This window comes from Marinobacter algicola DG893, assembly GCF_000170835.1.
Classification (GTDB): domain Bacteria; phylum Pseudomonadota; class Gammaproteobacteria; order Pseudomonadales; family Oleiphilaceae; genus Marinobacter; species Marinobacter algicola.
The window spans coordinates 55,691-100,321 of sequence record NZ_ABCP01000011.1 but is presented as its reverse complement, the minus strand read 5'-3'; the positions used below and the strand labels follow the sequence as shown (position 1 = coordinate 100,321).

Annotated in this window: 47 protein-coding genes and 1 pseudogene (1 of these 48 running past the window's edge); 28 read left to right on the top strand and 20 right to left on the bottom strand. The window is 56.2% G+C overall.

Annotated elements, in window-relative coordinates; translation table 11 throughout:
• From MDG893_RS09970 to MDG893_RS09925, 10 genes are all read left to right on the top strand, one after another.
• Nucleotides 1–1,038 (top strand): Bug family tripartite tricarboxylate transporter substrate binding protein (locus MDG893_RS09970; protein WP_425268454.1); only part of this gene is annotated, 1,038 nt, incomplete at its 5' end.
• A gap of 203 nt (nucleotides 1,039–1,241) precedes the next feature.
• On the top strand, nucleotides 1,242–1,784 hold the full coding sequence (locus tag MDG893_RS09965; protein ID WP_007153649.1) for a cupin domain-containing protein: 543 nt from the start codon (nucleotides 1,242–1,244) through the stop codon (nucleotides 1,782–1,784).
• A gap of 96 nt (nucleotides 1,785–1,880) precedes the next feature.
• On the top strand, nucleotides 1,881–3,398 hold the full coding sequence (locus MDG893_RS09960) for a tripartite tricarboxylate transporter permease (RefSeq protein WP_007153648.1): 1,518 nt from the start codon (nucleotides 1,881–1,883) through the stop codon (nucleotides 3,396–3,398).
• Entirely contained in the window at nucleotides 3,395–3,901 is a 507-nt protein-coding gene (locus MDG893_RS09955; RefSeq protein WP_007153647.1) for a tripartite tricarboxylate transporter TctB family protein, read from the top strand. The genes MDG893_RS09960 and MDG893_RS09955 overlap by 4 nt, the downstream gene beginning before the upstream one ends.
• A gap of 141 nt (nucleotides 3,902–4,042) precedes the next feature.
• The gene (locus MDG893_RS09950) at nucleotides 4,043–5,083 is read left to right on the top strand and encodes a Bug family tripartite tricarboxylate transporter substrate binding protein (RefSeq protein ID WP_244264413.1); all 1,041 of its coding nucleotides are present in this window, start codon (nucleotides 4,043–4,045) and stop codon (nucleotides 5,081–5,083) included.
• A gap of 88 nt (nucleotides 5,084–5,171) precedes the next feature.
• A complete protein-coding gene (locus tag MDG893_RS09945) occupies nucleotides 5,172–6,386 on the top strand; it encodes a cupin domain-containing protein (RefSeq protein WP_007153645.1) in 1,215 nt (404 codons plus the stop codon).
• Between the two features lie 29 nt (nucleotides 6,387–6,415).
• Nucleotides 6,416–7,474 carry a TauD/TfdA family dioxygenase gene (locus tag MDG893_RS09940; RefSeq protein WP_007153644.1) on the top strand — a complete coding sequence of 353 codons (1,059 nt, stop codon included), beginning with the start codon at nucleotides 6,416–6,418 and terminating at the stop codon, nucleotides 7,472–7,474.
• Nucleotides 7,475–7,535: 61 nt separating this feature from the next.
• The gene (locus MDG893_RS09935; protein WP_007153643.1) at nucleotides 7,536–8,567 is read left to right on the top strand and encodes a Bug family tripartite tricarboxylate transporter substrate binding protein; all 1,032 of its coding nucleotides are present in this window, start codon (nucleotides 7,536–7,538) and stop codon (nucleotides 8,565–8,567) included.
• A 25-nt stretch (nucleotides 8,568–8,592) separates the two neighbouring features.
• A complete protein-coding gene (locus MDG893_RS09930) occupies nucleotides 8,593–9,132 on the top strand; it encodes a cupin domain-containing protein (protein ID WP_007153642.1) in 540 nt (179 codons plus the stop codon).
• Nucleotides 9,133–9,168: 36 nt separating this feature from the next.
• On the top strand, nucleotides 9,169–10,371 hold the full coding sequence (locus tag MDG893_RS09925) for an alpha-hydroxy acid oxidase (RefSeq protein ID WP_050776491.1): 1,203 nt from the start codon (nucleotides 9,169–9,171) through the stop codon (nucleotides 10,369–10,371).
• Here MDG893_RS09925 and MDG893_RS09920 read toward each other — a convergent pair.
• The 16 genes and pseudogenes from MDG893_RS09920 to MDG893_RS09845 all read right to left on the bottom strand — a co-directional run bounded on the left by MDG893_RS09920 (nucleotide 10,316) and on the right by MDG893_RS09845 (nucleotide 25,098).
• Nucleotides 10,316–11,815: an ethanolamine ammonia-lyase reactivating factor EutA gene (locus MDG893_RS09920; protein WP_007153639.1), complete on the bottom strand. Its 1,500-nt coding sequence runs from the start codon at nucleotides 11,813–11,815 to the stop codon at nucleotides 10,316–10,318. The two genes, MDG893_RS09925 and MDG893_RS09920, sit on opposite strands and share 56 nt — an antisense overlap.
• A gap of 34 nt (nucleotides 11,816–11,849) precedes the next feature.
• Nucleotides 11,850–12,986, bottom strand: a complete 1,137-nt coding sequence (locus MDG893_RS09915) for a cupin domain-containing protein (RefSeq protein WP_007153638.1) — start codon at nucleotides 12,984–12,986, stop codon at nucleotides 11,850–11,852.
• A gap of 315 nt (nucleotides 12,987–13,301) precedes the next feature.
• Nucleotides 13,302–13,562: a hypothetical protein gene (locus tag MDG893_RS09910; RefSeq protein ID WP_007153637.1), complete on the bottom strand. Its 261-nt coding sequence runs from the start codon at nucleotides 13,560–13,562 to the stop codon at nucleotides 13,302–13,304.
• A 249-nt stretch (nucleotides 13,563–13,811) separates the two neighbouring features.
• Entirely contained in the window at nucleotides 13,812–15,083 is a 1,272-nt protein-coding gene (locus MDG893_RS09905; RefSeq protein ID WP_007153636.1) for an MFS transporter, read from the bottom strand.
• Between the two features lies 1 nt (nucleotide 15,084).
• Nucleotides 15,085–16,593: pseudogene (locus tag MDG893_RS21195) on the bottom strand (ethanolamine ammonia-lyase reactivating factor EutA).
• Nucleotides 16,594–16,667: 74 nt separating this feature from the next.
• Nucleotides 16,668–17,858, bottom strand: coding sequence for a cupin domain-containing protein (locus tag MDG893_RS09895; protein WP_007153633.1), 1,191 nt, complete (start codon nucleotides 17,856–17,858; stop codon nucleotides 16,668–16,670).
• A 151-nt stretch (nucleotides 17,859–18,009) separates the two neighbouring features.
• Complete coding sequence (locus MDG893_RS09890; protein ID WP_007153632.1) at nucleotides 18,010–18,540, bottom strand: chromate transporter; 531 nt, start codon at nucleotides 18,538–18,540, stop codon at nucleotides 18,010–18,012.
• Nucleotides 18,537–19,151, bottom strand: coding sequence for a chromate transporter (locus tag MDG893_RS09885; protein ID WP_007153631.1), 615 nt, complete (start codon nucleotides 19,149–19,151; stop codon nucleotides 18,537–18,539). The genes MDG893_RS09890 and MDG893_RS09885 overlap by 4 nt, the downstream gene beginning before the upstream one ends.
• Nucleotides 19,141–19,992, bottom strand: a complete 852-nt coding sequence (locus tag MDG893_RS09880; RefSeq protein ID WP_007153630.1) for an energy-coupling factor ABC transporter ATP-binding protein — start codon at nucleotides 19,990–19,992, stop codon at nucleotides 19,141–19,143. Before MDG893_RS09880 ends, MDG893_RS09885 begins: the two co-directional genes overlap by 11 nt.
• Complete coding sequence (gene cbiQ / locus MDG893_RS09875; RefSeq protein ID WP_007153629.1) at nucleotides 19,989–20,750, bottom strand: cobalt ECF transporter T component CbiQ; 762 nt, start codon at nucleotides 20,748–20,750, stop codon at nucleotides 19,989–19,991. Before cbiQ ends, MDG893_RS09880 begins: the two co-directional genes overlap by 4 nt.
• A complete protein-coding gene (locus MDG893_RS09870) occupies nucleotides 20,747–21,316 on the bottom strand; it encodes a hypothetical protein (RefSeq protein WP_007153628.1) in 570 nt (189 codons plus the stop codon). Before MDG893_RS09870 ends, cbiQ begins: the two co-directional genes overlap by 4 nt.
• Nucleotides 21,303–21,929: a cobalt transporter CbiM gene (gene cbiM, locus MDG893_RS09865; RefSeq protein ID WP_007153627.1), complete on the bottom strand. Its 627-nt coding sequence runs from the start codon at nucleotides 21,927–21,929 to the stop codon at nucleotides 21,303–21,305. Before cbiM ends, MDG893_RS09870 begins: the two co-directional genes overlap by 14 nt.
• A gap of 10 nt (nucleotides 21,930–21,939) precedes the next feature.
• Nucleotides 21,940–22,719 carry a DUF4198 domain-containing protein gene (locus MDG893_RS09860; RefSeq protein ID WP_040474483.1) on the bottom strand — a complete coding sequence of 260 codons (780 nt, stop codon included), beginning with the start codon at nucleotides 22,717–22,719 and terminating at the stop codon, nucleotides 21,940–21,942.
• A gap of 30 nt (nucleotides 22,720–22,749) precedes the next feature.
• The gene (locus MDG893_RS09855) at nucleotides 22,750–23,766 is read right to left on the bottom strand and encodes a 2Fe-2S iron-sulfur cluster-binding protein (protein WP_007153625.1); all 1,017 of its coding nucleotides are present in this window, start codon (nucleotides 23,764–23,766) and stop codon (nucleotides 22,750–22,752) included.
• A 24-nt stretch (nucleotides 23,767–23,790) separates the two neighbouring features.
• A complete protein-coding gene (locus tag MDG893_RS09850; protein WP_007153624.1) occupies nucleotides 23,791–24,651 on the bottom strand; it encodes an IclR family transcriptional regulator in 861 nt (286 codons plus the stop codon).
• A gap of 129 nt (nucleotides 24,652–24,780) precedes the next feature.
• Complete coding sequence (locus MDG893_RS09845; protein WP_007153623.1) at nucleotides 24,781–25,098, bottom strand: non-heme iron oxygenase ferredoxin subunit; 318 nt, start codon at nucleotides 25,096–25,098, stop codon at nucleotides 24,781–24,783.
• A 192-nt stretch (nucleotides 25,099–25,290) separates the two neighbouring features.
• Here MDG893_RS09845 and MDG893_RS09840 point away from each other — a divergent pair, with 192 nt between their 5' ends.
• From MDG893_RS09840 to MDG893_RS09760, 17 genes are all read left to right on the top strand, one after another.
• Nucleotides 25,291–26,577 carry an aromatic ring-hydroxylating dioxygenase subunit alpha gene (locus tag MDG893_RS09840; protein ID WP_007153622.1) on the top strand — a complete coding sequence of 429 codons (1,287 nt, stop codon included), beginning with the start codon at nucleotides 25,291–25,293 and terminating at the stop codon, nucleotides 26,575–26,577.
• Between the two features lie 47 nt (nucleotides 26,578–26,624).
• The gene (locus tag MDG893_RS09835; RefSeq protein ID WP_007153621.1) at nucleotides 26,625–27,116 is read left to right on the top strand and encodes a hypothetical protein; all 492 of its coding nucleotides are present in this window, start codon (nucleotides 26,625–26,627) and stop codon (nucleotides 27,114–27,116) included.
• Between the two features lie 46 nt (nucleotides 27,117–27,162).
• Entirely contained in the window at nucleotides 27,163–27,855 is a 693-nt protein-coding gene (locus MDG893_RS09830; RefSeq protein ID WP_007153620.1) for a class II aldolase/adducin family protein, read from the top strand.
• Nucleotides 27,856–27,887: 32 nt separating this feature from the next.
• On the top strand, nucleotides 27,888–28,301 hold the full coding sequence (locus tag MDG893_RS09825) for a hypothetical protein (protein ID WP_007153619.1): 414 nt from the start codon (nucleotides 27,888–27,890) through the stop codon (nucleotides 28,299–28,301).
• A 23-nt stretch (nucleotides 28,302–28,324) separates the two neighbouring features.
• Nucleotides 28,325–28,951, top strand: coding sequence for a hypothetical protein (locus tag MDG893_RS09820; protein WP_007153618.1), 627 nt, complete (start codon nucleotides 28,325–28,327; stop codon nucleotides 28,949–28,951).
• 38 nt (nucleotides 28,952–28,989) lie between these two features.
• Nucleotides 28,990–29,463 (top strand): hypothetical protein, encoded by a 474-nt coding sequence (locus tag MDG893_RS09815; protein WP_244264412.1) that lies wholly within the window; start codon nucleotides 28,990–28,992, stop codon nucleotides 29,461–29,463.
• 78 nt (nucleotides 29,464–29,541) lie between these two features.
• The gene (locus MDG893_RS09810) at nucleotides 29,542–30,402 is read left to right on the top strand and encodes an NAD(P)-dependent oxidoreductase (RefSeq protein WP_007153616.1); all 861 of its coding nucleotides are present in this window, start codon (nucleotides 29,542–29,544) and stop codon (nucleotides 30,400–30,402) included.
• Between the two features lie 21 nt (nucleotides 30,403–30,423).
• Nucleotides 30,424–32,187: a thiamine pyrophosphate-binding protein gene (locus tag MDG893_RS09805; RefSeq protein WP_007153615.1), complete on the top strand. Its 1,764-nt coding sequence runs from the start codon at nucleotides 30,424–30,426 to the stop codon at nucleotides 32,185–32,187.
• Nucleotides 32,188–32,289: 102 nt separating this feature from the next.
• Nucleotides 32,290–32,991: a dienelactone hydrolase family protein gene (locus MDG893_RS09800; RefSeq protein WP_040474482.1), complete on the top strand. Its 702-nt coding sequence runs from the start codon at nucleotides 32,290–32,292 to the stop codon at nucleotides 32,989–32,991.
• A 184-nt stretch (nucleotides 32,992–33,175) separates the two neighbouring features.
• Nucleotides 33,176–34,372 (top strand): bifunctional 3-oxoadipate enol-lactonase/4-carboxymuconolactone decarboxylase PcaDC, encoded by a 1,197-nt coding sequence (gene pcaDC, locus MDG893_RS09795; RefSeq protein ID WP_007153613.1) that lies wholly within the window; start codon nucleotides 33,176–33,178, stop codon nucleotides 34,370–34,372.
• Nucleotides 34,369–35,073, top strand: coding sequence for a protocatechuate 3,4-dioxygenase subunit beta (gene pcaH, locus MDG893_RS09790; protein WP_007153612.1), 705 nt, complete (start codon nucleotides 34,369–34,371; stop codon nucleotides 35,071–35,073). Before pcaDC ends, pcaH begins: the two co-directional genes overlap by 4 nt.
• On the top strand, nucleotides 35,070–35,669 hold the full coding sequence (gene pcaG, locus MDG893_RS09785) for a protocatechuate 3,4-dioxygenase subunit alpha (RefSeq protein WP_007153611.1): 600 nt from the start codon (nucleotides 35,070–35,072) through the stop codon (nucleotides 35,667–35,669). Before pcaH ends, pcaG begins: the two co-directional genes overlap by 4 nt.
• Nucleotides 35,670–35,679: 10 nt before the next feature.
• A complete protein-coding gene (gene pcaB, locus MDG893_RS09780; protein ID WP_007153610.1) occupies nucleotides 35,680–37,023 on the top strand; it encodes a 3-carboxy-cis,cis-muconate cycloisomerase in 1,344 nt (447 codons plus the stop codon).
• A 52-nt stretch (nucleotides 37,024–37,075) separates the two neighbouring features.
• On the top strand, nucleotides 37,076–37,636 hold the full coding sequence (locus tag MDG893_RS09775) for a hypothetical protein (RefSeq protein ID WP_157132801.1): 561 nt from the start codon (nucleotides 37,076–37,078) through the stop codon (nucleotides 37,634–37,636).
• Nucleotides 37,637–37,757: 121 nt separating this feature from the next.
• Entirely contained in the window at nucleotides 37,758–38,798 is a 1,041-nt protein-coding gene (locus MDG893_RS09770) for a Bug family tripartite tricarboxylate transporter substrate binding protein (protein WP_007153608.1), read from the top strand.
• Between the two features lie 30 nt (nucleotides 38,799–38,828).
• A complete protein-coding gene (locus MDG893_RS09765) occupies nucleotides 38,829–39,533 on the top strand; it encodes an isochorismatase family protein (RefSeq protein WP_007153607.1) in 705 nt (234 codons plus the stop codon).
• 56 nt (nucleotides 39,534–39,589) lie between these two features.
• Nucleotides 39,590–40,612 carry a Bug family tripartite tricarboxylate transporter substrate binding protein gene (locus MDG893_RS09760; RefSeq protein ID WP_007153606.1) on the top strand — a complete coding sequence of 341 codons (1,023 nt, stop codon included), beginning with the start codon at nucleotides 39,590–39,592 and terminating at the stop codon, nucleotides 40,610–40,612.
• A gap of 43 nt (nucleotides 40,613–40,655) precedes the next feature.
• Here the strand turns inward: MDG893_RS09760 and MDG893_RS09755 are convergent, their stop codons facing one another.
• From MDG893_RS09755 to MDG893_RS09745, 3 genes are all read right to left on the bottom strand, one after another.
• Nucleotides 40,656–41,633: an aldo/keto reductase gene (locus tag MDG893_RS09755; RefSeq protein ID WP_007153605.1), complete on the bottom strand. Its 978-nt coding sequence runs from the start codon at nucleotides 41,631–41,633 to the stop codon at nucleotides 40,656–40,658.
• Between the two features lie 74 nt (nucleotides 41,634–41,707).
• A complete protein-coding gene (locus MDG893_RS09750) occupies nucleotides 41,708–42,694 on the bottom strand; it encodes an ABC transporter substrate-binding protein (RefSeq protein ID WP_007153604.1) in 987 nt (328 codons plus the stop codon).
• A gap of 25 nt (nucleotides 42,695–42,719) precedes the next feature.
• Nucleotides 42,720–43,748: a Bug family tripartite tricarboxylate transporter substrate binding protein gene (locus MDG893_RS09745; RefSeq protein WP_007153603.1), complete on the bottom strand. Its 1,029-nt coding sequence runs from the start codon at nucleotides 43,746–43,748 to the stop codon at nucleotides 42,720–42,722.
• A gap of 95 nt (nucleotides 43,749–43,843) precedes the next feature.
• On the opposite strand from MDG893_RS09745, the gene MDG893_RS09740 reads away from it, so the two are divergent.
• On the top strand, nucleotides 43,844–44,542 hold the full coding sequence (locus MDG893_RS09740) for an isochorismatase family protein (protein WP_007153602.1): 699 nt from the start codon (nucleotides 43,844–43,846) through the stop codon (nucleotides 44,540–44,542).
• 16 nt (nucleotides 44,543–44,558) lie between these two features.
• On the opposite strand, the gene MDG893_RS09735 is transcribed toward MDG893_RS09740, so the two are convergent.
• Nucleotides 44,559–44,631 carry the 3' end of an ornithine cyclodeaminase family protein gene (locus MDG893_RS09735; protein ID WP_007153601.1) on the bottom strand. The gene runs 1,004 nt beyond the window's last position, so the window shows 73 of its 1,077 coding nt (coding positions 1,005–1,077); its start codon lies beyond the right edge, outside the window; the stop codon is at nucleotides 44,559–44,561.

Here is a 44,631-nt window from a genome sequence, read left to right as displayed (position 1 = left end):
TTTTTATCTAGAACACTAACCGCATTCGGCTTGGCAGCTTTGGTCGGATTTTCAACGGCGCAGGCTCAGGACAGCGCTGAGAACTTCTACGAAGGCAAGACACTGACGCTGATGATCGGTTATTCGGCGGGTGGCGGCTACGACACCTATGCCCGCACGCTTTCGCGGCATTTGGGCAAGCATATTCCGGGCAATCCCAACGTGGTGGTGCGGAACGTGCCCGGGGCCGGAAGCCTGGTACTGACCAATCAGATTACCAATATCGCGGAAAATGATGGGACTGTCATTGCCACTATTGGACGCGGTATGGCGTTCGAGCCGCTGTTTGGCAATGCGCAGGCCCAATTCGAGCCTGGCGAGATGAACTGGCTTGGCAGTTTGAATAACGAGACCAGCATCTGCGTTTCCTGGCATGAATCCGGAATTGATCGATGGCAGGACCTGAAAGAAACGTCCATGACTGTTGGTGGAACAGGATCTGGCGCAGATACCGATCTTTTCCCGCGGGTACTGAGCGAAATTTTTGGTTTCAAACTGAACGTTATTTCCGGTTACCCGGGTGGCAACGATATTTTGCTGGCAATGGAACGTGGCGAGGTCATGGGGCGGTGTGGCTGGTCCTGGAGTAGCGCCAAATCTCGACGTTCGGACTGGTTTGCACAACTGAACGATGGCTCTGAACAAAGCAAGGTCAACCTGCTGTTCCAGATGTCACTGAAAAAGCACAGCGAGCTTCCTGATGTGCCTCTGGTGACTGAATTTGCTGAAACTCAAAAACAGCGCCAGGTACTCAATCTTTTGTTTGCACGGCAGGTGATGGGACGTCCTTACGTTGCGCCTCCGGGAGTTCCCGAGGACCGAGTCGCCGTCCTGCGGGAGGCGCTGGCAAAAACAGCGGAAGATCCTGCCTTCCTGGAGGAGGCAGCGAACCAGGCGTTGGGTATTAATTTTGTCGGCGGTGAAGAGGTTCAGGACATCGTTCTTGAAGCGTACAAATCGCCCGATGATGTGATTGCGATTATCAAGAACGCGAACTGAAACCGGAGCAGGGCCCGGCAGGTTCTAGCGCCGGGCTCTGCAACTTTTCCCTGGAGAATTGCGAAGTTCAGCTTATATCGATCCGGTTATACAAAATACCGAAAACACCATTTGTCCTTACCCATTTTAGGTGTTGAATTGATAGGGAAGTTGGACGGTTTTTGCACAGCAGAAAAATAATCTTAAACAGAGATAAAAACGCTATGTCACCAGCCATTCATAACCCCCAGACCAGAGGCCACGAGCCTTCGAATCTGAACACCGGAAAAGGTGGTTTGGAGCGGGCTCTGGCAGCACACCTCGCCGAGCACGATTTGCGAAAGCCGCAGACCTTCCGGATGCGGGTTCGGCTGCCGAAAAAAGGTCGTGGGTCGGCGTTGCTGGCGGCCACGGACCGGATGTGGGTAAACCTCAAGACTTACGCTGAGGGCGGCGAAAATACCCTGCACGCCCACACCAACGAGGACCATACGTTCATTGTTCTCCAGGGTCGGGCCACGTTTTACGGGCTGGAGGGAGAGGCAGTCACGTTTTCGCGGAATGAGGGCATTCTTTTGCCCCGAGGCTGCCGTTACTACTTCCACGCCGAGCCGGGTGAAGCGCTGGTGTTGCTGCGTGTCGGTTGCGTGGTAGATGCCGAAGCCTCTCCCTGGACGCGGACGGGTTCAGACGGTGAGCCCCTTCCCGGTTCCAGTAAAGAAAATAAATCGGTTACCACTGAATTCAGTGATGAATACTTTCAATAACAACAAAACTGTGAGGCCTCTCAACGTCTCCAAATCCGGTGAAACTGCATCGTCGGTCGTTGAGTCAGCCCGCACCGTTCGGGAGTGGACACGTTCATGTCGATGTTAGACGCAGCTTGGGCAGGCTTTCTGGGCATCATGCACTGGAAAGCATTCCTGTTGATGTTGGTGGGTATTGTCATCAGCTCGACGCTGGTGGCAATGCCAGGCGTCGGCAGCAAGACCGCCATCGCGCTTTTGCTTCCGTTCGCCTTCGTCTTGGAGAAATTCGAGGCGGTCGCGCTTATCGTTAGCATTTGGGCAGTCAGCAATACCGCCAACTCCATAACCGCGATCATGTTCTCGGTGCCAGGAGGCGGCGGTTCGCAGGCGACCATTATGGATGGCTATCCCATGGCGCAACGGGGCGAGGCTGCCCGCGCACTGGCTGCGGCGTTTACCGCTTCTGCGCTGGGCGGTGTCATCGGAGCTATTGTGTTGCTGGCCGCTATTCCCGTGGTGCGACCCCTTGTCCTTTTGATGGGTGCGCCAGAGTTTTTCATGCTGACCATGATGGGCGTTGTCATGGTGGGTTCTCTGAGCGGTAATGCGCCGCTCAAAGGTATCGCGGTGGGCGCGCTTGGCCTGGCTATTTCGATGATGGGCATTCATTCGCTGAGCGGTGTGCCGCGCTATACCTTTGACTCGGTCTATCTGTTCGACGGGATCGGGCTTGTGCCCCTGACCATCGGCTTGTTTGCCATACCGGAACTGATCTTCATGGCATCCCGTGGTCAGGGGGTTTCCAACGTGGAACTTGGAAACCTGAGCGAGGGCCGTCGGCAGGGAATCAAGGATGCATTCACACACTGGTGGCTGGTCGTACGCAGCGCGTTCGTCGGGGTCTGGGTTGGCATTATCCCGGGGCTGGGATCGTCCGTAGCCGACTGGTTTGCCTATGGGCATGCCAGGCAGACCTGCAAGGGTGCCAGCGAAACCTTCGGCAAGGGCGATGTTCGAGGGGTTATCGCAGTCGATGCCGCTACCAATGCAAAAGAGGGGGGTGCTCTGATTCCGACGCTCGCGTTCGGCATTCCCGGCAGCAGTACTTTGGCATTGATCTTCGGTGGGCTGCTGATCGTTGGTATCAAGCCGGGCCGGGAGATCCTGACGACCCAACTGGATGTCACGTTTTCCATCATCTGGCTTCTGATTATTGCTTCGATCATCACCACTTTGTTGTGCCTGTTGTTCACCCGGCAACTTGCGATGGCGACCATGTTGCGGCCGAGTGTTCTTGTCCCCGTGATTCTGGCGATGGCTGTGTTGGGCAGTTTTGCCAACTCAAACCGCATCGATGATGTTGTCGTCATGATGGGCTTCGGCATCGTGGGGTATGTCCTTCGAGCCGGTGGCTGGCCGCGCCCGCCACTGCTATTGGGAGTCGTGCTCGGGCCGCTGGCCGAAAACTTCCTTTGGACATCTTTCCAGGTATACGGGTTTGGTTTTCTGGCGAGGCCGGGTGCGTTAACTCTCATGGTGGTTTTGGTGGTTATCGTGGCATACCCCTCCCTGATGCGCCGGTGGTATGGCTCAACAAACGATCGCCGTGACCCGAAGGAGGCCAAGCAATGAGCTATCTGCCGAGATCTTCACTTGTAACCCTGGGCATGCTCCTGATTTTTGCCTACGTCATCTACGAGGCGGCCGGCAAACCAATGCAGGCAAAGCTCTTTCCCATGACGGTTGGCATTCTTGGGCTCGTACTGATCTCGATCCAGCTTGGGCGCGAGCTTTGGACGGCGTGGAGAACAGACGAAACACAAGCGGATCGAAAGACCAACCAGCAGGATGGCGCAGCCGATTTTGCGATAACCGATGTCGAGAAATCACGCATCGGACGGCTAAGAGCCGCTGAACAGTTCTGCTGGCTGGCGGGTTTGCTGCTCGGGCTGTTCTTGATTGGGTTTTATATTTCAGTACCGCTCATGGTGGGGCTCTACCTGTGGCGGCACCAGGAACGCCCCATGTTTGTTATTGCCATGTCCGCAGGTGTTGCCGCCGTGGTATGGGGGGTTTTCAACCAACTGCTGAATTTGCCTTTTCCCCAGGGGCTGATTCTGGAGTGGCTCTCATGAGAGGCACAATCCATCCGGCGACTTTCGACGGGTGATGCATGGGGCTTCAGTGTTTGGATCGCGGTTCAAAACGCGATGACGGGGGCAGAAATGAAAGTGCTAACGAGTAAAAACAACAAAACCGATAGAGAGGATTCAACCATGGTTAAAACGACAAAAAAATGCATTGGTTTTCTTTTCGCAATGATGGCGTTGGCGGCAGGTGGCGGAGCTTTTTCCTCATCCGCGCTGGCTCAGGATGACAGTGCGGTTGCCGATTTCTACAAAGGTAAGACCGTTTCGGTTGTCATTCGGTCAACTCCGGGAGGTGGCTACGACTTTTACGGCAGGCTGGTCGCCCGTCACATCGGGAAATACATTCCGGGTAACCCGGATGTAATTGCGGTTAATCGGCCTGGTGCGGGTGGTCTGGTGGCCACCAACTACATGTTCAACCGTGCGCCTAAAGACGGCACTGAAATCCTTATTCCGGCGCGTGAGCTGGCGGTTTCTGAAAGACTTGGTGGGTCCGAGATTCGCTATAAGACCCTGGAGTTTGGTCCTCTGGGCAGCGTCTCCAAATCCACCAGGGTTTGGTTGGCGGGGCCAGATGTGCCTGTGAATAACCTGGAAGATCTTAAAAACTACCGTGAAAACCACGGGCGCGATTTCAGCTTTGCCGTTAGTGGGCGGTCTGCAGGCTCTTACCAGCTGGCTTTGATGCTGGAGGAATCCGGATACCCGGTAAAAATCATTACCGGGTATGAAGGCACTTCCGATCAGACCCTTGCGGTTCTCCGCGATGAGGCACAAGGCACCATCAATACCTATGGCAGTGCCCTTGACCAGATCAAGGATGAGGGCTTCAAGGTGATTAGCAAACTGGGCAGTCACCCAGACATCGACAATGTTGAAAACGTGAAGACTGCGCTTACCGGTAAGTGGCTGCAGGTGGCGGAGGTTCTGGAAGGTCAGATGTTGGTGGGCCGCCCGTTCTTTACAGCGCCTGGTGTGCCTGAGGATCGCCTGAAAGCTTTGCAGGATGCCTTCTACAAGGTGGTCCAGGATCCAGAGGCAGCCGAGGAAGCCAAGCGCGCAGGCCGTCCTTGGGGCGATTACGCCAGCCCTGCGGAGATGACGGATGCCTACGAGAAACTGTTTGCAGCGCCAGACGAAGTCGTTGAACTGCTGGGAACCGAGTGATGACCGGGGCTGACCACGCTGCTTGTTGGCGCGGTCAGCCCATGGCCCTGGAAGCGATTCTACGACGATCTTAACGTGAGGAAATGCAATGTCTCAGCAGGCAAGCGGTGAAACGGCAGAAAAATGGGAAGAGCCGGGGAAGGGAAAGCGGGCCGGTTTTGGCTCTTTTGGTCAACCCAAATCGGATTATGACAAGTTCATGGATTCCGAAGGTGTACCGGTTTTTCGGGGTATTGGCATTGGGTCGGTCAAGGATTTGCCACTGGCCGACTGGCCGCGACTGGGAGGCCGTGGCAGTTATATCCAGTTGAATGGCTCGGAAGGAAAGTGGGGGTTCTACATTGCCGAAATTCCGGCGGCCGGAGCGCTCAATGTTGAAAAACACCTGTATGAGAAGGTGGTGTTTGTGGTGGAGGGGCGCGGATCCACCGAAGTTTGGCTGGAAGAAGGCGGCAAGAAGCACACCTTTGAATGGCAGAAAGGCTCGTTGTTCTCCATTCCGGTCAACGCCTATCACCGTATCGTAAACGCTACCTCGAAACCCGCGCTGATTACTGTTGGCACGACCGCACCAAACCTGATTAATCTGATTGGCGACGTCGATTTCATCTTTAATTGTCCCTACAAGTTCACCGATCGTTTCTCCGAATCGGATGACTTCTATGTGCACAACGAGGACATAGAGCCGGATCCGATTCGGGGCCTGGCAATGCAGCGCACCAACTACATTCCGGATCTCATCAACGCGGACCTGCCTTACGACAACCGTCGGTCCCCGGGGTATCGCCGGGTCGAACCGCAGATGACGGGCAACAAGTTCTACATCAAGATTGGCCAACATGAAACCGGTCGGTACGCAAAAGCTCACGCCCATACCTCAGCAACCGTGCTGATGTGTATCGGCGGCCATGGGTATACCTATACCTGGCCTGAGCGGCTGGGAGTGAATCCCTGGGCAGATGGGAACGGTCACCTGGTCGAACGGGTTGATTATGGTCCTTTCGGGATCGTCAGCGCGGCACCTGGCGGCGCTCGCTGGTATCACCAGCATTTCAATGCCTCGAAAGAACCGTTTCGCTTGATCATGTGGAACGGTCCCAATCACCCAAGCCTGGTGACCGGCTTGCCGCCCGGCGCGAAACAGATTGATCACACCGGCATGGACATTACCGAGGGCGGCACATCCATCCCCTACTGGATGGAAGACCCATTCCTGCGTGACGAGTTTGAATGTCGGCTTGCGGAAGATGGCGGGACAAGCCGCATGGAACCAGGTCTCTACGATAAGCCCGACGACGCCTGAGTAAACATGAACGAGAGGAAGCATTCGTCATGCCCGATGTGAAGAACCTTTGGAAGCCGGGAAACCGACACAGAGAACTGGCCAGGCTCATGGAGCCCATTGTGGATCCTGCCGGCTGGTATCCGGCGGAGTTGAATGCAGATGAGTGGATATACCGTCTGTCGGACAGCGAGATCGCCGAAATTCTGGCTGCCGTCCAGTCTGTCGAGTCCGCCGGTTTGACACTCAAGGACATTGGTGCGGCTGAGTTTCCGTTGCCCACTCTGGGCCCGCGTTTGGCAGAGGTGCGCAACGAGGTGATGGAAGGCCGCGGTTTTGCTCTGGTGCGGGGTTTGCCAGTGGCCGGACGAAGCCGGTTCCAGAACGCCGTGGCGTTTTGGGGTATTGGTGCGCACATCGGTCAGGCGAGGTCCCAGAACAAGCACGGGCATTTGCTGGGCCACGTTAAGAATCTTGGAGGAGACTACGCCAAAGTGCGTGGCTACATGACCCAGGCGGCCATGGACTTTCACTGCGACAGCGCCGATATCTTGTCTCTGTGCTGTCTCAGCCCGGCCAAATCCGGCGGAGAGCATCGGATCTGCAGCTCAGTGACCCTTTACAACGAGATGCTGAAAGCGCGTCCGGACCTTGTGGAGGAATTGACCGCCCGCTTCTATCTGGCCCGCAAAGGGGACATTCCTCCAGGTGAAACCGAACCGTGGGAGCGATTGCCGATTTTCAGCGTGACGGACGGATACTTTGCCGGTCGCGGCATCAGCGCCCACATGGCAAAGGCGCAGAAAATTCCGGGAGTTCCGAAGTATACCGAGCTGCAGGAAGAGGCGATCCGGATGTACAAGGAAACGGCGCCAAAAATTGCGATCGATATTGACTTTGAGCAGGGCGACATTTCATACGTGTGCAACCACACCATGCTGCACTCACGGACGGATTTTGAAGACTACGACGAACCCGAGCGTAAACGACACCTTCTACGGTTATGGCTTTCCACCAGAATGCGACCCGTTCATTCGGAAATTGCCCGCATGCTGCGTGGCGTACCGATTGAGGGGGAGGAAGACCCGACGCCGCTTGACGCGGTTTGACGGGGTGTAAGACCGAGGCTCTGCGAAGCCCAAAAACAACAAGACTCTTTGGAGAGTGATTATGAAACTGACCTTATTACCCAGCCTGGTTTTGTCGGCTGCAATGGTGCTGGGCTCGTCCTCGGCCGTTGCTCAAGATGAGACTCCCGAACAGTTTTACAGTGGAAAGACGGTTCAATTGATGGTCGGCTATTCAGCCGGCGGTGGCTATGACACCTATGCGCGAACGGTCGCCCGACACCTGGGCAAGCATATTCCCGGCAACCCGGATGTGATTGTAAAAAACGTGCCCGGGGCGGGATCTCTGGTACTGATGAATCAACTGGCCAATACCTTACCGAGGGACGGTTCAGTACTCGGTTCGATCAACTCGGGCATGCCCTTCGAGCCCCTGTTTGGCAATGACAAAGCGCAGTTTGATATTGAGACCATGAACTGGCTTGGCAACGTGCTGGTTGCGACAACCGTCGGTGTCATCCACGAGCGAGCCGGGGTCGATAGCTGGCAGGACCTGAAAACCAAACGCGTGACCATGGGTGCGACCGGTGCTGGCTCAAATACCAACATCGTTCCCCGTATCATGGCGAAGATTTTTGACCTGCAGATTGACGTTATTGCCGGCTATCCCGGTGCCAACGACATCGTTCTGGCGATGGAGCGAGGCGAAGTCGATGGTCTGGGAAGCCGGTTCATGAGCTCACTTAAATCCAGTACACCCGAGTGGCTAGAGCCTGACAGCAAGGTCAAGATCCTGTATCAGATCGCCCGTAAAAAGCACCCGGACCTTCCCGATGTACCTCTGGTCAGTGAGATGGCGGAAACTGAAACCCAGCGTCAGGCCGCGAACCTTTTGGGCGCTCGACTGGTGATGGGGCGTCCTTACGTTGCACCTCCCGGTGTACCGGCGGATCGTCTGGCGGCATTACGCAAAGCCATGAAAGATACGGCCAACGACCCGGAATTTTTGGCAGACGCGGCAAAACAGAGCCTCGCCGTTGAATACGCTGATGACCAGGAGATGCTGGATTTCTACCGTGAAGTCTATAAAGCACCGCCTGAAGTCATCCAATTTGTCGAAGATGCAGTCAACTAACAGAACATTTACGGAGGGTGAAACGGTGACAGGTCCTATAAAAACGTCCGAAACCAGGGGGCAGGAAGAGGCCAATCCCACCTCCGGAAGTGTCCTTGAGCGTGCTCTTGATGAGCACCTCAAGGAGCATGATCTGCGGCACCCACAGATGTTCAAGCTGCGTGCAAGATTGCCCAGTCAGGGCAGGGGTTCTGCATTGGTAGCCGCGACCGACCGCATGTGGGTGAACCTGAAGACCTATGCCCAGGGGGGCGAAAACACGCTTCACGCGCACCCCAACGAAGATCATGTGTTTATCGTGCTGCAGGGCAAGGCGGTGTTCTTCGGGCCGGACGGTGAGAGCGTCACCTTTGCCCGAAATGAAGGCATCATGTTGCCGCGGGGCTGTTCTTATTATTTTCACGCAGATGAGAGCGAGCCTCTCGTACTATTGCGAGTCGGCTGTGTGTTTGATGCCAGCAAGCCACCCTGGGGCCGGGTCAACCGGGACGGTGAACCACTGCCCGCTGTCAGTAAAGGGAATAAAGCGGAAACGACGGTGTTTACCGATAACTATTTCGAATAACGGTCGCCGACGGTCGGCATTGGGTGATAAGCAGTCATGGTAGGGATAGACCATTGTTACAACATTGCGGATTTACGGCGTGCTGCCAAAAGGCGACTTCCCAAAGGGATCTTTGAGTACATTGACCGGGGGTCGGAGGATGAAGTCGCCCTGGCTCATAACCGGGCAGCCTTTGATCGGCTCAAACTGAAAACCAGGGTCCTGGAAGATCTCAGGGACCTGAATACTGACGTTGACCTGCTGGGAGACGCGTCAGCCATGCCCCTGGCCATCGCGCCAACGGGCATTGCCGGTCTGTGTTCCTACGAAGGTGAGCTTGCCCTGGCCAAAGCTGCGGCCAATGCCGGTGTGCCGTTTACCCTGGCGACCGGTTCGATAACGTCGATGGAAAAAATTGCGGAGCAGGCTCGCGGCCGCCTCTGGTTCCAGCTGTATATGTGGCAGGACGAGGCGTTGTCGTATCAATTGGTGCAACGAGCCAAAGACGCCGGGTTTGAGGCGCTGGTTGTCACCGTGGACGCCGCATTGGGCAATAACCGCGAATACAACCAACGCAACGGGTTCAGTATTCCCTTCAAGGTCTCCGCACGATCCATCATCGATATGCTGCGCCACCCCCGGTGGATGGTGTCCGTGTTGGGTCGGTATCTGGCAACGTCCGGTATGCCGCGCCACGAGAATTACCCGGCCAGGTATCAACACCGAATCGCCTTTGGTTCCGGGCAGGCCAAACCCGTGCGACAAAGCGGCATGACTTGGGCCGACATTGGGCGGTTGCGTGAATTCTGGCCCGGTAAGTTCATCGTGAAGGGAATCCTCAGGCCAGAGGACGCGCTACTCGCCATTGAGCATGGCGCCGATGGCATCGTGGTATCCAATCACGGTGGGCGTAATCTGGACAGCAGTGTGGCGTCGATCGATGCGTTGCCCGATATTGTTGCTGCGGTTGCGGGGCGTGCGACGGTCCTTTTCGACAGTGGAATACGGCGTGGAAGCGACATTGCCAAAGCGCTGGCCCTGGGCGCGGACAGTGTACTGGTAGGCCGGGCCACGCTTTATGGCGTTGCCGCAGGCGGCCAGCGAGGCGCCGAACACGCGCTTAAAATCCTGCGGTCCGAGCTTCGTAAAACGATGGCTTACCTGGGGTGCACCGATGTTTCCGAGCTGACGCCGGACATCTTTGCTAAGACTGCTCCTGTGAGGCGGGAAACAATAGAGACTTTACCGTCACAGGAATAATTTCCGTGAAGCCCATGGGCGCACCTATGTCGATATAATCCAGGTCGCCCACCGATATTCCATCGATGGCAACCAGCGTGTTTGGTATCTTCAGTTCTTCTTCGAGCACACCCCCCAGAGATTTGGCGACGTCCTGCTCCAGAAGAAGGTACAGGGGCACGTGCGGGGCCATTTTCGCGACCCTGGCAATGGCATTCGCCAATTCCCGCAAGACTCCGTAATTGAGGGTGCCGTCAATCGAAAAGGCAAGCGCCAGGCCAGCGGTGAGCCCGTGGAGATCGAACTTGATCAAAGCGTTTTTCAGTGCCTCAGCAAACGGGCAGCCCTCCCTCAGGGCGATGGGAACCACTTTGAGTGCGTAGGCGGGCAGTTGGTGGTGCTCGCTGATGTAGCTGGTATTGCCGCTGGCCTGAATGGTGTATTCGCCGGCTCCGATGACGGTCGCCCGAATACCCTGAACCGGTAGCTTTAGTTTGCCGTCGGGCAGGGTATCCAGAAATGCCGACAGCTCGGCGCCAAGAATGGTGCCCAGGTCGCCAAAAGACGCCTGAGCTTTACCGTGAATATGCTCCGAAACGCCGCCGGAAAACACAATGTGATCGATCCGGTCCAGCCCGGGAAAGCCACGAACTGGTTCTGTGACCATCAGACTGGCCGCCAACTCGGAGATCTCCTCGCCTTTCAGAACGTTGATCAGGGTTTGCGCCATTAATCGTCCCAGTTCACCTTGTTGCTCTTCGGTGATCGCCTGGCCGAGTTCCAGCTCATGGCCGCATTCTGCCAGTAGACGCCGGCCAGCCTCTTCGATGCGGGTAAGACGATGTTGCTGGTCAAACGCGATCAGCCGGGCGCCAATGCTGAGGGACGCGGTACCGGTGACCGTCCCCCGGTCGATCAGGGACAGTTTGGTTGTGCCGCCTCCCATATCGACGTTAAGCACTGTGGCCTGGTGGTGGTTCGAAAGATCGACCGCACCGCAGCCATAGGCTGCTAGCAGCGCTTCGTGATGTGGCCCTGCAGAGGCACAGATGAACTTACCGGAGTCACTGGCGAAGAAATTGGCAATGGGTTGCGCGTTCTCCTTCTTCAATGCCTCACCGGTGATGACCACAACACCGGTATCAATGTCGTCACGCTCCAGCCCTGCTTCCTGATAGGCCTCTCGTATGAAGGTTTTGACCTGTTCGATGTCAATCCGGGTGGCAGAGACATAGGGGGTCAACAGAATACTCGAGCGATACAGGAGTTCTCGTTCAGTCACCTTGAATCGCCCGGAGTAATTGCCACTCTCGCGTCTTAGTGTAAGCCGGGAAAACACCAGGTGTGTCGTGGACGAGCCAATATCTATGCCTACGCTGGTGAGCGTGAACATTTCCAGTCCTTCGATCTCGTCGCCAAACTCGAATTCGGAGGGATGTTCGTGATCAAAGTCGGCATCGTGCATTGGACACTCCTGCGGTATCGATCAACCGCTTCTATCAGCCGTTGGTCTTGGCGAACTCGGCCCAGTCAAAGTCCGGGTCGGTGTAGGCTTCCGCCGGCATGACGGTGGCGGTGTTGTTCTTGGCCAGTTCCGCTTCAAATTTCTCCCGGATCCACGGATCTTCATCGACGTATTCGATCTGATCTTTCGCCCGATCCTTCATTTTGTCGGCATGGCCATGGAACTGAACGGGTGGATGCATCGCCAGGTAGCGAGCGGGCTCACTGCCGGTGTTGAAATGCTGGTGAAACCAGCGATCCGGCGGAACAAACATACTGCATTCATGCCAGGGGACCACCACCTTTTCCTTGCCCTCTTCCCACAGGATCGAGTAACCCTCGCCCTTGGGAATAACAATGGCCCGGCCTGGCCCATGGCGGTGGGCTTTCTTATACATGCCTGCGCCGAACTGGGACATGTGGGCCGACAACTCGGTGTGGGGAAATTGCATAAAAACGCTTTTGCCGCCGGCGCCGCGCCGGATATTCGCTTCCAGTTTGTCCCACGCCCGCATGTCTGGGAAAAAGTTGCCGTACCAGTACGCCCGTTTGCTATCGACCGTTCCATCGGGGCGTTCTTTAGGCTTCACCATTTTGGCTTCTGAGTAAAAGTCCTGGCCCAGGTCTGGCGGATCAATGGCCATCGGGTTATTAAAGAAAAATTCGGCGTCTGGTACGGCGGACATCGCCATGGGCAGGTAGTTGTAGATGAGCACGCGCACCGGTCGGTCGCCGTGGGCATTGCTCAACTGATAATTGTGGTGCCGCGGCAACAGGAACATGCTGTGGGCCTGCCATTCAAACGTCTGCTTGGCTTGTCCGTCTTCGGGCCAAAGGGAGGTGAGGCCTCTTCCATCGAGCGGATAGCAGATTTCGTCAAAGGCAAGGCGAATCGAATCGAGGCTTCCACCGGGTGGAATCTCGATAACACGGGTAGAGCTGACCCCTTCCTGACCGGTCAGTTGAACAAAGGCTGCCTGGCAGTTCTGTTGCTTCCAGTGCCCGAGCTCAATGCATCTCAAGTCTTCTATGTAGTAACCTCTGTGGATAGGGATTCCCTGCTCCTCCATCCATAGATCGTAGGAGAAGAGTTTTGACCACATCTGCTGTTCGCGCCGCTTGGGTTCTGTCACTGAAATCACTCCGCTGCTTGTTATTTGAGTAAGCGTTCCGCCAGGGCGGAATGATCATACTGTCGACAGCGGCTGGTGTATTGCAAATGACTTTTTGTGAGAAATATATACGAATTTTGATTCTATTCAGTGACTTTGCCACGTTCGGATGCGGTCAAAATAAGATCTTGGGAGGATTGATCGGATCGTTTCAGCAGGCTTGATGTGAGGTTTGGACAGTAGGGCAGAAACAGCTCGGCGAGCATCAAGAAGCGGGGGTTAGTGCAACATCTCGAAGGCTCGCCGAATAATTAGAGTAGTATGCTGACTGGTGCGTTAAGCGCTAACGGCACCCTTGCTGCTGCCATTGCTGGTATCGTCTGAAGACCTGAACAGCTGCGCAATGCTGCGGCTGACCCAGGAAAAGAGCGCAAGCAGATCGGCTGCCAAAGGGTTCGCGGTCGCAACTTCCAGAGCGTTACCGTTGCTGACGACGCGGACTTCGCCGTCTCGATCCGCTGCATTGATCTTTGCGGCCATAGCAGCGGCTTCGTCTGCTGACTTGTAGCTGATGGTAACGATTTTTTCGTTTCCCATGAATTAATCTCCCGTTGAATCTTTCAGTGAAAAGAAATTTGTTACGTTTAAGTGTTACCTATAGTAGCACAGCGTTCCGCAAATAGGAAGTTGGCGCTGGATTCATCGGGTAGTAGTAACCGAAACGTGCCAAATAATTCAAAAAACGGAATGAACAGGTACTTACGTTGGTAAGCCAAGGATGGATTGACAGCTTGAGAGAACAATAGGGCAGGGTAGGTGTGGCTTGGGTGTTACCTGGGTTCCCGTTCAGGAACGTTGTTTGCGCGGCTCCGGAACGGCAAGGATCAAGATAGATAGCGCCATTGCCTGCAGTAGAATGCAGGTGATAAACAGTGACTGATAGCTGAAAAATGCCAGGATGGCACCGCCCAATACGGGACCAATGGCGGCAATAAAGCTGACCGCCGCACTTGACGCAGCGAGCCGTCGGGGCACGTTTTCGATGCGGCCAAACTCGAGAATCAGATTCTGGCCGGACTGCACGAAACCGCCGCGACTGAGTCCCACCAGGGCAAAAAACAGGACCATTCCGAGTAAATCGGTAACAAAAAGCAGTAGAAGGTGAGACAGAATCCACAGTGACAGGGTCGAAACCATCACTATTCGGTGTCCTTTGTAGTCCGCAAGAATGCCCCAGGCCATATTGGTGATGCTGGGTATGATCATCCAGACCAGCGTCAGCAGGCCAAGTTCACTGCCACTGATATTCATGCGGGTAGCGGCGAACAGGATGTAGAAAGGCATTGCCATGCGACCAAAGGCGGCGAGCGCCCGCGCCACGAAGAATTTGGCGAAGGCAGGGTCGTTGCGAAGAAGGCTGGGGATGGAACGTACGACCTCGCGCGTGGAAGCCCGTTCGCGCACTTTCACCGACGCCGGCTCGCAGGTGAAGGCTACGATCGCCATACCGGCTACGCCAATGGCGAATGCCATCAGGAAAACCGATGCGTAGCCGTTTCCCAATACGTTGTTCTCAATCAGGTAGGCGCCTGCGAAATACGAGACCAGGGCTGATGTCAGGCCCGCGAGGAAACTTCTCGCGCCGGCAATGACGCCGCGGCGCTTGACCGGAATAACCTTGGCTCTCAGGGAGTTGAGCGTGACCTGTGACATGCCCTGAAAAAAGCCCATCAGGGCCAGAAAAGCGGTCACCGCGTACAGTGCATGAACGTTGCTGAGCAGGAATCCTGCCATGGCCATGCCCAGGATCTGCAGCCGCATCAGCACGCCCAGAATCAGCGTGGTGCTGAGAATGCGTTCTCGATGTCCGATCAGGGCGGCGCCAAAAAATGGCGAAAATATGCGCCCGCTGGCTTCGAGAGACCGTGCAAGACCCACCACAAAGTCCGAGCCGGAAATGGCGAACAGATAGGCCGGAATAAACGTGGGGGCCTGCACCAGCCGAACACCGGTCTGCCCAAACATCCCGTTCAGGATCTGGACAGTGGCGTTGCGTTTGAAGTGCCGGTTGACCAGGCGCTGATAGGTTTCGTTCAGGCCCTCTGGCTGATCCTGCATCCTATGGCTTTGACTCGACTGGCTTTCCCAGTGCTGCAGAGGGCGGGAACACCAGGGACTTGATCACCACTGGCACCGCGCCTGAAGACTCCATCAGGGCGCCGATATCGATAAAATCAAATTCTTTCAGTTTGATTCCGTCAATCGAGACGATGGCTTTGTCCAACTGGACGGTCTCGGAACAGTGGAGCCCGATCAGGCCGCCAATATCACCGTCGCTGACCAGAATAAGTGGCAGATTCTTGTCCAGTATCGTTGCCAGACCCTTGATGACACCGCGACAGAAAGCGTCGAGTCGGCCAAAGGTCGCCGAGCCCTGCCACCGGAAGCACAGAGCAACGGGCTTCTCCCCGTCGTGCAAATCCAGCCGACGAAGGGCGACGCCGATGGACTCGGCGAGCGCGTCGACATCCAGGTCGTCGCTGGCCAGTGGCAGGTCTGGGGTGATCACCGGTACGTTGCGCACGGGCAGCGTTTCATGGGGCTCTACAAATATCGTGCTGCCGCTGACCTGAATTGTGTATTGGGAGGCACCTACGACCGTTGCTCTTAAACCCTCCGCGGGTGACACCAGCTTGGGGCCCCAGTTTGCCACTTTGCGCGCAACGGCCTCGGCAAGCATTGGCCCCAGGTCGCCGTAGCCGGTTTCTGCTTTTGCGTAGATGTATTCCGACACCCCGCCAGAGAACGACAGGGTGTCTGGTATTGTCGGGTTTTTGAGGGCATCCAGTCGCAACAGTTCCGCGGTGGCCTCGTCCATGGCTTTTCCACCCATGGCCTGGAAAAGCCGATCGGTCATCCGCTCAACAATGTGCGATATCTGTTCATCGGAAAGCTGTTCTCCGCGAACAGAGTCACGCCGGCTTCCTCGGCAAAGCGCTGGCCGCTACTTCGTAAAAGTCACACGGCGGTCATCATCGAACCAGATGATGCGGGCGCCTACGTCGATGGCGGTGAGGTCGGTAATTTCACCGTCTTTGCAGACGGCGATCTTTGAGGTTCCGCCGCCAATGTCCACGTTCATCGCACACAGATGTTCGCGTTTGGACAATGCCGCGGCACCGGAGCCGAAGGCCACCAGGGTTGTCTCCAGGCCGTCGCCGGCACTGACAGACACGAATTTCCCTGCCTGACTGGCGAACAGTTCGCCGATGGCGCGGGCATTGCTGCGGCGCACGGCGACGCCGGTGAGGATGAGAGCGCCAGTATCGATGTCAGCGGGCGTAAGGCCCGCCAGTTCATACTGCCGGTCGATAAACTGCCCGAGCCGGTCGGCGTCAATGGCCATGTCGTCGGTGTAGGGTGTCAGTAGCACCTCGGACTCATGAAACACCGATCTCTCGGTCACAATGTAGCGGTTCCCGACCTGCTCCATAACAATCCGGGAAAACACAAGGTGCGAGGTCGACGAGCCGATGTCGACACCCACACTGGTAAGACGAATTTCGTCCTCCTGTTCCAGGCTTCGCCCAACGCTTGAAAAGATCCTCTGCGCGACTGCTTCCGACATGCCTTAACCCCTGCTATTCACGTGTCATATAACTGAAAAAGCACTGCGTCAAACGCAGTGCTTTTCTCGATGGCTTATTGATCGGAGGGCGGCTGGTATAGCTCGTCCGGCATCTGATTCTCGACGCCTTCGCGCTCCAGCGTTTCCTTGTATTCCTTGCGCAGGTAAGGATCTTCCATCCAGTAAGGAATGGCTGTGCCGCCTTCGTGCAGATCGATGGCGGTGTAGTCAGTATGCTTTTCCCCTGGAGGCCCCGGATCACGGCCCGGGTTGTGCGGTCCGAACCAGGCCGTCAGGCGGAAGGGTTCTTTGGACACACTGAAGTGCTGGTGATACCAACGCGCTCCGCCAGGTGCCGCTGTCACCATGCCGCCGGGCTCGTAGTCCAGTCTGCGAACCTGATCACCATAACCGTCTTTCCAGGGCGTTGGCCCCAGGTGCTCCGGCCAGGTATAGGTGTATCCCTTGCCTTTCAGGCAGATCAGGATTGCCGCGGACGTATGAGCGTGCGCCTTCGAGTAGCGACCGTTTTCATGCTGACCAATCCAGTAATAGAAGGTGTTCTGAGTCATGAACGGCTCGACGCGGCGGTAGCCCGGGGAACGCCGGTTATCCAGAGGCAGCTCGCAGTTGATTGCATCGGGCAGGAAATTGGTGCGGCGCATGGCCAGACCGCGGACCGGGTCCGGTTCAATTTCGTCGTGCTCTTTGTAGAAATCATCGGCGCTGCTGAACCTGTCGTGGAACACGTAGGGGTTGTTAAACACGGCGTCGATGTTCTGCAGCGCGTTAATGACGACAGGGGCCGTTGTGCCAGCCTGCAGGAGAGCGCTGTCGTTGGTGGCGTTCACAATCCGATGCCAGGCGTTCATCGGGATGGAGAATATCGAGCCTTTCTGCCATTCGAACACATGCTTCTTGTTCTCGCCTTCAAGCCAGACTTCGGTGGAACCCCGACCCTCGACCACCAGGTAGATTTTTTCAAACATGTGCTTTTCGGGGTGCAGTGCGCCGGCTGGTGGAACCTCGACCACATAGCAGCCCCATTTACCTTCCGTGCCGTAGAGCTGGATGTAGCTGCCCTTGCCGCCGGTTCGCTTCCAGGGAGCGAGAGGCAGATTGCGGACATTCTTGATTCCCAGGTCGCGAAATACCGGAATGCCCTCTTCTTCCATAAACTTGTCGTAGGCTGTGGCGAGTTTCGTGAACTTTCCGAAACCGGCTTTTTTGCCCCCTGAAGGCTCGTTCCACTGTTTACTCGACATTAGCGACTCCTAAAAGTGCGATATTTTATTGTGCGTTCACGGTTCATGTATTGGTTCATTTATTCATGCCCCGTGGCTAAAGACAAATGACCTTTCTTACGATTTCCATAACAAAAATGGTATGTCATTTCTGGGTTGATCACGGCGGCTGTCAGGCCAGCATCCAGCCCGCCAAACCCACGCCTGCGGCGCCCAGAACGATGAACGCCGGTTCCGGGCTGCGCCACCCGACCCATATCGCAATTGCAAGGATCGCTCCTATCTCGATTGGCGTCAGTGCTATCGGCTTGGCTAGATTCCAGGCCGCTGCCGAGATCATGCCCGCGATGACAAATCCGGCAGGAAGGCTGATTCTCTTGATCACCGGCTGTAATCGATCAAACCAGTAGGTGACTGCGCCGGCGCCAACGAGAGTCGGCAGGATAATTCCGATAATGGCCGCGAGGGCACCTGGCAGTCCGTACATGTAATAGCCGATGCCCGATAGAAATCCGGCCTTTGGGCCGGGGCTGAGATAGCCCAGGGCCAACGCCCAGGAAAACAGAGAGGGCTCAAGCAAGCCCGAATTAACCCAGCGATCCTGAATGATCGCAAGCGGACCATTGCCGCCACCCAGCGAGAACAGACTGCTGAAACTGATCAGCAGAAGGATATCCAGAAAACCAACCGTGTCTGAGGTCATGACTCGTTTTCCTCTCCGGGCCTGATCAGCCAGATGCCGAGCGCCAGTCCTGCCAGTGCGGACAAAATCAACGGTGCGCCGAGAATAGCTGAGGCTGCCACCGATGCGCCGATACCTATGCCAATGGTTCGCTGTCGTGGGGTAACCCGGGAACTTCGAATCTGGTGAATCGCATTGCCAAAAAGCAGCCCTATGACACCGATACCAACCGTTCGCGTGAGGGTAGGCATTGGGCCGCCCAGAACGTCGGGGTTCAGCACAATGGCACCGCCAAGAACGCACAGTGCAGGTGGTGCCATGATCGAAAAAAGTGCGACGATGCTTCCCGTCCAGCCGCGCAAACGGAAACCCACCATGCCACCGAACGCCAGGAATTTCGGGGCAGGGATAAGAGTCGCTGCCACCATGAGTGCTTTCTGATCCTCGACCGTCAACCAGGCTCTTTTGATGACGAGTTCCCGCTCGAGCTTTTGAGTGCCGGCCCAGAGTCCCCCAAACGAAGTGGCCCCGATCTTGAACAGGATCAAACTCAGCGTTGCGAGCGAAACCCGTGAGTTCTGGATCGGCTCGATTCGAGATGCGACGGATTGACCGGCAGGGTCATTGGTCATGGTCTTCGACCAGAATTCCCGCTTGCTTGAACGTCACGCTTGGCTCGGACTGTTCTTTAAGCATTGGCGAAGCATCGTGGGAGGCCTCGGCCAGATCGTCTGGGTGCGGGTGACGTGGCTCTTCGCCCTCCGGGTGGACGTGAATATGGCTGTGGGCATGAACATGGGGATGTCGATGAAGAACGGACTTAATAAGTGTGCCATTTTTCAGGATCACGGCACGGTTTGCCAGGCGCTCAACGAAGGCGGCATCGTGGGAGATGAACACCATCGCCAGCGGAAGCCGAAGCCGAAGCAGGTGCTCAGTCAGCAGCTCCTGCGTGGCTTCGTCGAGCCCGGTGGTTGGCTCGTCCAATAGCAGGACGTCCGGTTCCATGGCCAGCACGGTGGCCAGAGCGACCAACCGCTTTTCGCCCCCGGACAATTTGTGGGTGATCCGGTCGGAAAAACTGCCAATGCCCAGTTCATCCAGTGTGCGGCGTGCAATGGCCAGGGCCTCGGGTCCGGACCGTCCGAGGTTCAGCGGCCCAAATGCCACGTCTTCAAGCACGGTCGGGCAGAACAACTGGTTGTCCGAGTCCTGGAAAAGCAGTCCGGCGCGAGCACGAACTTCGCGGAAATCAGCTTCGCTGCGCCGGGGCTTCCCAAAAGCAACGACACGCCCGGAGGACGGGAGGTTCAGTCCGACCATCATTTCCAGCAGTGTGGTCTTGCCGGCGCCATTGGCGCCTAGAATAGCCACCCTTTCGCCGGGGTGCAGTTCGAACTCAACGTCGCTCAGAAGCGTACGGTTTCCAACCTTAAAACAGAGATGATCGAGGGACAACAGAGGCTGAATCACAGCAGAAGCTCCAGAGTAACAAGTGTGCCGAGAGTGGGCAGAGCGACGCACAGCATCAGGCTATCCCTCCATTGCCAGTAAAGCTCATTGATCAGAAAGAAACGGCCATCGAATCCGCGACATTTCATTGCCGCCATTACGCGTTGGGATCGTTCCAGGCTCCGCACCAGTAGCATGCCAAGCAGATTGCCAAGGCTGCGCCAGGTGTGGAAATTGCTGCCCGGCATAAAAGCTCGGGCGCGCATGGCACGGCGCAGGCTCTGGTACTCCTGGTGAAGCACGCTGATATAGCGGACGGTAAGAAGAAACAGGTGAACCAGCTTTGGTGGCACGTGAAGCCGGGCCAGAGCGTGGCCAAGAACAACCGGCTCGAGAGTGCCAACCAGGGCAAGCAGCATGAGCACCACTGAGTTGGCTTTGAGGGCAATCGTTAGGGCCAGTGTCAGGCCTTCTTCAGTGGCGGTCAGCGGCCCCAGTGTAAACACGGCAGCTCCCGGCGTGGTAAACGGCAGCAGAGCAAGCATCACCAGCATGAAAGCTTCCAGCGCCAAAATGCGGTTAAGTAATAGTGACGGGCGAAGCCCGGCGGCAAGGGCGGTCGCGATTGCAATCATCAGCGCCGCTGTGAGCAATGCCGGGTGATTCAGACTGACCGTCACCAGCGAAAACAGCATCGCCGTAATGATTCGGGTTCTGGGGTCGCGTTGGGTCAACCAGCTTAGCTGGTCGTCGCCCAGTTGCAGGGTTAATCCGTTCATGAGCCGGCCCCGCGTTTTTGGTGCCACCAGGCCGCCAGCCCAAAGATCCCGAAGATGTAACCAATTCCCCCAACAATGTCTTGCAGCCGGACGCTTTCTTCGTAGGCGATCATCTGTTCCCGCAGCGGTCGGACCTGGCGCGCTACAGCGGCCTCAACGATTGCAGACAGTCCGGAGTGGCTGGGTTCTTGGGCGTTGGCTGAGACCGCTGTAGACGAGCTATCCTGATTGGACGGTAGCGCTTCATTGCCGGTCAACTCAGCGGCGGTCACCAGCCACTTGGCAAGGTGTCCGTCTCCGGTATCGGCGACAATAATGTGGTCTTCCATTGAGGTGGCCTGGTAGCTGAACTTACCTTCAGCATCGGGTGTGAGGTTGTCCAGCAAATGCCCGTCGGCATTCATGACTCGAACGCTGGCCCCCGATGCGGGCGTGCCGCCAACAAAGTAGGTGTTGCCGGTGATGCTATTGCCTTCGGCAAACGCAAATACTTTCAGCAAATGGGCCTGCGCAATCGGGCTGACCAATGCCACCAGAAGTATCGTCAGTATCCTAGACCTGACCATAGGCAGCCTCGCGCATGAACAGCAACTCGGGTGCAACACGCTTGATGAAGGACAAGGTTGCACCGGTAACCACGGCTTCGACAAACGCCAGTGGAATAAAGGTCGCCAGCAGGATTTTCGCCGCCGGAACAAATGCATTGCCGCTCATGGCAAGGGCAGCGCAAAGCAAAAGGCCCGTCATGGCAACCGCCGAAGCCCCGCCAATAGCGCCGATCACGAACGCGCCTTTTGGGTTCGAATGGCGCAGGAAGCCGCGAAGAAAGAGCGCACACACCAGTGCCGGTAAGACGATGTTCATGGCGTTAACCCCCATCACCAGCAGGCCGCCGTAACCGAAGAAAACGGCCTGCAATATCAGCGCGATTAGGATGGCTGGCACCGCTGCCCAACCCAGTAGCAAGCCCATTAACCCGTTCAGCAGCAGGTGCACACTACTAACCCCGACCGGAACGCTGATCAGCGATGCGACGAAAAACGCAGCAGCCATCACTGCAGCCTGAGGAATCTGCTCTGACCTCAGACGATGCACCGCAACCGTCACCGCTGCCACGGTCACGACGGCACCACCAATCAGAATTGGGGTGGCGAGAACGCCATCAGGTATGTGAGCCATATCAGATCCTCTAGTCCATCTCGCGTGCGTGAACCCAGATCAGCGCTCCGGATTCCACGGGGACCTGCTTGCCTTCTGGATTTGTCATGCTACCTGGGGCTTCAAGTAAGGCGGAAAAGCCCCACCAACCAGCGCGCGGCATGGCGTAGCTGAAAACGCCGTTGGCATCCGCCCGGACGACCTGTGTGGCGTAAACGTCATTAGGAACATCCAGTGAACCATCGTTGCGCCACTCCACTTCCACTTCCGCAAAGGGGACTGGCTCTCCCTCCTGCTTGACGATGCCGGTAAATAAATTGCCGGCCCAAAGGCCATAAGGGCGCGTGAGTGGCGTGATTTCAACGGGGAAACCCACCTCGGCCTGCCAGTTTTCTTTTCCGCCAAACGCGGGTACCACGGTCTTGGTGTAGTGGACGATCATCAACCCTTCGGCAGGTTCCCAGTATGGTGCTGGCTCCAGGTAGAACACCAAGTCACCGGGGCCTTTAATGGTGTAATTCGCCATAAAGCTTTGCGGTGCGCTGCCGGTGTTGGCCGTAAGCTGTGACATGAGGTCTTGTTTGCCGGACACAGTAAGCACGCCAAACTGCCTGGGTGTGTCCATGGCCATCACCGGGCCGCCGCTCATTGGGTGGGTAAACTGAAGTTGAAGACCCAACTGGCGCCCCGTAGCCTGGGTGACAATGTCGGTGTCGGGAATTAATTCCTGAAAATGCGCCTGGGCGCCGCTTGCCAATCCGAGGGCGATAACCACGCCTAACAAACACTGCCGGGCTCGAGGTGACGACATGAGAAACTCCAGATAGTTTTCTTTGCTTGTTTAGTAAAACTCGTCGAAATGAATCTGTTCAGGCGGAACCTTCAGGTCGAACAGCAGTTTTTGAACGGCTTGCGCCATGGGCGGTGGACCGGCAAAGTAGATCTCTTTATCGCGGATGCTGTCGCCAAAAATTTCATGGGCTACGTCATGCACGAAACCGGTGTGGCCATCCCAGTCGGCGTCCTCTGGACCAGGGTTGGAAATAGCGGCGTGGAAACGGATACGATCTCCGAAGCCCGGCAACTCTTCCAGAAACTCGCGGCCACAGACATCCCGGGTCGCTCTGCCGCCGAAGACGAAATCGATCTGGCGGCCTTTCAGCTTGTCGCTGACAGCCGCAGCCCGGGTAATGGAAACCATGGGTGACAATCCGGAGCCGCCGGCCAGACACAAGATGTCTCGCGGGGCATCCTCCCGTAAAAAGGCGGTGCCGTAGGGCCCGTCCAGTTTGATGGTGTCGCCGGTATTTACCCGATCAAACAGACAGGTTGTGGCAGCACCGTTTGGTACGCGCTTGATCTGGAAGTGCCACTCCGAGCCTTCTTTGGTGACGTTGCTCATGGAGTAAGCGCGTCCGCCGTCAACACCGGGAAGGCCAAGAAGTGCGTATTGGCCGGGAAGGAAGGGGGTGGGTGTTTTGAGTTCAAAAAAGAACTCGCTGATGTCGTGGGTAATGGTGCTTTTCGCTTTCAGCGTCATCTCAGTGCGCGCTGGCAGAATCTCTGGCGTGTAGGCGTCGTCAAACCTCAGTTTTATGCGACAGTCCCCTTTCGGGTGAGCCTGGCAGCCCAGATAACGGTTGCGCTTCAGATCCCGCTCGCCCCATGCGGGGGCGTCTTCTCGTGCGTGTTCTACCTCGCCGTCCAGCAGCTGAAAGCGACAGTTGCCGCAGGATCCAACGTTGCAGGCGTAGGGAAAACCCTTGCCTGCCCGCAGCGCTGCTCTGAGTATGGTGTCATCCTGCTCGCATTCGAACGACTGCTCTTCTGTTTTACCTTCGACTGTGATTTGCACCATGTTGGCTGATTCCCACTATTTTTGTCATGTGTGTAGATCCGGCTGATCCGAGATGTAGCCGAGGCGAAGGGAAATAGCCTGGGCTGTTTCCACCACGCGGCGCGAGAGCATCTCCATTCTTTTGGCATCAACGCGCTGATCAGGTACGGTCACGCCGATCGCGGAAGTGACGCTGCCATCGGCGTTGCGCACCGGAGCGGCGACGCAGATAGCGCCAAGCTTCGCGTTCTCTTCTTCAGCGGCAAATCCGTCGATCCGGATCCGCTCAATTTCTTTGTAGAGTTCTTTTCGTCTGGCGGCTGACAGACGCGGCTCTGTGCCGATGAGCATTTCCTTGATCTTGTCTTCATTCTGGAACGCGATCATTACCATGCCCAGCGCACTGTCCACAGCCAAGGCAGACATCCCGAGCCTGGGTCTCAGTCGAACCGCTTCCGGGCTCTCAAAATCGTAGATGTAGGTGATCGAGTGGCCTTTCAAAACGGCCAATTCGACGTTTTCCCGAACTTCATCCCGCAGATCGGTCAGCAGATCTTTTGCAACGCTGGTTACTGACAGGCGCTGTCTGACCAGCGCACCGAGCGAGAACAGCCCCAACCCAAGACGGTATCGTTCAGTGACCGGGTCTTGCTCCAGCAGCCCCTCTGCCAGAAGTGTGGTAGCAAGGCGGTGAACCGTACTCTTCGACGCTTTCAGTTGGCGCGAAAGGGTACTGATTCCAAGCTCGGCGTTTTCCTCATTAAAGACCTTTAGCAGTCGGATGGCCGCAGCCACCGAAGACAGCCTGGTGCCGTCTTTTTTACCTTCTGCTTTTTCTTCCGCAGGTTTTGCAACTATGGTCTTTGTGTTTTTGGCGCTAGTTTTTACTTTCTGATTGCTGTTCATAAACGAAATCCTCCTCGACAACCTTGTGTCCGTTTTACGTGTCTTTGCGTTGGTATTATTGCGATCAAGGCAATTATACCTGCATCCAAGCGACAGGTCGTCCAGGTGCGCCTAGAGAGTTTCAACAGATCAAAGCAGCGCCATTACATCGTTATTCTCAACAACAACTTCGTAGGTTTTGATCGGCACCATGCACGGTGGCGCGACGACTTCCCCGGTTCGGATATCAAAGGCGCCGTTGTGGAAGTCGCATTCAATGACGCAGCCGTCGAGATAGCCTTCAGACAGCGAGCCCGGACCATGGGTGCAGCGGTCGTCGGTCACATAAAACTGCCCATCGACGTTGTAGACCGCCAACTCCAAATCATCGATCTCTACCAGCAACGCGCTACCGGGCTCAACGTCGTCAGTACCGCACAGTCGAGTTGGTGTTGGGTTATCTGTCATGTGATCACTCCTGTTAGTTGACGCCCCTATTTTTGCCATGTAAATTTAAAAAATCAAGAACAGCGTTCCGCATAAAGGAATAAATGTTGAATTTGTCGGGGTGGAGGTCGGCGATCAGGTAGACGTAACGCCCTGAAACTCACCCACCCGATTCCTTCAGAAACTGAAAACTGAGCTTTGGAGAACCGGTAAATGTTGCGCCAAGAAGTCAATGAGTTGCTCACCCAAACTGGCCCGGATGCGGCCATGGGTAAAATGTTCCGTCAATACTGGATTCCTGCATTGCTGGCGGAAGAGTTGCCGGAAGACGACTGCCCGCCGGTCAGGGTCAAGCTTTTGTCGGAGCGACTGATCGCTTTTCGCGATTCCGATGGCAAGTACGGCCTGATGGACGAATTCTGCGCCCACCGCGGCGTCTCGCTTTGGTTTGGTCGTAACGAGGAAGGCGGGTTGCGTTGCCCTTATCACGGCTGGAAGTACGACACTAACGGCCAGTGTATTGAAGTGCCGTCCGAGCCTGCAGACAGCGGCTTCTGTGAAAAGATCAAGCTACAGGCCTATCCACTGGTCAAGATCGGAGACATTCTTTGGACCTACATGGGGCCGAAGGAAAGCCAGCCACCTTATCCAGAGTTTGAGTTTGCAACCGTGCCCTCAGAGCAGACGTTTAGCTCCAAGCGGTTCCAGGAATGCAACTGGCTGCAGGCGATGGAAGGCGGAATCGATTCCAGCCACGTGTCGTTCCTCCACAGCGGCAGTCTGAACACGGACCCGCTGTTCAAGGGGGCTCGCGGCAACCAGTACAACATCGCGGACAAAATGCCGTTCTTCGAAGTGGTCAAGCACGAGGGCGGATTGTATGTGGGCGCGCGACGGAACGCCGAGGATGGCAAGTACTACTGGCGCATTACGCCATGGGTAATGCCGTGTTTCACGATGGTGCCACCGCGAGGGGATCACCCCATCCATGGTCACTTCTGGATTCCGATTGATGATGAGAGCTGCTGGGCCTGGAGCTTCGACTATCACCCGACGCGGGCTCTGTCTGATGTCGAGATGGAAGCTCTGGAAGCGGGAAAAGGCGTGCACTGTGAATACGTGCCCGGCACATACATCCCGAAAGCGAACAAGACCAACGACTACCTGATTGATCGCCAGGCTCAGAAAGAGGGGCGCACCTACAGCGGCGTTGAGGGCATTGCGATTCAGGATTCGTCGCTGCAAGAGAGCATGGGTCCGATTGTGGATCGCACCAAGGAGAATCTGGTGTCCACCGACAATGGCGTAATCATGGCGCGTCAGATGCTGCGCAAAGCCGTTACGGCTCTGCGGGACAAGGGGGTGACGCCTCCTGGCGTGGACCCCGCGCATCACCGCACTCGTTCGGTATCGGTGGTTCTGCCTCCTGAACAAGCATTTGAAGATGTCTGCAAACAGGATCTCGAGGCGGCTCCGGGTAAACCGCACACTTCGGTCTAAAGGCGGCGGGCGCTCAGGCGCCCGGCCCCAAAAGAGTGGCAAAGTTTATGGTTAGTCAATCTGTCAAAGCAACGACCGCAGCCGAAAGCCGCTTTCGAATCAGCAACCCGAACTCCAAAGGGCGTTCATCTCTGGTGCTGGGGCTGGAAGCGTCATCTGCGGACCTGCTTGCCAACGTCGCAAGCCGGGTGTGGAGCGGTGCCCGGTTTCGGACGGTGATTCAAACTGGCGGTGTACAGGAAAACGATCTGGTTCTCCAGGCGCCCGACGGGAAGCAAAGCAAACTGTCGGACGAACTGGTCAATGCCGATGTGGTGGTCATGTTTGCCTGTAGCGGGGACCCGGCGCAAGCCGCGGCCGTAGTGGGCGAGGCCGCCTTCGGACGTCGTAAGATGACGGCGGGTTTCGTGCTTGATGAGCATAATGATCGGCAGGGTCTTGAGAAAACCCTGTCGGCCTTGCGGCCCTTCGTAATATCACTGGTCGTTGGTCCAGACGCGGAGTCTTTTGGTGAGACCCTCGAAGCCATTCGGGCTTGACCCATTGGCGCTCGACAACGCCGGCATGCATTCAGGAGTACCTACATTGACGACTTCAGCAGCAACGGTATCCGAGTTCACCCATCAGCTCATCCAGGGCATCGGAGTGCTTGAACGACTTGGAATTATTGATTTTAACGGTCATTTCAGTGTTCGGCTGCCCGACGGTCGTATCCTGATCAACAGCGGTGACTCTGTTCGCAGTGCGCTAACGCCTGCTGATTTCGTGACTGTGGGTCCCGATGGTGAGCTTGATCCCAAGCAGCCTCGCCCCCCCGCCGAGCTTCCGTTGCACCTGGCAGTCTACAAAGCTCGCCCGGACGTCAAATCCGTGGTCCATGGACATCCGAAATGGTCAACCTTGCTGACCAGCGCCGGCCAGCCCTATGAGGTGATGTTGGCGCAGGGTGCGCTTCTGGGTGACATCCCGGTGTTTCCGTCACCGCGGTCGGTAAATAACGAGGAAATTGCAGTTCAGGTCGCGGAAACCCTGGGTGAGGGCAAAGCTGCGCTGCTTCGTGCGCACGGTTCGGTCGTGGCCGCAGACGATGTGCTGGAAGCTACGGTGATGGCAATTTACCTTGAGCTCAATGCTGAGCGACAGGTGCTGGCAGCGCCCCTGGGCGGTGGCTATGTCTTCTCAGAAGCGGAAACCGAAGGCGCCCGAAAAGGCTTGGCCAAACGAGGCCTGTTCGAGAAATGCTGGAACTACTACATCGCAAAATTCGATCTAGGTTAACGAGACCACAATAAAAGACAAGAGGTGACGCCATGTGTGGTGAATTTGAAGAAGAAGACTATATCGATGACCAGTTATTCGGTCGCCTGCTGCAAATGGCAAGCAAGTATGGCGTGTCGCCTGTCCAGGCTGACGAGACCACGCCCTCGGACCTGTCGACACAAGAGGCTCGAAGCTCCTATATGTCTGGGCTCTTTCAGGCAGGCCTGACACGTGCGGTGAATGATGCCAACAACCTGGCCATGGGTGAGCGCATGGATGCGGTTGCCGGTCAGGCGATTGCGTTTGCGCGGCTCGCGGGGTTTCTGGCCGGCCAACTCCCGCCAGGTGCCGATGTGCTTCGCCCAGTAATTGATGCCTTGATGGAGGGGCATCGGGAACCTGCCGAGTGGGGAGTTTCGGCCCATGACCACCACCATCAGCATGATCATGCGCACCAACATTGAGATGGCGCTAAGCATGACTTCCTGTGATTTCTAGAACCAATCGCCAGTGGCTGATTGCCCTGGTTCGAGACGGTTTTGGCAGGAGTTTCTGGTGGTTTTTGGCGTTCGCGATCGTAATGGGCGTGGTGTGTCACCAGCTATTGGGCCCCCAGGCTTTTCAGGCCGCGCTCCAGGAAGACATTCAACTACTGGCGGGAATGCTGCCCCGCGTCATTGCGGCTCTGACGGTGGCAGGAATGGTCTGGGTCTTGCTGCCACGGGAACGATTTTCGCGCCTGATTGGCAAGGAAAGTGGCATGCGGGGTCTGGTCATCGCCACTGCGGCCGGGATTATCACCCCTGGCGGGCCGGCTTCCGCTTACCCACTGCTGGCGGTGATGGGTGGTGCTGGCGCCGATCGGGGTGCGCTGATCGCCTATATCACCAGTTGGGCAATCCTGGGGGTGCAGCGAATTCTGATATGGGACCTCCCGTTCATGGGGGCAGACTTCAGCCTGATGAGATTCCTGATCTGCTTGCCTTTACCGATCTTGGCGGGCTTGATCGCGCGCTGGCTTCCTTTGCCACTGTCGCTGCTGGAAGAGCGACCGGCGCAGAGCGTTTTGAAGTCATCCGCAAAGGCTTCCGGAAAAGGGGTGTCTGATCCGTGATATCCATCGGCACGGCAATCGTTTACGGAGCGCCAATTGTGCTTGGCAGCTACGCACTGTCACGCCGGGATGGCACGTTTCAGCAGGGTCTCGTGCGGGCCGTGGAGCAGTTTGTAAAGCTGGTGCCCAGAATGTTTTGCGCCCTGGTGGCTGCAGGGTTTGTTGCCAAGCTGATTCCCACCGCTTTCATCAGCCGTTTCCTGGGTGATGAGGCAGGCATGACCGCGATTCTTATCGGCACGGTCACAGGGCTGGTCATCCCTTCCGGGCCAGTGGTCGCATTTTCCATAGCGGCGACCTTTGCCAAGGCCGGGGCAGCGGATTCAGCGCTCGTTGCTTTCATCACGGCCTGGACGCTTTTCGCCATTCACCGTGTTGTGATTTACGAAATTCCATTGTTGGGCCTGTCATTTTTAAGACTACGGCTGTTGTCCGTGTTTTTACTGCCGTTGCTTGCAGGTGCAATGACGATGGGCGCTCAGCAATTGTGGGCAGGCATCGGCAGTTATTGAATCGGCCCTGTATTTCGCGGGCTTAAGGTGTGGGTTTTGGCGTTTCCGGGACCCTCAAAATGACCGAGGAGCAGAGTAATGAAAGTAAGCATTATAGGTGTTGGGGATATGGGACGGGACATTGCCGTTCACGTGCGGGACAAAGGGCACGACGTTATCGCTTACGACATCAGTGAAGAAAGACGGTCGGATGTTGCCAAAAACGGTATCAAAGTGGTTGAAAGCCTGGCGGAAGCCGTGGCCAAGGCCGAAGTTCACCTGGTGATCGTTGCAACCGACGAGCAGTCCGAAACGGTGACCCGCGAGATACTTGAATCCGGCCCGGCAGGTAGCACCGTGGTTATCCTTGCCACCAACAGCCCGAAAACCATGCAGGTGCTGGCTGCAGAGTGCGAGGACAAGGGGCTGGGTTTTGTGGACGCGCCGGTCGTTTTCGGGCGTCAGGGTGCCAAAGAAGGCCAGTTGGGCAGTCTCTGTGGCGGGGACGACAAGCAGGTGGCAAAAATTACGCCGGTGCTTGAGTCCTACAGCAAAGCTGTGCATCACGTGGGCCCTGTGGGTTCCGGCCAGGTCGCCAAGGCCTGCAACAACATGCTGCATTGGGCGGCCTGTGTCGCCAACTTCGAAGTTCTGTCGCTGGCCAAACGTTACGGTATCGACGCTCAGCAAATGCGCGAGACTCTTATCGAATGCCCCGGCACCAACGGTACGCTGGTCCGCTGGGATGACACCCGTTTCACCTGGCACGAGAAAGACATGGATTTGGCTCTGGATCTTGCCCAGGACGGTGGGCTGCCGTTACCGCTGTTTGGCCAGGTCGATCAGCTCGTCAAGCACCTCGACGCCACGAAAGTGAAAAATCTTCTTTATGGTCCGGAGACCGAGTACTTGGGCCAGAACATCAAGCCGCTGTCCAAAGAGGAAGGCGGACTCAACTAACAAAAACAATCAGGAGCCAATATGAGTGCCCAAGACGATACCAAGTACAAAAAATATCAGTCTGACGTCATTGTAGACTTGTTGCACGAGTACGACTTTCCCTACATCGCGATGAATCCGGGGGCCAGCTTTCGCGGGCTCCACGATTCGATCATTAACTACGGCAAGAATCAGCCAGAGATGCTGTTGTGTCAGCATGAAGAAATTGCCGTGCAGATTGCTCATGGTTATGCACGCGCAACCAATAAGCCAATGGGCGTGATTCTGCACAACCTGGTCGGGCTACTGCACGCCCAGATGGCGATTTACTACGCCAATCTGGATCGTGCCCCGATCTTTATTATGGGCGCCACCGGGCCCATGGATGAGGGCAAACGCCGTCCGCACATCGACTGGAGCCATACTGCGCTGATTCAGGGTGAGTCGGTGCGTAACTACACCAAGTGGGACTATCAGCCCACGGCGATTGAGGGTGTGCCAGACAGCTTCATGCGAGCTTATTCCACCATGGTGACCCAGCCCCAGGGGCCGATTTACATGTGTTACGACGCCTGGCTGCAGGAAAAGCCGCTGGACGGCACTTTAGATCTGGGCATGCCGCCAGCAGGGATGACCAAGCAGCCCGCGCTGATGGGGGCGGATCCGGCGATCTTGGAAAAAATTGTCGACAAGCTGCTCGCCGCCAAGAACCCGCTGATACTCGCCGAATATGTCGGCCGCCATGACGACGGTTTCGACAATCTGGTCGCGCTGGCGGAAACCCTGGGCGTGCCGGTTTGGGATATCAACGACTCACTGTGTTTCCCCAACCGTCATCCACTGTGTGCGTCGATGGACAAGGAAGCGCTGCGCAAAGCGGACCTGATTCTTGGTATTGACGTGCGGGACTGGGAAAAACCGACCGCTCACCTGGAAAGCACCACCCGTGTGGTGACTTCACTGGTTCCTGAAGACTGCGAATGGATGGAGGTCGGTTTTGGCGAAATCGGCATGTCTTCCTGGGCGATGGATTACGGCCGTTACCAGCCTAAAATCCTGAGCGCGCTTGGGGATCCCGCCCTGGCCATGCCGGAAATGACGCGCATCGGCCAACGTCGCCTGGAGGCTGACGCAGCACTTGCGAAGCGAATCGAGGAGCGCAAGGAAGTTCTGGGTCGACGCCATGATGAGGTGTGGGCCAAGTGGCAGGAAGACGCCCGTGTGGATTGGGACAGCGAGCCTCTGGCTCTTGGCCGTCTGGCGAGCGAAGTATGGGACGTGATTCAGGACGAAGACTGGGTGTGTGCCACCGGAACGCTCCGGAATTGGGCTCGCAAGATCTGGGACTTTGACAAGCCTTACCGGCATGCCGGCAAGTCCCTGGGCACTGCGACCCAGATTGGTATGTCCATTGGTGTTGGACTGGCCTACAAAAATACCGACAAAGTCGTGGTTGCCCTCCAGCCGGACGGCGACCTGATGTTTGATGCCGGCGCGCTTTGGACGGCGGCCAAACATGAAATTCCGTTGCTGATCATCATGTTCAACAACCGGGCCTACTACAATGACTGGGAACATCAGGTCCGCATGGCAAAGCAGCGCGGCACCGATGAATCCAAGGCGCACATCGGAATGGATCTGTTCGGCCCTGACCCGGACTTTGGAACCATTGCCCAGGGCATGGGGTGTTATGGCGAAGGTCCCATTACCAAGCCTGAAGAGGTAGCACCGGCGATTCGCCGCGCGCTGGCCGAAGTCAAGAAGGGTCGTCCGGCACTGGTGGATATTGTCACTGTTCACCGATAGCGCGGAACCAGTCGGCAAGTCGTCGTTTGGCTTGCCGGCCTATTCACGCTGTTGGTTGGTACACATTCTGTTGGTCACGACAAATTCTAGGAGGGTACTAACGTGGTTTCATCGAATTCTCAGGTTTCTACAGGTCGCCCTTGTTTTGCGACGCCAGCAGGCAAGCTGGCCGGTTATCTCGCTCATCCCAGTGATTCTGAGAGACACCCTGCCGTGCTGGTTATCCATGAGAACACCGGCCTGAATTCACACATCGAAAAAGTGGTCGAGCGCTTTGCGGAAGAAGGTTTTGTCGCTTTTGCTCTGGATGCTCTGGCGCTGCAAGGCGGTACGCCGGAGGATGAAGATGAAGCACGCGCAGCCATCGGTAGCCTGGATAGTGAAGAAAACCTGAACAATTACCTGGCCAGTCTGGACTATCTGCGGCATTTGCCGGGTTCAAACGGTAAAGTCGCCAGCGTTGGCTTTTGTTGGGGCGGGAAAGTGTCGGGAGAGCTCGCTGTGGCCGATCAGAACCTTGATGCCGCGGTCATTTATTACGGCAAGTCGCCGGATTCGAGTCAGGTGCCTGCCATCAATGCACCGCTCCTGCTTCATTACGGCGAGCAGGACGAGCGTATCAATGCCACGGTTCCAGACTTCCAGGCGGCTCTGGAGAAACACGGCAAACGTTTTAGCCTGCACATGCATAAAGGGGCGGGTCACGCCTTCAATAACGAGACTCGGGCGGATCGCTATGATCCGAATGCCGCTGCTGAGTCGTGGAAGCTTACGATTGCATTTCTGGGATCTGAGCTCGCATAAACCTCTGGATTCCTGATCCGCCTGTCTCACACGGGGCGTCCGCAGTCGGGCCCCCGTTGAGCGCTTCGCCCCGCGTTCTCTGCTTCATAATCTTTTCTATATGTAAAAATCAGCAAGTGTAAATTTACATATAGCTGCGGGTAATCAAAACTCTTTGAAAACTCCAAGAGAAGTATCCCGTTCCATGAACATTAATGCGCTACCCGTTCGCGGGGGTTATCTCAATTACCAGCTTGAGGGCTCGGAATACAGACCTCTGGTGGTGTTCTCGAATTCGCTCGGGACTGATGCACGCATCTGGTCGTCGGTGGTTGAGTTATTGAGTAATCAGTACCGGTTTCTGCGTTATGATATGCGCGGTCACGGGCTATCTACCTGCGAGGGTGGAACGTCATTGCAGGAACACGTTGATGATCTGATTCACCTTTTGGATGAGCTCAGTGTCAGCCAGGCTTACCTGTGCGGCCTTTCTTTCGGGGGCATGGTTGTGCAAGGAGTGGCCAGCCGGCGCCCTGACCTTGTGAAAGGGCTCATTCTTTGTGCAACGGCGCCGCGCATCGGCACGCCGGAAATGTGGAATCAGCGGATCGACGAGGTGAGCAAGCAGGGCATCGCTTCGATCCAGGATGCGGTGCTTGAGCGATGGTTTAGTTACGATTATCCCTTGCACAATCCAGCCCAGTTCGCTATCTGGAAAAACATGCTCTCGCATACGCCAACGGAAGGCTACATCAATACCTGTGCAGCGCTACGTGACGCGGATAACAGCGAAATCTGCAGCCGTTTGTCGCTGTCAACGCTCTGTATTGCTGGGGATCAGGACGGTGCAACCCCGCCATCAGTGGTAGAATCGATGGCACAGCTTATTCCGGACGCCCGGTATGAGCTGATTCCAGGATCCGGTCATCTTCCCTGCATTGAACAGCCAGCTGCGCTTGCAACGTTGGTGGACCGGTTTATTGCCAGCCATGGAAAGCATGAGTGCCGGTTTGAGCGAGGCATGAGCGTGCGGCGCTCGGTGCTGGGGTCGGCTCATGTGGATCGGGCTGAAGCCAACAAGACTTCGTTTGACGAGCCATTCCAGACGTTCATCACTGAGTCCGCATGGGGATCGGTATGGAGTCGGCCGGGCCTGAGTAAGCGGGATCGTAGCCTGATCACCATTGCGATGATGGCTGTTCTGGGTCACGAAGATGAGCTGGCGATGCACATCCGCGCTACTGCAAACACTGGCGCAACGATGTTTGAGGTGCGAGAAGTTCTGCTGCAAGTGGCTATTTACGGGGGGGCTCCGGCTTCTAACAACGCCATGAAAATTGCGAAACAGGAATACGCAAAAATGGCGGAAGTGGCCGCGATTAAACAGGAACAGGGCAAATGAGTGTATTGAGTGGGCGCGATTGGAAATCTCAGCCGCCCTACATTGACCAGGGTTATAAATCGACGTCCCTGCGAGGTCCTTCGCGTAGCCTGGTAAAAATTGATCCCGAATTGGCAGAGATGACAGGGCCTGCCTTTGGCGACGAGGTTATTGGTAGTCTTGATCATGACCTCACCCGCAATGGCAGAGTGAACGGCGAACCGCTGGGCGAGCGAATTGTCGTGACCGGGCGCGTGCTCGATGAGAATGGCCAAAGCCTTCCCAATACGTTGATTGAAGTCTGGCAGGCAAATGCTGCCGGCCGCTATATTCATAAAAAAGACCAGCACGATGCGCCTGTTGACCCGAATTTTCTCGGAGCTGGCCGGTGCATGACCGACGATCAGGGGCGCTATCGCTTCTACACGATCCGGCCTGGTGCCTATCCCTGGGGAAACCATCCGAACGCCTGGCGCCCCAATCACATTCATTTTTCGCTGTTTGGGCCGACCATCGCAACGCGATTGATTACCCAAATGTATTTTCCGGGCGATCCGCTACTCGCGTTTGATCCGATCTTTGAGAGCGTTCCGGAAGCTGCAAGAGGCCGATTGATCAGTGAGTTTTCCCTGGACGTGACTGAAGAGGGCTTTGCCCTCGGTTATGTGTTCGATATCGTGCTGCGAGGCACACAGGCGACGCCAATGGAGGGGACAGAATGAGCCCCCGCCAGACACCGTCGCAAACGATAGGTCCTTTTTTTCACTATGGCCTGAACCCTGTTGAGGCCAATTACCCTCACAGTCAGATTGCCGGTCACTGCCTGGCGTCCGACCAGACCCTTGGCGAACACATTCGCCTGACCGGTCGTGTGTTCGACGGCAACGGAGCGGTAGTTGAAGACGCGCTTCTGGAAATCTGGCAGGCGAACGCGGCCGGGCGCTATGCGCACCCTAATGACGCCCGCAGCAATCGCGCTCTGGACCCCCATTTTCATGGATTCGGCCGCTGCGGAACGGGCGCCAACGAACAAGCCCGTTTTACCTTCTGCACCATCAAGCCCGGTCCGGCTCAGCCCGGCCACGCGCCGTTCATTTCGGTGACGGTGTTCATGCGTGGCCTGCTCAATCATGTCTATACTCGTATCTACTTCGACGATGAAGCGGCTGCCAACGCTGCAGACCCGGTGTTTTCAAGCGTGGCCCCCGAGCGGCAGGTGACGCTTCTTGCCAAGCGTTATCATACCCCGTCAGGAATCGAGTATCGGTTTGACATCCATATGCAGGGCGATCAGGAAACTGTGTTTTTTGATCTCTGAGAGAGCCTCCATGAGCCAAAGTACCCCACACGACGCCCCCGCCCTTTACGGTCAGTTGCTGTCGGATAAGGAGTGCGGCTGGTATCTGTCGGATCAGGCCCAGATTAAAGCGATGCTAAAGGTGGAAGGGCAACTTGCTTTGGCCCAGGCAGACGTGGGACTGATCCCGCAGGAGGCCGCCGATGCGATCAATCAGGCAACGCAACTTCTGGAACCGGATTTGGTCGCTCTTGCTGCTGGCGTGGCGTCGGCGGGCGTGCCGGTTCCTGCCCTGGTTAAAGCCCTGAAAAAGACCTTATCTCAGGATTTTGCCCGCTGGGTGCATTTTGGTGCGACCAGTCAGGATATTGTCGATACGGCCCTGATCCTTAACTGCCGGGAGCTGATTAAGATCTACCGGCAACGGTTGCTGGAAGCGATAAGACTCTGTGTTCAGTTGGCTGAGGCGCATCGCGGAACGTTGATTGCCGGCCGAACCCGAACTCAGCAGGCGATTCCGATGAGCTTTGGTCTCAAGGTCGCCAACTGGATAGCGCCTTTGCTTCGGCAGTTTGAGCGACTGGAAGAACTGGTTCCGCGGCTTCTGAAAGTTCAGCTGGGTGGCGCGGTAGGAAGCCTGGCGGCGATGGGTGATGGGGCGGATGCCGTCGTGAAAAACCTGGCTGATCGCCTGAGTCTTCAGAACGCCCCCAGCTGGCATGCCCAGCGGGATAGCCTGGTGGAGTTTTCCGGTTGGCTGGCGATGACGACGGGCATCCTTGGAAAGATGGCGGAAGACTGGCTGCGCATGGCGCAGACAGAAGTCGGTGAGTTGCGGTTCAGCAACGGGGGTGGCTCGTCCACCATGCCGCAGAAGTGTAATCCGGTGAACGCTGAAATCATGGTGACCATGGCCCGCCAGAATGCCGGTCTGGCAGGGCAGATGCAGCAATGCATGTTGCATGAGCACGAGCGCAGTGGCTATGCATGGACGCAGGAGTGGTTGCTGCTACCGCAAATGTTGATGGGTACAGCCGTCAGTCTGCGCCATTGCCTTGAAGGGCTTGAGTCTCTGGAAATATCCGCCGAGAACGTTGAGACCAACATTGCCAAGAGTCATGGCCTGATCTATGCCGAGGCAGCGACCTTTGCATTGGCGGCACACATGTCCCGAGAAGACGCGTCACGTTATGTTGCCGAGGCCTGCGAAAAGGTCGCCGGGACAGGGCAGCACTTATTTGAAGTGCTGAAAGCTTTGACCGGGCACCAGCTCGAGATTCAGAGCATCCGGCATGGATTGCTTGACGGCGGCGCGACCAAGGCGTGGACCGATGAAGTGCTGGAGAGCGCAGAGCGTCTGATAAAGATGGGGTAGGCTCAACGTTCGAGTAGAAGCAATGGGGTTGGGATTCCAGGAGGTCAAGAACGTGAACAAGCCAGCAAACGACATTGCTTTCCGGCAGTACATCTCTGCTATCAATGACCTGTGGCAACCGCAAAGCGCCAAAGACACGGACACAGCGCATCGCGTGAGTGAGCTGATGAGTGAATGGCTGCGCTCCACAACGCCTGACACCGCATGGGTGCGCAACCTGAAAGCCGAAAAATCATCGGGCTTCCCTCTCTATACACACCCGGACCACGGGTTCATTCAAATGAACCACTATCACGCCGGCTATCGCACCAATACGCCTCATGATCATGGGCCCTATTGGGTCGTATATGGCGTCTATGAAGGTGAAGCGGAAATTCCGGTTTACGCATACGATGCTACCAGCAACACCTTGCGGGTAGATCGTATCGATCGGCTCAAGGGTGGTGATACCGTTGCGTACCTGCCCGGCGATATTCATTCAACCCGGGTTCCGACGCCAGAACCTGCTCTTGTATTGAGATTTTTGAGTACAGATTTAAGCCAGGTGCCGCGCCGTCGGTTCAAGCCCGAGCAAATCTCAGAAGATCCTGTTTCTTCACCAGAGCGAACCTGAATAGACATAAATTCCTTTCTGTTATTTGAAAACGCCAATTCTTCATTATCCAAGCTCCTCAGATCCCTGTTTACTAGGGGTGATTATTTCTAAACAAAACAACGAAAAGGTAATCATTGAGATGAGAATGTTGAGCTTATCGTTCCTGCTGGCATTGACTGTCATCGCATACACCGCATTATCTTCTGGACCGGTTGTAGCCAGTGAACAGAGTGAAGCGGAGTTCTACAATGGCCGCACTGTTCAACTCATGATTGGTTACTCTGCGGGCGGAGGTTACGACGCTTATGGCCGCACATTGGCGCGCCATCTGGGTAAACACATTCCGGGTAACCCGAATGTGGTGGTCAAGAATGTCCCGGGGGCCGGCTCTCTGGTTCTGATGAATCAAATTGCGAACACATTGCCGAATGACGGCACCGTCCTCGGTGCCGTCAACTCCGGAATGCCCTTCGAGCCACTGTTTGGTAATGAGCAGGCCAAGTTCGATGTCAACGAGGTGAGCTGGCTCGGAAACCTGAGTGTGGTTACATCGGTTGGCTTATTTCGTAAAGAGTCGGGTATCACTAAGTGGCAGGATCTGAAAACGAAGCAAGCGACGGTGGGGGCCACCGGCGCCGGATCCAACACCAATACGATTCCCCGTGTTCTGGCAGAACTGTTTGATCTGAAAATGACCGTCATCAGCGGCTATCCTGGCAGCAATGACGTTGGCCTGGCCATGGAGCGGGGTGAAGTCGATGGCATGGGGAGCGCATTCCTGAGTACGATCAAGGCCAAGAATCCGGACTGGCTAGAGCCAGACGGAGATGTGAATATCGTTTTCCAGCTAGGGCGCAAGCGCCACCCGGATCTGCCAGATGTTCCGCTGGTTAGCGAAATGGCGACAACTGACGACCAGAGGCGGGTCGTTGACCTTCTTGGCGCACGACTGATCATGGGTCGTCCATATGTGGCGCCTCCGGGCATGGCTCCTGAGCGTCTGGCGACTCTGCGCAATGCGCTTGAACAGACGGCTGCGGATCCCGAGTTTCTTGCTGATGCCAACAACCAGGGGTTGAGTATAGACTTCGTAGATGGCCAGGAAATGCAGACGTTTTTCGGAGAAGTCTACGGTTACCCCGAGCATATAGTGCAGCTTCTGAATGAGGCGATGCAATAACCCGGCTTACTCTTTTGAAGGAGATACAGTTTGGCTGAACAGGATGGGTGGTCGGAGAAAGATTGGATGAGGGTAGTGCCCGAAACTGAACGGGCGCTCTACCTGCAATCTGGATTCGGAGAACGACAGCCGTTTGGTGAACGTCCGGCATTGATAGTCATCGATGTAACACTGTCGTTTACCGGCTCCCGACCCCAGCCTGTGGCAGACGCGATCCGAGAGTTTCCCACCGCGTGCGGTGAGGTGGCCTGGGAAGCGTTGCCGCGGATCGCCCAGTTGCTGCAGCTGTTCCGCGACCGAAACTGGCCCGTTGTGTTTACCCGCAATGACAGCCTTGATCAGGTATTTGCGGGGGGCGCGACCAAGCGTGTGAGGTCCAGGCCATCGCCGCCCGAAGGTCAGAAATTCCCGCCCGGAATCGACCCTCTCGAGAGTGAATGGGTACTGGAGAAAGCCAAAGCCAGTTGTTTTTTTGCGACGCCGTTGAACTCCTATTTCCAGATGCGGAAAGTCGACACAGTGGTCGTCTGTGGCGTCTCGACATCCGGCTGCGTGCGGGCTTCGGTGGTAGATGCGTGCTCCCACGGATACACAACCTATCTGGTTGACGATTGCTGCTTTGATCGCTCTCACTTTGCCCATTGCGCCAATTTATTCGACATTAGCGCCAAGTACGCGTCTGTTGTTTCCCTGACAGAGCTTGAAGCGCTCTGTGTGTCACGCGTTTCCGATTAGTTTGAATGATCAGAGGCTGTCAACAAAATACTGATGCTATGAATAAGGATAACAACATGCGAGCAACGATACATTTCCTGGCGCTTGTCATGGCCATCTCTTGCTGGTCGGCCGCCGCTGTCGGACAAACCAGTAACTCCGATGATTTCTACGCCGGTAAAACCATTGATCTGCTAATCGGACATTCTCCGGGTGGGGGCTATGACACCTACGCCCGAACCCTTGCCCGACATATCGGCAAGCACATCCCGGGTAATCCGGATGTGGTGCCCAGAAACGTCACCGGGGCCGGCAGCCTTGTGCTGATGAATCAGGTGGCGAATACACTTCCCAACGACGGGACCGTCTTTGCAACGGTCAATCAGGGGATGGCCTTTGAGCCGTTGTTTGGCAATGATCAGGCACAGTACAAAGCCGCTGATATCGTCTGGCTGGGCAGTCTGTCCAAAGGCACCAGCCTCTGCGTTTCCAACAAGGACGCAGACGTGCAGACCTGGCAGGATCTCAAGACCAAGGCGCTGACGGTGGGTGCTTCCGGCGCCGGTGCCAGCACCAACATCTACCCGAGGGTGATGGCTGAGCTTTTCGATTTCAAATTCAACATTATTACCGGGTACCCGGGCGGCAACGACATCCTGCTGGCGATGGAGCGTGGTGAAGTAGAGGGGCGTTGCAGCTGGTTGCTGAGCAGCGCCAGAACCCAGAGGCCCGGCTGGATTGAAAATCGTGAGGTGAATGTGCTTTTTCAGATGGCGCTGGAAAAACACCCGGATCTGCCGGATGTGCCTTTAGTCATGGACTTTGCGGAAACGGACAAGCAAACAAAGGTCTTGAGGCTGTTCCTGGCCCGGCAGTTGATTGCTCGCCCCTACGTCATGTCTCCGGGAGTGCCCCAAGAGCGGGTGGCCATCATGCGCAAAGCGCTGGCCGCAACAGCCATGGATCCCGAGTTTCTTGAGGATGCGGCGAATCAGAGTCTGAGCATTGATTTTGTGACCGGTGAAGAGGCTCAGGCCATTGTTGTTGAAACCTATGAGTACCCGGAAGAAGTCATTGAGGTGGTGAAAAGCGCTATGTAAATCCCTGCCCGGGAAAGGCCCAAACCCGGGCCTTTCCCGGAGTTCAGGCGAATTGTTCGGTATCGACATCCGCCTGGGCCGCTTCGCTGTAGCGTGCGCCATGGACCTTTTGATCGTTAATGGCGTCGTTCAAAAGCTGCCATTCCGCCTTTGAAAGCCGGATTGATTGAGCCTCAAAGTTGGTTTTGAGGTGGGTCTCGGACGAGGTGCCGGGAATGGCCACAATATGCTCGGCCCGTTGTAGGACCCAAGCCAGAGCGACTTCAGCCATTGAGACATTGTGGTTATTGGCAACCTGTTTCAATGGCTCAAGCAATAAGAGGTTCTTGGCGTAATTGTCTTCAGAGAAACGTGGCATTTTGCGGCGAATATCGCTGTCGGCCAGGCGAGTGACATCCGTCAGGGTGCCGGTTAAATACCCCCGCCCGAGGGGACTGAAGGCAACAACACTGGCGCCCAGTTCTGCGCAAGTATCCATAACCGCTATGTCCGCATTGCGCGTCCACAACGAGTATTCTGTCTGTACCGCACTTATGGGGTGCACGGCGTTAGCCCGTCGAAGCGTATCCGCCGAAACTTCCGACAACCCGATAGCGCCAATCTTTCCGGCAGCGACCAGCTCAGCCATTGCGCCAACGCTGTCTTCCAGCGGAACTTTTTTATCGTACCGGTGCAAGTAATACAGGTCGATAAAGTCTGTTTTTAAGCGCCGGAGAGCTTGTTCGCAGGTTTGGCGGATGCGTTCCGGACGGCCATCCAGTGAGCGTTTGCCATTTTCGTCCGGCACCAACACACACTTGCTGGCCAGAAAATATTCGTTGCGCCGATGGGCAACCGCATCGCCAATCAATTGTTCATTGGTGCCCAGGCCATAAAACGCTGCAGTATCAAAATGATTGTAGCCAAGATCAAGGGCCAGATTCAGGAGTTTACTTGCCTGCTCAGGCGAAGAAGGCTTGCCATAGGCGTGAGACAGGTTCATGCAACCGAGGCCAATGGGGCGTGTCTGGTTTAACTTCATGATGAGTCCCTGGTTTCTAAAACTTATCGGTTACGATTGTTGAAACAGTTTTACCGTCGCTGACACCAAAGCGGTCAGGTGTTCAGTGTGTCGTCCACAAAGAGTTCTTCCGGAGGGTAGATCGAATCGATCATTCCCTGATCCTGGGAGTATTGGATGAAGCGCTCGAGATTTGCCCGGTTTCGTCGAAAACCGTTCTCCCATGGATCGCTGCCGAACAGGGCCTTTTCCTGCTCGTAGTAATGACGTCCCCAGGCCAGTCGGGACCAACCGGGGTCTTCGTAATATTCCTCGGCCAGTGAATTGGCCTGATTGAACAGATCGTAAAGTGCGCGGCCCAGCCACGGTTCCTGTTGAGCCAGCTCCTGCCGGAGGGCAATCACGTGCATGATCGGAAAGTCACCGACACGGCGGAAATAATCGATCTCTGCGGCCCGGCAGTCGCTTATTAGGCGCCGCGCCGGTAGTTTACCGGAAACGACCGAGTGCGGCGGGTGGGGCAGGAAAAAGGCGTCGATTTCATGATTCGCCAGTTTCTGTGCCACGTCTTCCCGACTACCGCCGATATAGTCCACCCGGACGCCGGGCTTGAAATCGAACGGGACTTTTTCCTGTGTGGTAAGCAGCCAGTGAATGTGTTCCCAGGGCGTGTCGTACTGAAATTTCAGATCCCCTTTGGCAAGCAGCGACAGCGTGGTCTGAAAGGAAGAAATAGCGACCTTCTTGCCAATCAGGTCCCGAGGCTGGTGTAAGTCCGAATCTGGATGCACCCACATCTGACTGAAGCTGAACAGGCGTCGCGGAAACACGGGAATGCCGACGATGGGCATGCCACGGGCGCGGGCCATAAGAAAGGTAGATAAAGAAAACTCGGCCACGTCGTAATCACCGCCGTGCAGCATGCGTTCATGGCGACCCTTGCCGTCGCGCAGTGGGGCAGACTGACCGGTCTGGTAAACCGTTAGGTTCAGGCCCTCCGGCAGTTGCAGGGTGTTGTCGAAGAACGGGAAGTGTCGATCGTAACGTTCAATGGCGAGACTCAGATTAAGCGGTACTGCCATGGTCATGTCCTTGCCGAATATTTGATCAATTCTTCGCTGACACGACGATCTCAACAACGTGAGGGGGCGTCTGTTCGATTTTTGCAAAGAATGCGTGCATCTCTTCCCCGGAACCAAAATTGACCGGCAAGCTCTGGCGCTCGGCGTCAGCCAGAAATTCCGGGTCTTTTGCCGTCTGTTCCATCGCCGTGCGCAGAATGTCCAGGCGCTCGGGATCTATGCCGGGAGGCGCCACAAATGGGCGCGCGAACATCAGGCTGGCAGCCAGCAGATCTACTGCTTGACGCTGGTCTTCTGTTTCGGCCATGTCACGGACAAGATCCACGTCGGGCAATAGCTCGTGTTTCTTCATGGATAATTGATAGATGTGGTTTACTTTGCGGTCTTCGGCCAGCCACTCCGGGGTGCGGGTCATAATCGTGCTCATGAACTGGCCCCCTATGCCGTCGACTTCACCCCGCTCCATGGCGAGTACGATGTCGGTAGAGCCCGGGTAACCTGCGATAACCGTCAGATTGAGATCGAACAGCTCTGCCAGAACTCTGGGCATGAAATTGGTGCTGGAGCCTGCGCCTGAGCCACCCATGGTCATGCTCTTCTCACGCAGATCCAGCAAGTGTTCTATGCCGCTGTCGGCATTGGCAATTCCCAGCACCGTATCGTCTGCAAGACTGCCAACCCAGTTGACCTCCTGAGTGTCGAACTTCGCCTGTTTGTTGCCGAACAGGGGCTCGAACGGAATTCCCGAATTGACCAGCGCAAACACCGAGCCGTCTTTGGGCAGGGAATTGGCGATCTGGTTCATCAGAACCAATGAGCCGGCCCCGGGAACATTCCGGACAACCACATTCGGGTTGCCGGGAAAATGTTTGGGCAGGTGTCGGGCAAGTGTGCGGGCATAGGTGTCGTAACCGCCACCGGGGGAGAAACCGACCATTAGCTCAACCGTCCGACCCTCATAAAAGGATTCTGCGCTGCTGTCCTGGGCCATGACGCCCATTGAAAGCAGGCACCCGATCGCGATGCTGGCAAGGTTCGAGGGAGTTATTTTCATATCAGTGACCTTCTTATTGTTTTGCAAAAATGGAACGGCGTTCTTTAATATAGGATAGCTGAAGTAAAAGGCAACACCAACAAGAGAGGCGCCGAATGGCCGAGCATCATGACTTTGAGAACCACTGTTGGCAGGACCTGTACCCACAGGAAATTTACGACCTGTACGCACCCTACCGACGGCAAAAGGGTATCAAAGGCCGCTGCGGCCTGCTCCTGGTCGATCTTTACAACCTCTGTTATGAGGGTGGTGAGCGCCCGGTGAGTGAGCTTTATCGAGATTACCCGAGTTCCTGCGGTGAATTCGCCTGGCGGGCCCTGGGGCCAACCCGGCAGATCCTGCATGAAATGCGTTTACAGGGTCTGCCGGTGCTCTTCTCGACCAAAGATCTTCGCAATGCTGACCACCAGCGTAAGGCCAGCGCGACCTTTCGGCGATCGGGCCAGGCCTCTGAAAACGCCTACGACATTCACCCGGAGCTGACGCCCGAAAATGGTGAGTTGGTGATCGCCAAGGAACGCGCCAGCTGTTTCTATGGCACACCACTGGCGACCTATCTGCAGCGTCTTCGTATCGAGACGCTGATCATGGTTGGTGAAAGCACCAGCGGCTGCGTTCGTGCCACGGCGACCGACAGTTTTTCCTATGGCTTTCACACGGTGCTGGTTGAAGAAGCCGTGTTTGACCGCAACCCTATTTCCCACCAGGCCAGCCTGTTCGATCTGCATCACAAGTATGCGGACGTGATGGCGCTTGACGATGTTTTGAATCAGCTCCGGGATAAAACCCGGTGAGCTCACCGGCGTTTTTTCACGAAACGACGCTCTGGGTGAACCATTCCAGTGGGAGCTCCCGGCCAGCGCCGGTTTGACGGGCTTTTTCG

Coding starts and splice junctions, on each gene's coding strand:
- MDG893_RS09965 (WP_007153649.1), top strand. CDS start 1,242: ATGTCACCAGCCATTCATAACCCCCAGACCAGAGGCCACGAGCCTTCG.
- MDG893_RS09960 (WP_007153648.1), top strand. CDS start 1,881: ATGTCGATGTTAGACGCAGCTTGGGCAGGCTTTCTGGGCATCATGCAC.
- MDG893_RS09955 (WP_007153647.1), top strand. CDS start 3,395: ATGAGCTATCTGCCGAGATCTTCACTTGTAACCCTGGGCATGCTCCTG.
- MDG893_RS09950 (WP_244264413.1), top strand. CDS start 4,043: ATGGTTAAAACGACAAAAAAATGCATTGGTTTTCTTTTCGCAATGATG.
- MDG893_RS09945 (WP_007153645.1), top strand. CDS start 5,172: ATGTCTCAGCAGGCAAGCGGTGAAACGGCAGAAAAATGGGAAGAGCCG.
- MDG893_RS09940 (WP_007153644.1), top strand. CDS start 6,416: ATGCCCGATGTGAAGAACCTTTGGAAGCCGGGAAACCGACACAGAGAA.
- MDG893_RS09935 (WP_007153643.1), top strand. CDS start 7,536: ATGAAACTGACCTTATTACCCAGCCTGGTTTTGTCGGCTGCAATGGTG.
- MDG893_RS09925 (WP_050776491.1), top strand. CDS start 9,169: ATGGTAGGGATAGACCATTGTTACAACATTGCGGATTTACGGCGTGCT.
- MDG893_RS09920 (WP_007153639.1), bottom strand. CDS start 11,815: ATGCACGATGCCGACTTTGATCACGAACATCCCTCCGAATTCGAGTTT.
- MDG893_RS09910 (WP_007153637.1), bottom strand. CDS start 13,562: ATGGGAAACGAAAAAATCGTTACCATCAGCTACAAGTCAGCAGACGAA.
- MDG893_RS09905 (WP_007153636.1), bottom strand. CDS start 15,083: ATGCAGGATCAGCCAGAGGGCCTGAACGAAACCTATCAGCGCCTGGTC.
- MDG893_RS09895 (WP_007153633.1), bottom strand. CDS start 17,858: ATGTCGAGTAAACAGTGGAACGAGCCTTCAGGGGGCAAAAAAGCCGGT.
- MDG893_RS09890 (WP_007153632.1), bottom strand. CDS start 18,540: ATGACCTCAGACACGGTTGGTTTTCTGGATATCCTTCTGCTGATCAGT.
- MDG893_RS09885 (WP_007153631.1), bottom strand. CDS start 19,151: ATGACCAATGACCCTGCCGGTCAATCCGTCGCATCTCGAATCGAGCCG.
- cbiQ (WP_007153629.1), bottom strand. CDS start 20,750: ATGAACGGATTAACCCTGCAACTGGGCGACGACCAGCTAAGCTGGTTG.
- MDG893_RS09870 (WP_007153628.1), bottom strand. CDS start 21,316: ATGGTCAGGTCTAGGATACTGACGATACTTCTGGTGGCATTGGTCAGC.
- cbiM (WP_007153627.1), bottom strand. CDS start 21,929: ATGGCTCACATACCTGATGGCGTTCTCGCCACCCCAATTCTGATTGGT.
- MDG893_RS09860 (WP_040474483.1), bottom strand. CDS start 22,719: ATGTCGTCACCTCGAGCCCGGCAGTGTTTGTTAGGCGTGGTTATCGCC.
- MDG893_RS09855 (WP_007153625.1), bottom strand. CDS start 23,766: ATGGTGCAAATCACAGTCGAAGGTAAAACAGAAGAGCAGTCGTTCGAA.
- MDG893_RS09850 (WP_007153624.1), bottom strand. CDS start 24,651: ATGAACAGCAATCAGAAAGTAAAAACTAGCGCCAAAAACACAAAGACC.
- MDG893_RS09845 (WP_007153623.1), bottom strand. CDS start 25,098: ATGACAGATAACCCAACACCAACTCGACTGTGCGGTACTGACGACGTT.
- MDG893_RS09840 (WP_007153622.1), top strand. CDS start 25,291: ATGTTGCGCCAAGAAGTCAATGAGTTGCTCACCCAAACTGGCCCGGAT.
- MDG893_RS09835 (WP_007153621.1), top strand. CDS start 26,625: ATGGTTAGTCAATCTGTCAAAGCAACGACCGCAGCCGAAAGCCGCTTT.
- MDG893_RS09825 (WP_007153619.1), top strand. CDS start 27,888: ATGTGTGGTGAATTTGAAGAAGAAGACTATATCGATGACCAGTTATTC.
- MDG893_RS09810 (WP_007153616.1), top strand. CDS start 29,542: ATGAAAGTAAGCATTATAGGTGTTGGGGATATGGGACGGGACATTGCC.
- MDG893_RS09805 (WP_007153615.1), top strand. CDS start 30,424: ATGAGTGCCCAAGACGATACCAAGTACAAAAAATATCAGTCTGACGTC.
- pcaDC (WP_007153613.1), top strand. CDS start 33,176: ATGAACATTAATGCGCTACCCGTTCGCGGGGGTTATCTCAATTACCAG.
- pcaH (WP_007153612.1), top strand. CDS start 34,369: ATGAGTGTATTGAGTGGGCGCGATTGGAAATCTCAGCCGCCCTACATT.
- pcaG (WP_007153611.1), top strand. CDS start 35,070: ATGAGCCCCCGCCAGACACCGTCGCAAACGATAGGTCCTTTTTTTCAC.
- pcaB (WP_007153610.1), top strand. CDS start 35,680: ATGAGCCAAAGTACCCCACACGACGCCCCCGCCCTTTACGGTCAGTTG.
- MDG893_RS09770 (WP_007153608.1), top strand. CDS start 37,758: ATGAGAATGTTGAGCTTATCGTTCCTGCTGGCATTGACTGTCATCGCA.
- MDG893_RS09760 (WP_007153606.1), top strand. CDS start 39,590: ATGCGAGCAACGATACATTTCCTGGCGCTTGTCATGGCCATCTCTTGC.
- MDG893_RS09755 (WP_007153605.1), bottom strand. CDS start 41,633: ATGAAGTTAAACCAGACACGCCCCATTGGCCTCGGTTGCATGAACCTG.
- MDG893_RS09750 (WP_007153604.1), bottom strand. CDS start 42,694: ATGGCAGTACCGCTTAATCTGAGTCTCGCCATTGAACGTTACGATCGA.
- MDG893_RS09745 (WP_007153603.1), bottom strand. CDS start 43,748: ATGAAAATAACTCCCTCGAACCTTGCCAGCATCGCGATCGGGTGCCTG.
- MDG893_RS09740 (WP_007153602.1), top strand. CDS start 43,844: ATGGCCGAGCATCATGACTTTGAGAACCACTGTTGGCAGGACCTGTAC.